We start from the raw sequence: 56,287 nt of genomic DNA on the forward strand, positions 1-56,287 counted from the left end.
GATGTCGCCGGCTTCCATGCCGGGCATAAAGCCGTCGTAGAGATGTAGATCCGAGCCGCAGATCGCGCACGACGTGACCTTGACGATTGCGTCGCGCGGATGCTCGATAGTGGGGTCCGGCACCGTATCGCATCGAATGTCCTTCTTGCCATGCCATCTGAGCGCTTTCATGTCTGCCAGCAATGGACGTACCGCATGAATCCGATGCGCAGTGCTTGCGAGGCATGGCGCGCGGATTCTTGAGAGTTCAGGGAGCGTCGGTGCCGCGAAGCGGTCTGCGCAGGCAGGAAATGGAATGCCTATACCTAACGACTGCCATAACGTGATCATTTGAACCAGCAGTTCCCAGGCCGCCGTATGTGCCCACGATGTTGCAAAGCAGTGCGCAGCCGACGAACCGTCGGCGAACGCCTTATACCGAATGGCGGATTCAACCAGTCGATGCAACACAATGAACGCTGCGTCGACCGCAGGAGTGTTGCGATGAAACAAAGACTCAGGATCTATCACAGTGAGAGCCAGAAGGTGCTGATGTGGGAGCGCTGGCGTGCGGGTGAGTCGCTGCAGCACATTGCGCAGCTATTGATCGCAATCATTCATCCGTGGCGGGAATACTGGCGCAAACTGGAGGGATCCAGCCGCGACGGCGATCGGAGCGGTCGCTCACACTTGCCGAGCGCGAAGAAATCTCAAGAGTCTCGCAGCAGATCATTCGATCCAGTCGATCGCACGGCGCCTGTCGCGAGCGCCTTCCACAATCTGCCGTGAGATTAAGCGCAACAGCGGCGAGAGAGGCTATCGGGCCGACTCCGCCGATCAGCTTGCCTGGCAGCGGGCGCTGCGCCCGAAGGTGTGCAAACTGGTCACGAAACCGGCGCTGGCAAAAATCGTGGGCGCAAAGCTGCAACTGCAGTGGTCGCCGCAGCAGGTCGCCGGATGGCTGAAGCGGGCGTGGCCGGGCAACGAGGATTTCCACGTGTCACACGAAACGATCTATCGAACGCTGTTCATTCAGGCACGCGGTGCGCTAAAAAAAGAGTGGCTGGAGCACCTGCGGCGCACCCGTGCCATGCGGCGCTCACGTCATCACACGCAGAAGACTGAGGATCACGGCCGTATCCGCGATGCTGTTTCGATCTGCGAACGTCCCGCTCCAGTTGAAGACCGCGCAGTTCCGGGGCACTGGGAAGGCGACCTCCTGTGCGGAAGCGGTAACAGCCAGATTGCAACGCTTGTAGAGCGACAGACACGTTATGTCATGCTGGTCAAGCATGACAGCAAGGACAGTGAAACGGTGGCTAACGCGCTCATCAAACACGCGGAGACGCTTCCCCAGGAGCTCTATAAATCCCTCACCTGGGATCGGGGCACGGAGATGGCGGGACACAAGCGGTTCACCGTTGCCACCGACGTCGCCGTGTATTTCTGTGATCCCAAACACCCATGGCAACGTGGTTCCAACGAGAACACAAATGGGCTGTTGAGACAGTACTTTCCAAAAGGCATCGACCTATCGGCTTATTCGCAGGCCAAACTCAACGCTGTAGCGAGACCGCTAAACGAGCGGCCAAGGAAGACATTGGATTACGAGACGCCAGCCGAACGATTCCATCAGGCTATTGCATCGACTGGTTGAATCCGCCAATCGAAAGCGGACAGTAGGAGGCCGACGGGACTGGTTCTTTAAACGAAAATGCACGTTTGACATTTACGCGCATTAGCCACGGCGCGTACGTGCACCTCGCGTCAATGGTCAGCCTTCGGGTGGTAGTCCTGCCATTGTGCTGTTGGTCGCCTTCCTAGGCGGATCGTGTTGTCATAGCCGTTCCCATAGTTGCTTGCCAAGTGGGAGTCGCAGGTTCTGGAAGAGAGCATTGTTGCTGGTGCCATTGGCGCGCTTTGCCATTGGATATCGAGTTGCCGGGCTTTAGCGCGCGTGTAGGCGCGCATAGGAAGATGCCTGGCTTAGCGAGCAGCCGACTGCGCGTTGACCGCTAACGCAATCCGCTTCGTGCGTTTTGCGACGACGAAACCGCGGCCGGCCCGAACCGCGTCTCGGCGTAAGGTTCGATGCGCGCTGCCGGCACCGGCTTGCCAATGAAATATCCCTGCGCGGCATCGCACCCGAGCTCCTTGACGAGAACGAGCTGGGTTTCGGTTTCGATGCCTTCCGCAACCGTTGCCATGCCCAGCGCGCGCGCGAGCGCCACCATCGCTTCGACCATCGCACGTGCCTGGTGACGGGTCTCCTCAACGGTGAGCTTCTGCACGAACGACTTGTCGATCTTAATGCGATCGACAGGCAGCCGTATGAGGTACGCAAGACTCGAGTAGCCGGTGCCGAAATCGTCGAGCGAGACGGTCACGCCAAGCTTTCGTACGGCCGACAGCGCGCGCGACGCGGAGGCGAAGTCGCTCATGACGGCAGTCTCCGTCACTTCGATGTCGAGTACGGAAGCGCATACGCCGGACGCCTCGGCCGCCTCCGAAACCAGTGCGGCGAGATCGCAGTTCTGAATCGTCATGGCCGACAGATTGACGGCGACCTTGAATGGCTCGCGGTCCGCCGCCTGCCACTGCGCCGCCTGGTGGAACGCGAGGCGAATTAGCCATCCGCCTGTCGCCTCGTCGGCCGGCGATTCAAGCAGCACGTGGAGGAATTCGGCCGGCGCGAGCAGCCCCAGTTGCGGATGGTTCCATCTCAGAAGCGCCTCGGCTCCGTAGATGCGGCCGGTATGCAAGTCCAGCTGTGGCTGGTAGTGCAGTTCGAACTGGCGCTCGGCGCTTGCGCTTTCCAGATCCGCACGTAGCCGCAGGCGATGCGAGAGGCGCTGCGCATCCTCCTTGCCAAACCACCACACGCGCGAGCCGCCCGCGCGCTTCGCCTGATACATCGCGGTGTCGGCGTTGCGCAGCAGCTCGCCCGCATTCGATGCCGCCTCGGGGTAGCGCGCCACGCCGATGCTCGCGCCCACCGAGGCGCGCACGCACGGTGTCTGAATTGGCTCGTGCATGCGTGCTATGACATCGCGTGCGACGCGCGCGGCCTCGCCCGCGGGGGCGTCAACGAGGAAAATTACGAATTCGTCACCGCCGATGCGCGAAACATGGGCGCGTTCGGCGAACATGTCCGAAAGACGCTCGCCTATCGCACGCAGCACTTCATCGCCTGCCGCGTGGCCAAATGAATCGTTGATATCCTTGAAGCGATCAAGGTCGATGAAGAGCAGATCGACAGAAGCGGCCGCGCCTTCGTCAACCAGACGGTTTAGCCGCAGCAGCAGTTCCCGCCGGTTGATGAGGCCGGTCAGTTCGTCGTGCGTGGCTTGGCGCGACAAGCGTTCGGAGATCGCGCGCGCTTCAGTGACATCGCGAACCAGCACGATGACACCGCCATCGCACGGAAATGCGCGCACTTCAAACCAGGCACCGAGCGGCGGGTAGAACTCGGTAGCGGTGCTCGACACGCCGGTTTCGGCTGCCTGCCGATAGGCTGCTTCGTAGCTCGACCCGATGAGGTCTGGGTACTCGGCCCAGATCTCGCGGCCCAGCAGATCCTCGGGTCGGCGCTTCAGCAACCGTGCAGCGGTGCGGTTGAGGTTGCGAAACTTCCACTCCCGGTCGAGCGACATCACTCCGTCGGTAATGTGATCGAGCACTTGAAAATCTTCCACGCCCTGCCCTCCCCTCCCTGACTTTAACGTCGCCACAGTTCTCGGCCAATCTTCGTGGAATTCCACAATGCCGTATCCTATTATGATTCGAGTATTTTTGGGAACGAAAGGTTTTACTGAACATGCGCTGCCCGTTCGCTGCGCGCGCAGTCATTGCAACGCCGCGCGATTTTCTATTGCTCCTCGCTAGCAAGCCGAAAGATCGGTGTTGCTCCGTGGTACTCGACGATCACCCCTCGTTTTCCAGCAGCACGGCAAGGGTGCCGCGCTCGCTCTGGCAGCCTGCCTCGTAGTCAACGTCGTGCGGCGTGAGATGCTGGATCGAGCGCAACAATCGCGGCGCGAAGCGTGCGCCGAAGCGCGCGACCAGCGCGTCGCGCTCGGTATCGCCAGCGTTCGCGAGCGCGCGTAACTCCGCGACTGGCAAGCCGACGAATAGGTCCAGCGGGAAAGGCGATGAGTCTGGGTCGTCATCCGGACTTACGGGCGAACGAATCCGCAAGCCAGGCTGCACGTGTGTCTCGAGTTCCATCGTGAACGTGTAGCGCGCGTTGCACGCAAGCGCGGTCTTTGCCTCGCTCAGTAGGAACGGCGCGATGGACTTGACGGTAGCGAGTTCTTCGTCGTTGAGCATGATCGATCTCGTCGGGCGCCGATTATGTCGGCGCGGGCCTCAGACAATGGGCGGTGAGCGTCGCCGTGCGCGGCGAGCGGAACAGAGGCTGCATAGTCCCTTCGTACGCGCTTAATCCCGGCGCAAACGCCGTGCCGGATACTCGGCGGATTGAACAAGACCATCGAAGCGTCAGACCAGAATGAACGTAATGCTTGGGTTCAAACGCTTTAGGAGTGCCGCGTTTACGATTTCAGGCAGTGAGCTGATGCAACGAATTCGCACGGGGCAGTTCGACCTCTGCGCTCTCGGACTCAAGGATAGCGCGGCACCCGCCGTCTAAATCCGTTGAGAAGTTCTGAGCGGGTTCAGTGTTGCAGCAACTCCTGTGCTGTATTGAGGTCCGTAACAAGGCCGGCCATCCATCGCCCCTTCAGTGCCGCGAGCACGCCGTGTCGTTTGCCCGGGCCTCCAGCAATAGCAATCATCGGTATGGAGGCAAGGCGTTCGAGTTGGATGCTGGTCACGCGGTCTGTCCAACCGCTTTTTTTTGACAAGGCCGCCATTTCGGTCAAGTGGCCAGCAAGAATCTCGGCAACGGTGCCTTCTGCGGCAAGTTCACTCGCCTCTTCCGGCGTCATGAGATCGCTCGGGCACGACCGGCGGCGCCTATCTTCTGGCGGCCCGCCCGCTTCGCTACGAATCGCCGCGTGCCCGCGCGCTGCCGCGTCCGCTTGCGGCTTAACGGAGTATGTGAATCGCTGGCGGGACAGCGTCGGCGCGTGACGAACGCCACAAGTCCGGCAAAAAATCGCGAACACCGCCTCGCGCGCGGCGATTTTCCTTACATGGGTCCGGGAAAACCCTGTACTTCAATTCCCACTCGATGGGAAAGCAGTTTTTGATCCGCGAGAAACTTCTGGCATTCTCTGCCCATCGCTATTCGGCTTTGGTGTCGCTTCTTGAACCACGATCAATCTGTCACGGGTGCAGAACGGGTCCTTCTCGTATTGGCCGCGCTTTCCAGTCATGGTCAAGCCATGTCCGCGAAGGATCTGCTCGCCGTTACCGGACTGGCGCAAAGCACGCTCTACAGACAGATCGCGCTTCTCAAGCGTTGGGGATTCGTCGCCGAGCACGCGGGCTACTATGCCCCGGGGCCGATCAGCCTTCAGCTTGCGCACGGTTTCGATGTCAACTCGCTGCTCGTCGAAGCGAGCCGCAATGAAATGCAGAAGCTTGCGCGCCTCTCGCAGGAAAGCGTGGGACTGGTCGTCGCGGTCAAGAATCAGGTGATGTGCGTCGAGATGTTCGACAGCGAGCATTCCCTGCGTTGCTCGTTCGAAAGGGGGCGAGCCGTACCGCTCAGGGCCGGCGCGTCGGCCAAGTCGTTATTGGCCTTCATGACCGACAAGGTACGCGCCGACGTCCTGAACAGCGTATTTCACGGTGACTCCGCCGGCCGCGCAATCGTCGAAACCGAGCTGGATGCGATTCGGGCACAGGGCTACGCCGTGAGCGACAGCGAAGTCGATCCCGGGGTGTGGGGCGTCAGCGCCCCGATTTTCCATCGGATCGGGCGCGCGGCGAGCAGCGGCGCCTCGATCACGTTGATGGCGCCCTCCACCCGCGCCGTGGGGCGCGAGAGCCAATTTATCGACGCCACCGTGCGAGCCGCGCGATGCATTTCCGAGCGCATGCAAACCGACTGACCCGCCTATTCCCCAAAGGACCTTGGACATGAAACTGCAACGACTGTTTTCTCTCGCGTGCATTGCATTTGCTGCGACTTTCGCGGCGCTTCCGCTTAGCGCGGCTGCGCAGACTCCGGATGTCGTGCGCGTGGCGACCGATGCCACCTTCCCGCCGATGGAGTTCACCGAGAACGGCGCGCGCACCGGTTTCGACGTCGACATCATGAACGCGCTCGTCAAGGCGATGGGCAAGCGGGTCGAATGGACCGACATCGACTTCAAAGGGCTGATTCCGGGCCTGATTGCCCATCGCTTTGACGCCGCCATCTCCGGCATCTACATCACCGACGAGCGCAGCAAGGTGGTCGATTTCACCGAACCGTACTTTGCCGGCGGGCTCGTTGCACTGGTCAAGAGCAATTCGCCGATCAAGACGATTGCCGACCTCAATGGCAAGAAGGTCTCCGTGCAGGTCGGCACGAAGTCGGTGAATTTCCTGCGCGACAACTTCCCGCAAGTCACGCGCGTCGAAGTCGAAAAGAATCAGGAGATGTTCGATCTGGTCGGGATCGGCCGGGCGGATGCGGCAGTGACGGGCAAACCGGCTGCATTGCAACTCGCCAAGACGCGTCCGGGTTTCCGCGTCCTCGACAAGCAGCTCACCACCGAAGCCTATGGGATCGCCGTGCGCAAGGACGCGCCCGAACTGAAGGCCGCGTTCAACGCCGCGCTCGTGAAGATCAAGGCGGATGGCACGTATGCGGCGATCGTTCGCAAGTGGTTCGGCGCCGACTCGCAATAAACGGACTTAGCCCTAAAAATGGAACTCGACTTCTCGCCGGTCCTGTCCGGCTGGACGGACATCGCGCACGGCGCGGTGGTGACGGTAGAGGTGACCGCCGCCGCACTCGCGCTAAGTTGCGTGCTCGGCTTGCTGATCGGTATCGGCAGGCTCACACCGCAGCGACGCATCGTGTACGGCTTTTGCACCGCCTACCTGACGTTCTTCCGTGGCACGCCGTTGCTCGTGCAATTGTTTCTGCTGTTCTTTGGCTTGCCGCAATTCGGCATTTTGCTGCCCGCGTTCGTGTGCGGCATGCTCGGGCTGGGACTCTATTCGGCGGCCTATGTCTCCGAAATCGTGCGCGGTGCGATTCAATCGGTGGATCGCGGTCAGATGGAGGCCGCGCGTTCGATCGGCATGTCGTCGGGGCAGGCGATGCGCGCCGTGATCCTGCCGCAGGCGATCGTGCGGATGATTCCGCCGCTCGGCAACGAGTTCATCGCGCTGATCAAGAATTCGGCGCTCGTCTCGCTCTTGACGATCGATGACCTGATGCACGAAGGACAGAAGATCATCAGCGTCTCGTACCGGTCGCTCGAAGTCTACCTGGCGATCGCGCTGGTGTATCTCGTGCTGACGCAGGCGACGAATTATGCGCTGCATCGCGTCGAACGCCGTCTGCGTGCAGGAGGAATGGTGCAATGAACAACACTTCTCAACCGATCGTCCAGATTCGCGGACTAACCAAATCGTTTGGCCCGCATGTCGTCTTGAACGGCATCGACTTCGACATTCAGCCGCAGCAGGTCGTCGTCGTAATCGGCCCCAGCGGCTCGGGCAAGAGCACGTTCCTGCGCTGCTGCAACGGCCTGGAGCAAGCAGAAGGCGGCACGATCGACGTCTGCGGCCATCGACTGGTGGATCACGGCGTGATGCTCAAGGAGCGGTCTCTCAACGCATTGCGGACCGAAGTGGGCATGGTGTTCCAGTCGTTCAATCTGTTCCCGCATCTTTCCGTGCTGCATAACATCACCGTCGGTCCACGCATGCTGCGAGGCACGCCCAAGGCCGAGGCCGAAGCACAGGCTCTTGCGTTGCTGGAAAAGGTCGGTCTTGCGCACAAGGCCGCCGTGATGCCGGCGAGCCTGTCGGGCGGTCAGAAGCAGCGGGTCGCCATCGCCCGCGCGCTCGCGATGCGCCCTCGCGTGATGCTGTTCGATGAGCCGACTTCCGCGCTGGACCCGGAGTTGGTGGGCGAGGTGCTTCAGGTGATGAAGCTGCTTGCGAGCGAAGGCATGACGATGGTGGTCGTGACGCACGAGATGGGCTTCGCGAAGGAAGTCGCCGACGTGGTCGTGGTCATGGATGGCGGCGTGATCGTCGAAGCCGGGCCGCCCTCGACGATTTTTTCCGCGCCGTCGCAACCGCGCACGCGTGCCTTCCTGCAAGCGGTCTTGTCGCGCTCATGAACGTTCCGTTCGATCAAAACGTCTGGCGCGGCCGCTCCGATACCCAGGAGCCCGGCGACACCCGGCGCGTGTTCAACCAGATCGCTCCGCTCGTGAAGGGCCAGCAAGTCGACGATGCCGCCGTGATCATCGGTTTCTGTTCCGACGAAGGCGTGCGCCGCAACCAGGGCCGAGTCGGCGCGGCACACGGTCCGAAGCAATTGAGAGCGGCTCTCGCGGGCCTGCCGGCGAAGGCATCGTCGACCGTATTCGATGCGGGCGACGTCGTCTGTGACGATGGGAGTCTCGAAGCCGCGCAAGCCAATCTGGCACGCGTCATCAGTGAGGTACTCGCCTGCGGCGGACGGCCGATCGTGTTCGGCGGCGGCCATGAAGTGGCATGGGGAACCTACAGCGGATTGCGCCAGCATCTGGGCGGCACGGGCGACCGTCGGCTCATGATTCTGAACTTCGATGCGCATTTCGATTTACGGCAGTCGCGGCCGGCGAGTTCAGGCACGCCGTTCGATCAGATCGCCTGCGATTGCGCAACGCGCGGCCTGCCGTTCGACTACGTGTGTCTGGGCGTCAGCGACCTCGCGAATACGGCGGCGCTTTTCGAGCGTGCGCGCGAACTCGGCGTGCGCTACGTGCTCGACACGGACATGCAGGAGTCGCAGCTCGCGAAACGGCTGGACGAACTGGAGCGCATGATCGACGCGGCCGACGACATCTATCTGACCATCGACCTCGACGTGCTTCCCGGCGCCGCCGCTCCCGGCGTGTCGGCGCCAGCGGTGTTGGGCGTGCCGCTGTCGGTCGTCGAGGCGATGATCAGGCGCGTGCGTGCATCCGGCAAACTGCGGGCAGCGGATCTCGCCGAGTTCAACCCCGCCTTCGATCAGGACCGACGCACAGCCCTCGCCGCAGCGCGGCTCGCGCATCGTTTGTTATAGCGCCATGTTGCGCGATCCGCGATCTGTCGTCATGCGATCTTCCTCGTGACGATCAACGTTCCAGGCCCGCGACCGCGGCCTGGTATCGGATCGCGGACACGACGCCGATTCGCCTGAAGGGTTCGGGCGGCAGCCAGTTGGGTTCATCGAGACTCAGCGCATCGGTCAGGTGTTGCGACTGCGATCCGACGGCCATTTCGCCCAGCAGCTTGCCGTACATGCTTCCCTTGAGCACACCGGCGCCATTGCAGCCCAGCGACGCGAAGATCCCCGGACGGAACGCGCCGAAGAACGTCGCGCCGTTGCGCGTCAGCGCCGTCGTGCCTCCCCATACGTGCTCGAAACGGTGCGACTTCATCGCCGGATAGCGGCGTCGATAGCTGCCCGTCAGTTGGGTGAGCGTCTTCTCGGCCGACTGTTCGCGCTCGTAGGAGTAAGCGCTGCGCACGAGGAACCGCCCGTCGAGGGTGCGACGGAGCGTCGTGCCCAGACGGTTCGCGGGAATCACGCCCCACTCCGGCGCAGTGCCGAGTTTCGCGAGTTCGTCCTCGGGCAGGCGCGGTGTCATGGCCGCATACGTGAAGATGGTGATCAGCCGGTCGCGCAGGATGCCGAGCGCCTTCGCGAACCCATTGTTCGCGACGATCACGCGATCCGCCGTGAACTCGCCGTTCGCCGTGCTCGCTCGAAACGGCGCGGTATGCGTGAGACTGAGGACCGCTTCTTCTTCGAGCAGCACGACATTGCGCGGCAGCGTGTCGGCGAGTCCGCGAATCAGCGCGGCCGGCTGCACGAACACATTGTTCGGCGAATGGTAGCCGTAGCGGTAGTAGTCCGTGCCGAGCTTCCCGCGCAGGCCGTCGCGATCGTATTCGGTAAAAGACACGCCCCACTCGCGGTACTGATCGAGCGTCGACTTGAGATTGCGGATGCCGTCGTCGCTCGCGGCGGCGTGAAACTTGCCCACTGCATTCCAGCCGCACTCGATTTCGTTGTCCCGCACCAGTTGCCCGAGCCAGTCGAGCCCCGCGTCGTACATGCGAATCTGCTTCTTCGCGACTTCCAGCGTGCTCGTATGCCCGCCGAGCCGCGTATTGTGCGGCAGGTTGATCAGAAACCCCGAGTTGCGCCCGGCCGACCCCTCGCCGATCGTGGATGCATCGAGCACGAGCACTTCCCTGTCGGGTTCGAGTTCGGCCACGCGCCGCGCGGCCGCGAGCCCGGTGTAACCGGCGCCGATCACGATCGTGCCGAACCGCCGGCCGGCGGGCATCGTTCTCGATGGTGAGCGCGGCGAGAGCAGCGCGTTCCAGCCACACTGGTTCTTGTAGACCGGATAAAGTCCGGATGCTTTGGAGGATGGGTTCATCGGTTGTCGCGGTTGGTGGCCTAATGCCCGGCAGGCGTGCCGAGGCTCTTCATGACTTCGGCCTGGACGGTGTTCCAGATCGCGGACTTGAGCTCGTTGAAGCGCGGCGACAGTTGCACGGCGGCGTCGCGCGGCAGCGGCAGGTCGTTGTCGATGTCGCAGACCACGCGGCCCGGCCGCGCGCCCATGATGATCATTCTGGTCGAGAGCATCAGCGCCTCGTCGATCGAGTGCGTGATGAAGACGATCGTCTTGCCGCTCTTCTCGTAGATCTGCAGCAGTTCCTCCTGCAACACCTGCCGCGTCATCGCATCGAGGGCGGCGAACGGCTCGTCGAGCAGGATGACGTCGGGATCGTTCGCGAGCACGCGCGCAATCGACACGCGCTGCCGCATGCCGCCCGAGAGCGCCTTCGGATACGCGCTCGCGAAATCCTTCAGGCCGACCATTTCGACGTAACGCATCGCCGCCGCGCGCCGCGCCTTGGCGGCCATGCCCTTCATCTTCAGGCCGAACGCGACGTTGTCGAGCACCGTCATCCAAGGGAACAGCGCGTACTGCTGGAACACCATGCCGCAGTGCGGATCAACATCAGTTACCGGCCGACCGTTGACGACGACCCGGCCCGAGCTCGGCCGCTCGAAGCCGGCAATCAGATTGAGCAAGGTCGACTTGCCGCACCCGGACGCGCCGAGCAAGACGAGGAACTCGCCCTTTCGGACGTGCAGGTCCACGCCGTCGAGCGCCTTGAAATCGCCAAAATTCTTGGTGACGTGCTCGATGGAAATCATGTTCGGATTCACTGTTGCCATTTCAGGACCCTTGCTTCGATTTTGCGGGAGACGACGTCGATGACGAGCACGGTGATGCTGATCATGACCATGCCGAGCATGACCGCATCGGTCTGGAAGAACTCCTTGCCGTTCATGATCAGAAAGCCGAGCCCCTCCTTGGCCGCGACGAGTTCGGCGGAGATGACACACGTCCAGGACAGACCGAGGATCACCTTGAAGCCGCTGATGATTTGCGCAAGGCTGCCCGGCAGCACGACTTCGCGCATGACCTGCCAGCGATTTGCGCCAAGGTTGCGTGCCGCGCGAATCAACAGCGGATCGATGCTGCGGGTCGCCTCGATCACGTAGATCAACGCGGGCGCGAAGGTGCCCATGAACACGATGCTGTACTTTTGCGTCTCGTTGATTCCGAACCACAAGAGCGACAGCGGAATCCAGCTCATCGACGGCAACGGACGCAGGAAAGAAAGCAGCGGATCGAACACCGCGCGTGCGCGCGGCGCCGTGCCAAGAAAGATGCCGAGCGGAATGGCGATCAGCGCGGCGGCGCAAAAGCCGACCATCACGCGCCGCGTGGACGCGAGGACGTGGCCGAGCAGCGTTCCGTCGGCGGACATCTTCAGCGCCAGCGCGAAGATCTGGCTCGGCGAGGGAAGGAAGATGGGATCGATCAGTTCGGCGCGGCAGGCCGCTTCCCATCCGAACAGAAAGACGACGACCGAAGCCAGACTGAGATAGACGAGACGCGGCGCACGGCGCTTGGCCGTAGCCGGCGCGCTCCCGGCGACGGGTTGTACGATGCTTTGTGGCATGGGGTGTGCTCCGGCATCAAAGATAGGACGTGTCAATCCAGTCACGCACAGATGGCGACTTGTCGAGCTGCTTGTGCGTGACGAGGAGATCCGACAGCTTCTGCAGTCCCGTCATGAACTTCGACGAAGGTTGCAACAGGCTTTGCTGCTGTGCGTGGTCGTACCAGGACGCTTCCTTGATGGTGGCGATCTGGTCCGGCAGCGGCAGGCCGGTCAGTTCCGTCAGGTACTTCGCCGCCTCGGCGGGCTTGTCGCGCAGCATCACGGACGCCTGGAAATACGCCGTCAGAAACTTGCGGACCTGCTCCGGGCTCTTGCTCCCGAACGCACGCCGCACGACCAGCACATCGGGACCGGGCGTCACGCCGAACTGCTTGTAGAGGCTGAAGCTCGTGTCGTCGGCGAGCAGCTTCATGTCGGGCATCGCGCGGACCTTGCTGAAGTACGGCGTCCACACGGCGGCGGCATCGATCTGCCTGCCCTTCAACGCGGATGTCAGTTCCGGCGCGGGCACGTTCAGGAGGCTCACGTCCCGCTCGGGGTCCAGTCCTGCGCCGGCCAGCAGGTCGAGCACGAGAAGATGACTGCTCGAGGCGAACGTGACGCCGATCTTCTTGCCCTTGAGCGCCTGCACGGAGCGGATATCGTCGGCCGCGAACAGCCCTTCGACCTTGCCGAAATCTTCCGCGGCGCCCGCTACCGCGAAGTGCTTCGAGCCGCGCGCCATCAATGCGAGCGCGGACACGATGCCGGTGCCGGCGATGTCGATATTGCCCGACAGCAGCGCCGAAAGCCGTGCCGACGAAGTGCCGAAGGACTGCCACTTCACGTCCAGCCCGTTCGCCGCGAACAGGCCGCTCTTGATCGCGATGTAGGCGGGATAGTGGCCGAGCCATGCCGATCCTCCATAGTTGATCACGTTGTCGGCTGCCGCCGCGACGCGCGAGAGCGCGAGGCCGGCAGCGGCGCCCGCGGACGCGAGCATGAAGGTCCGTCGTCGCAAATTCATGGTTGTCTCCTTTGAATTATCTATCGTCAGTTGAGGTGCAGCTTCGCGCCGATGCCCGGAAGCAGGGTCCGGATTTCGGGGAAAACGGTGGTGTCCAGTACGCGCCGGCTCGTCTGGTAGAAGTACTCGGCCATTTCCTCGTACTCGCCGGCACGCGAGATTTGATAGATCGTCCGTGTCAGCGCCGGTCCCTTGATCGGCACGACATGCACGTCCTTGAGATAGGCCCGGCTTTGCAGCAGAACGAGCGGGCTGGTGATGGCCCACCCGAGGTCCGCGGCCACCATCGCGAGCACGACGTCTGACGCGTCGATCTCGATGTGCCGCTTCGCGGCAATGCCGCGCCGCCGGAGATAGCGCTCGGTCAGGGCGCCGTAGTGAGAGCGGGTGCTGAAGCGCACGAGCGGCAGCGTCTGTGCGAGCAATGGCAGGTCCGCCTCCGCGCACGATTCAGCGCGTGCGGCAGGCAGCACCACGACGAACGGCTCCGTGAAAAGCGGCCGCCTGACGAGCTTGTCCATGTCCTCCATGGGGTCCGATGTCACGATGAGATCGAGCTGCCGCTGCAGCAACGCCTGCGCATGGCTGTACGCGAGTCCCGACCACAGCAGGACTTGGCTCCCTTCGACGATGGCAGCCTTGATAACGGCAGGGCCAACGGTCGCCGCATAGGAGTCGATCATGCCGACGCGGATTTCCGGCCGGTTCGTCAAATCGGCTTCGCGGACGATGGCGATCAGCCGGTCCATCTCGTCGATCACGCTGTGCGCGTGGCGTCTGAGCGCAATGCCGGCCGCGGTGAGCTTCAGCGGCCGCCGGGTACGGTCGAGCACCTTGGTGCCGAGCGTCTCCTCGATCTGCACGACCGCTTGCGAAATGGCTGATTGCGTCACGCCAAGGCTTGCCGCCGCAGCCGAAAGGCTGCCGCCGGATGCGACTGCTTCGAAAACGCGCAAAGAGCGAATGTCGAGCCGCTGCAGTTCGTTCACGTCGTCTCCATCGTTTATATTTTTAACGATACTAATTTAAAGGCACTATTTTGGCGTGTTTTGCGGTTCTGTATTAGATAATCTAATAGTGTATTGAAGCCAGACTGAAACCGGCGTCGATACGGAGTTGCGCCGCGTGGCGCTCGAGCCGTTGGCTGGCTGCGGAGAACAAGTGAGGACCTTCCGCAAAAGTGCTTTGCGAGAAATCTCGCCCGCCGCCCTTAAGTGAAACGAGGATCGCTCGTGAGCTAAGCAGAAACGGAGGTCGCCCTATCGCAGGGGTTATCGTCCCGTTCAATCAATGCGCCGGCAGCGTGTCGCTGTCGCAAGCGACCAGTTCGTCAATGAGTCACGGACTCGCCAGCGGCGTTCGACGAGCCGACGCTGCGCCTGCAACCTGCTACCTGCAAGCAGGCCACTCGCCTTCTTCGGTCAGCAGTTCCAGACGCTTCAGGTGCTTGCGAAGAAACCGCTGCTCGTCGATGTCGGGCGGCTGACGGACCACGTTGATCTGATGCACGACGGGCTCCCGTCAGCGTGACCTGCCACGAGTCCATGCGCACTAGCGACCGGGGATCGGCGTTAGGCTTGCCAGTGTTAGCACGAGCGTGCAGCGCCGCCGCAGCCGCCATACGGACCCCAACCTGGATACCTTCTGCCGGTTCTTGCTCATGCAAGCTAAGGTTGTGCGAAAAACTTAGCAAGATCTGACGGCAAGCGCCGTTCCGACGTAAGCGCGGAACACGCTTTGCTCGCCTGAACGGTACGTATCGGCGGAGCCTGTCATGATCCTTGGACCCGACCGAAGAAGCCGAGCCGCACGACGCGCCGAATAATCAGCATGCGACCGAGGCGACAATGAAAAGTCACGCAACTCTCGCTGCGCTAGGCGAACAGCTCGCGCAAACTACCAATGGCATTCGTGCGTTCGTCGTTGCCCGCGACGGCCGCACTTTGTTTGAACACTTCCGGCACGATGTCCAGCCGTCGGACTTGCAAGAGATCAATTCGGTGACGAAGAGCGTTGTCGGCATGCTGGCGGGGATCGCGTTGCGCGTCGGAGCGCTTCGCGACGTGCAGCAGGTCATCGGCGAGTTTCTGCCTGAAGCGCGCTCGAGAGAGATCGATGAACGTGTGCGAAACATCACGATCGAACAGCTACTGACAATGACCTCCGGCTTCGAATGGGACGAACGCACGGTTGACGAATGTCTGCTTGGCGCGTGTTCCCGGCTCGGCGGCGAGCGACTGCGCTTCATTCTTAGCAGGCCGCTCGCGTATGCGCCCGGCACGCACTTCAACTACGATTCCCACGCCACTCACCTTCTTTCGGTTGTGTTGGCGCGCGCGACCGGCCGCGCACTCGACCGGTTCGCGCGCGAAGCGCTCTTCGATCCGCTCGGCATCGAACGCTTCGAATGGATAGTGGACGAGGAAGGGCATGCGTTCGCGGGTCGCGGACTGTCGCTTACCACGCGCGACATGGCGAAACTCGGCTTGGTCATGCCGTCAGGCGGCGAATGGCAAGGCAAGCGCCTGCTCGACGAGCCATACGCCCGCGAAGCCGCGATGCCACACAGCGCGGGCGGTTGGCCGGTGGGCGATGCGCGCTATGGCTATCTGTGGTGGGTCGAGCCGCGCGGTTATTTTGCGACCGGGTTCGGAGAGCAGTTCATTTTCGTCGTTCCCGAGGAACGAATCGTTGCGGCCGTAAGTTCCGACAACAACAAGGCGCCCAAGCACGCACGAAGCTTATTCGACAAATACGTGTGCGATGCGCGCGCTGTCTAGCGGACGCATAGGTTTTGCGACCGGCACTTGGAGCCGTCGATCGTGTCGGGGACGGTTTACCTCGCGGCTGCTTAACGGACGATCTTAAGCGACGCGACTTCCGCATGATTTCGCGCCCTTCTTGGCCCGCCGCTAGAGATTGACCACGATCTCTTGCACTTTTGTCGATTGACACACGGCGACGAGCGCCTCGCATCCAAAAAGGTCCAAGCGACGAAGCGAGGGCGCGCATCGACAGGTCCGGCGCTTGCTGTGTTCGATACAGAGCGCGCGGTTCAATGGGACCTGCGCATCACGTCACGCACTGAGGGAGCCCACCATGCAGCACGATCCCGATCCGTCGAGCACAAGCGAGCGCGTACCCTATGCCACCGCTGACGACATGGACGAACCGGTCGGTCGCATCGAAACGCCCGCTGCGCCTCCGCCCGAGACGAAGCAAACGCAAGCAGATCAGCGTGAGAAGCGCACGCACGAGGCGTCGGAGAACGAATTGCCGTCGACGCAGGAGAAAAACCCGGTGCCACCGAACTCGACCAAGCCGTGATCCCTTGGGCACTGCTGGTGGCGGCCGCCCTAATCATCGGGATTGTCTGCTACGCGCACTATGAGATCCCGGGCTTCACGCGCGGAGTGGGCAAGCGACGCACGGCGCATCTCGTGCTCATCGTAGTCGGACTTGCGTTTGGCGCGATGGCCGCGTACACGCTCAACCTGCCAATGCCCGCCTGGCTCGCGGTACTGCCCGGATTCGGCACGATTCACGTACCCGCTGCCGCCATCCTTGGACTCAAGAGGCTACGCGGCTCGGGAATGTCATAACCGCCGCTCGCACGTCGATCGGAGAATGTTTGCCGCCTTGCGTCCGCATGCGTTGGATTACGGACGGGGTACAAACGGTCTTGTGCAACGCACTGTAAGTTACCCTTGGGAGGAAATTACATGCCGGGCGGCCGTTCAGTATTGCCACCTAGCTTAAGGAGACTATCATGCACTTACCTCGCGTCGATTTCATCGGACCGGACACTGTCCCCGCTGTCGCAACGGCGGTCGTCACCGATTCCAAGGACGAGATATTTACCGCGCAAGCGCTGAATTCCATTCCTACCGAAGCAGATGCATATCGCTTCTCCGACGCCCGCGCGGACCCCGAAGCTCGACTCCACCCCCTTGTCACTTTCTTCGAATGACGGGGCTCTTTCGACTTCGCTAAAGGCGTGTTAGCCGGCGGTCCACACTTCGTGAATCGAAGTCTGAAAGGCGCCGCCATTCATCGGACCGCCGCCGGCCACATGGATCGCATCCGCGATCATGACCGCGCCCATTCCGTGACGCGGCGTAAGCATGGGAGCATAGGCCTCCCACGTGCCGGTGCATGGATCATAAGTTTCGATCTGCCCAAAGACGCAACGCGTCCCCTCGCCACCCATGCAAAAAAACTTGCCGCGCCAGACGACGCCGCCGTGCCGCGAGCGCGGCGTCGGCATCGGCGCTCGCCCGCCTAGATGGCGCACCCTTCCGTTCATCGGAAGCTTCGCATGCGCGCATCGTCTTCTCCCCGAGTTCCGCTCGACGCCGCGCAGGCCGAGACCGCTGCGGTCTATGCGTTCGATTTACTGAACGCCTTTCTTTGCAGCCAGAGCCTGCGCCATCTTCAGATGCTCCTGGATCGTCGGCAAAGCCTTTGCTGCCGCTTTCTTCAAGTCGGCGTTCTGGCCGCTTTCCGCTTCCTTCTGGAACGCTTCGACGGCCTTCTGATGCCCCTCTACGCCGACGCTCTTGATGTACGCAGTGTCGAACTCCTTGCCCTTCAAACCCTTTAGCGAATCCAGAACGGTCGTGTCCGAGTTGTCCCTGGGAACTGCCACGCCGTGCGGCGCCGCCATCTTCAATTCGAGCGTGAGCTTCGTGTGATCGACCATCATGTGATGCGCAAAGTTCTTCACATCTTTGTCCTGCGATTGCTTGGTGGCAAGCTTCGCGGCATCGATTTCGGTCGAACCCGACATGGACGCTGCCTGCACGAACTCCTTGTCTTGAGGTGGAAGGTCGTTTGCCATTGTTGTGCTGGCCGCCTGCGTCTGCGCGAAGGCAGGCAATGCGGCTAAGGCGAGCGTCATCGGCAAAACAAGCATTTTCGTTTTCATTGGATTTCCTTCAGGTTGATGGGGTGATAGGCAATTAGCAATGCGGATGCCGCGTCGAATACTGTTCGGCACGCGTCTGTTCAAAGTGCCCGACACGCTTCGGCGCACGCGCGGCAGGCATCACTGCACGCCTGACAGTGATCGGCGGGGTGCCGGCCGCATTCGTCCGCGCAGGCGTCGCAAATGCGCGCGCATAGGTCGCAGAAGTCGCGCATGAACTGCGAATCTCGCGCGAGTGCTTCCGACGTGAAGCGGCACAACGCAGCGCAATCCAGATCGAGCCGTATGCACTTCTCCATGTCGGGGAGATTCCCCTCCGCGATACACGACGACGCGCAGTGTTGGCATGCAGCCGCGCAGCGATCGAGCGCGGCCATACAGTCGAGGTATTGGCTCATGTCGGTTTCCTTCAGATGTGGAGAGATCCATGCCGATTTTTAGCAAGCGCCGGACCCGCCTGGCGCGCTGGCAAGTTATGCGACGGTTAGCGCAACCCGGCATGCAGCGCGCTTTTGCTTCAAGCATTCCGCTCAGACTCGCATCGACGCATGAAACGCGCAAGGCTTAACCGGCTTGTATTGAGCGCGGGCATCATCGCAGGAGTCGGCGCGGTCTGGGTCGCGACCGAATGGGCGCGTCTGCGACGCACGCCCGCCGTCAGCACGGACAGCGAGCGCACCGGAATATGCCACGCTCACTTTCCGTCTTTGTGCCCCGGCAACACAGCGCTCAACACTTGCTTGGCAGTATCGAGCAGCACGTGGGTCTGATCCGGATCGCCCTTCATCAGCGTGGTCGCGAACGCCTTCGCCTGCGCCATCGTGATGTGCGGCGGCAGGGGCGGCACGTTCGGATCGGCCTTCACCTCGATCACGACCGGACGGTCCGAAGCTAGCGCTTCGTCCCACGCGGCGCCCAAGCGTTCGGCATCGTCGACGTAGATGCCCTTCAGGCCGATCAGTTCGGCAAACTTGTGATACGCCACCGAAGGAATATCCTGCGATGCCTCGAACTTCGGATCGCCTTCCATCACGCGTTGCTCCCACGTCACCTGATTCAGGTCCTCGTTGTTCAGCACCATGCAGATCCAGCGCGGATTCGCCCATTGCCTCCAGTATTTCGATACCGTGATCAGCTCGGCCATGTTGTTCATCTGCATGGCGCCGTCGCCGACGAGCGCGAACACCGGACGATCCGGGAATGCGAACTTCGCGGCGATCGCGTAAGGTACGGCCGCGCCCATCGAAGCGAGGCCGCCCGAAAGCGAACACTTCATGCCGCGCTGCACTTTCAGATCGCGCGCGTACCAGTTCGCACACGAACCCGAGTCGCTCGTGACGATCGCATCGGCAGGAATGCGCTTCGACAGTTCCCACACGCTGCGCTGCGGATTGACACCGCCCTTCGCCGGTTCGAGCGCGCGCTTTTCCAGCGTCTTCCACCAATCGGCGGTCCAGCCTTCGATCTTCTTGCGCCAGGCGCGATCCGTCTTTTCGGTGAGCAGCGGTAGCAATGCGTTAAGGGTTTCCGCGCTATCGCCAACGAGGTTCACTTCCATCGGATAACGCAGGCTCAACATGTCTGCCTTGATGTCGATCTGCACGCCGCGCGCCGCGCCCTCCTTCGGCAGAAACTCCGAATACGGAAAGCCTGATCCGATCATCAGGAGCGTGTCGCATTCCATCATCATGTCGTAGCTCGGCTTCGTGCCGAGGAGGCCGATCGAGCCCGTGACCCACGTCAGGTCGTCAGGCAGTACCGCCTTGCCGAGCAGCGCCTTTGCGACGCCCGCACCCAACTTCTCCGCCACGGCGATAACCTCGTCGGTGGCATCGAGCGCACCGGCGCCGACGAGGATCGCCACCTTCTTGCCTTCGTTCAGCACCTCGGCGGCACGGCGAAGATCGGCATCGTGCGGCACGACTTTCGGCGCGCTGAAGCCGACGCCGGAATGGACGGTGCCATGTTTGCGTCCCGGCGGTTCGTACTCCAGTTCCTGCAGATCGTTGGGCAACACGATCGCCGTGACCTTGCGCTGCGAGAGCGCCGTGCGCACGGCACGATCGACGAGATGGCGCACTTGGGCCGGCACGCTTGCCTGCTGCACGAACGCGCCCGCGACGTCCTTGAACGTCGACACGAGATCGAGTTCCTGCTGATAGTGTCCGCCGAGCGAGGCGCGCGCTTGCTGCCCGGAAATCGCAAGCACCGGCATGTGGTCCATGCGGGCGTCGTAGAGGCCGGTGATCAGATGCGAGGCGCCCGGCCCCGAGGTAGCGATGCACACGCCCAGCTCGCCGGTAAATTTCGCATGCGCGGACGCCATGAACGCGGCCATCTCTTCGTGACGTACCTGCACGAACTCGATCTTGTCCTTCGCGCGATTGAGTGCACCGAACACGCCGTTGATGCCGTCACCGGGATATCCGAAGATGCGGCGCACACCCCACGCATGAAGACGCTCGACCAGAAAGTCCCCGACTGTCTCGCTCATTGCCTGCTCCTTTCACTGAATGCACGTTGCCCGCAATCCGTGTGCCGCGATGGGGGCGAACGTTCCGCTCCATCCGACACGCGCGATGGACAAAGCGTTGATCCCAGCGAGTAACTTTCATCATGGAGTGATACAACAATTACTCGGCGAAGCGAGTCGAAGCGGATCGCGACGGAGCGTCGGCGCGCCCTGGCCCGGTTCATCTGGCATGATCGATGCTGAGACGAACGCGCGGTTTGTTTGCACAACCTACTCGACGCGAGCGCCTTCACGGAGTCTTCAATGTCACCTCGCAGCCCACGCGAAAATCCCCAAGAAACTATAAGCGCCGCGACTTCCGGTGACGACATCGCGCCGCCCCCCAACACCCGACGTTCGTTTCTCCAGCGCGGCAGTGCGGGTATCGCTGCCGCGCTCGCCGCAGGATCGGCGGGCAACGTGTGGGCGACCGGTGCACCCGGCGCGGATACGAATCAGGTCAGACTTCCGCTAATTCAGGACCCTGACACCGAGCAGAAGGAGCAAACACCCGACGCCAACTTGCCGCCCGACGATCGCGTCGGCTACGCCGTGGTCGGGCTCGGGCGGCTGTCGTTGAATCAGATTCTGCCCGCGCTTTCGCATTGCAAGTACTCAAGGCCGGCGGCGCTCGTCTCGGGCGATCGCGCCAAGGCGCTCAAGGTCGCGCGGCAATACGGCATCGCGGATACGGACGTGCTCGATTATCAAAGGTTCGAGCGTCTCGCCGACAACCCGCGCATACAGGTCGTCTATATCGTGCTGCCCAACGGCATGCACAAGGAGTACACGTTGCGCGCCGCGAAGATCGGCAAACACGTGCTCTGCGAGAAACCGATGGCAACCAGCGTCGCGGACTGCCAGGCGATGATCGACGCGTGCCGGCGCGCGGGCCGCAAGCTGATGATCGCCTACCGCAGCCAGTATGAACCCATGGACCGCATGATCGCGAAGATGGTCAGAGAGAACAAGCTCGGGCCGCTGCGCGAGTTCGTCGCGGGAAATTCGCAGAACGTCGGCGACCCAACTCAGTGGCGGCTCAACAAGGCGCTCGCGGGTGGCGGCGCGCTGCCCGATATCGGGCTCTATTGCCTGAACGCGGCGCGCTTTCTGTCGGGCGAGGAACCGCTCGACGTGATCGCATCGGTGCACAAGCCGGACGGCGATCCGCGTTTCGTCGAAGTAGAGGAATCGGTGCAATTCATCCTGCGCTTTCCGAGCGGGCTCACGGCGACCTGCATGTCGAGCTATGCGAGTCACGAGTCGCGATTCTTCCGGCTGCAAGGATCGCAGGGATGGGTAGAGATGGACCCCGCATTCGGCTACAACGGTTTGCGCATGCGGCACGGGATGCTCGTCGATGGCAAGAGCGCGACGACCGAATTGCAGATCGATCCGCAAGACCAGTTCGCGCGCGAAATCGATCACATGTCGGTGTGCGTCAAGAACGATATCACGCCGCATACACCGGGCGAGGAGGGTCTGCAGGATCAGCGCATCATGGAGGCGATCTACGAATCGGCGCGCACAGGACGCGTCGTGAAGATCGCAAGGCTTGCCGCGTCGACGCGCGGGCCTGATCCACACGAAGAGACGTTTTAGTCCGTTCCCCTTGGTTAAAGGCCGGGCTTAACTGTCGACCTTTGCACCGACAATACGAAATCCGTTCACCGTCCCGGCTTTACTTGAACCGTGCGACATGCCGCCGAATTCTTTAGACGTAGGGCCGCGGTTGTTTCATCCACACCGTCCGCGCGCCAGCCCGGCGGCAGGATCACATAGCAGATGGCAGTCCATACGCTGCCGGCCGACGCGACATCACGCGCAAGACTCACCCAGTGCTCGAATTCGACGACGAGCGGATTGCGGGACCGTGTCGGAGTCGTGAGACCGTAGCGGCAAGGCTCATCGGCGCGTTCTTCGACATACGTGCCGAACAGGCGGTCGAATATCACCAGCACACCGCCAAAGTTCGCATCGAGATAATCGACGTTCGATGCGTGGTGCACGCGATGCGCGGAAGGCGTATTGAACACGTATTCGAACCAGCCGAGTTTCGGGGTCCACGTGTTATGCAGCCAGAACTGGTACAGCAAGTTGAAGCTGAGCGTTGCCAGCACGATTTCCGGACGCACACCAAGCCATACCAGCGGCGCAAAGAAGATGGCCGAGCCGGTCAGCTTCCCGGTCACTCCTAGACGATAAGCCGACGACAGCGTCAACTGGTTCGGCGAGTGATGAACCGCATGCGTCGCCCAAAAGAAGCGGATGCGGTGCGACGCGCGGTGGTACCAGTAATAGCAGAACTCCTGGCCGATAAAGAGCAGGAACACCATCAGCGCGCTGTTCAGCGTTCCGGTGAAAATCCGATGATCCCAGACGAGCGCGAAAACAGGGGTCGCGAGCGAAAGCGGCAACAGCGCAAGCAGCTTGCGGCCAGCAACATCGGCGAGCGAAATCCAGACTTCATACCAGTCGAAGGGCGTGGCGCTATCGCGCTGTCTGCGCGTGAGCACGCAAGCCTCGATCAGCGAGATGCAAACGATGAACAACGTGACATACAGCGCGATTTTTCCAGTGCTGAACATGATGGGCGATTGGCAAGTTGAGAATGGCGCGCCGTCTGCGGGAAAAAGCCGCGGTCGCGTCGGGTGAAGCCAATGTAGCGGGCTGCCCGGTTACATGCCATCCAAAAACTATGTCGCCGAATGTCACAGCAGGCGGCCGGCATCGCACAGCGCTGCTTCCTCACTTTGAAGTGCTTCCTGGCTTTGGTGCAGAAATCTGCGGCCCCCTCCGCTTTGCACTAAAGCCGATCGACTAAGGTTGGCACTGTCCTTGCGGTATGACAGTGTCTGCAATCCGCAGGCGATTACGGAGAGTCGTCATGAACGAAGATCAAGTCAAGGGCGTTGGAGAGAAGGTAAAGGGCAAGATCAACGAAGGCGTCGGGAAAATGACTGACGACCCCGCTCAGGAAGCCAAGGGCGATGCGCAGCAGGTGGCGGGCGAAGCCCGAAAGGAAGTGGGAGATGCCAAGGAAGATCTAAAGGACGCCGCCGACCGCGCCGACGACACCCCAACTTCGGCACCGTAATTTGACGCCGGAAAAAATAAAGGCCCGCCGTAGCGGGCACGTCGTTTGAAATCGCGTTCTTGCGGCCCTTGCAAGAACGCGAGTTCAAATAGCCGCTGAGACAATTAAATTTGAGCCTTTAAAAACCTTGCCCGTCGAGCCTCGCATCGATGACTTCGTGCAGCCGAAACAGCGCCATTTTCAACTTGCCGTCGTCCGCCAGCTTTTCGACCACGTGCAGTACTTCCTGCTCGAACGGGTCGGGTTTGACGATGTGTTCCGTCTGCTGAATGAGCGCTTCGAGTTCTACATAGAACTGGCTGGGGTACGGACCGACGTGACGGTTGATCTGGTTCATGAGGACCGTCCAACGTTCGGCAAGCTGATTCAACGTTTCCGGGCAGAGCGATTTCACAAGGTCCCCCTTTCACGCGAAAAAGACGTGTTAGTCGTCAATGTTATACAGGCTCGCGCCTGCACTCGCCAACAGGGACGGACCATATTTCACTGAAGGCTTCGTCCACGAAATGTCGACGTAAGGGAACGCGTCTTGCTCACCGGCTCTTCATACGATAGAGGAGTCGAGCCGTGCGCAACAATCCGCCCCTGTCCACTGACGAACTCGAGACGGTACCGGACACGTCGAGCCCCGCCTATGCTGCGGGCCATCCGCTCACACGCGCCTTCGATGCGTTTGCCAGCGCCGTTACCCGCTGGGCCGGGTCGCCACTCGCGTTTGCGCTAGCGGTGACGTCGGTCGTTGTCTGGGCCGTCACCGGTCCGTTCTTTCATTACTCCGAGAACTGGCAACTCGTGATCAACACCGGCACGACGATCATCACGTTCGTCATGGTCTTCCTGATCCAGCAGAGCCAGAACAAGGACAGCGTTGCCTTGCATCTGAAGCTCAACGAGTTGATCGCATCGCATCGCGCGGCGAGCGACAAGCTGATCGGCATCGAGGACGCAAGCGAGGAAGAGTTGCGGCGGCTTGCGGCGGCATATCTGCGCGTCGCGAGCGGCACGACGACGGACGTCGCGCCGTCCGAAGAAGACAGTCTCGTGCAGAAGGCGGAGGACTGCTGAGGAGCAGGCGGTACACAATTTGCTGTCGACGATTTGCACATGATTTCCGAGCCGGCGACGGCTGTCGCTCGGCGATTCGCATCTCACCTCGTCGAACTGCTACACGACCATGCCGAAGCGCCCGCCGTATTTCGCCGCGCTGCGCGTCCACCGCAGAAGGCTGTTCGCATGGCGCTGCGCAGCGCCTGTGTTGCCGCTCGCAGCGTGCCTTGCAGCGATGCGCGAAGTGCACGCGCAAGTTCAGAGCGCGCTCGCGCCGGCCGGTGTCCAAGCCGCGCAAATTCTCGAACTCTGGCATCTGACGCTCGCCGTCTGCTCGCTCGTCTTCGCCGCGATTTTGCTCGCGTGCTTCGTCGCGCTGCTGCGTGCCCCGCGCGCGGATCGCGCAACGCCGCCCGAGCTTCGGAGCATCGAGCACTCCGAGCCGCGCCTTAGGCGGCCCGTGATCGTCGCGACTTTCGTCTCGGCGGTGCTGCTCGCAGGACTCGTCATCGCCGACGTGCTCACCGACCGCGCGCTCTCACGACTGCCCGTCGCCGACGCGGTGCACGTCGAGCTGACCGGACACCAGTGGTGGTGGGAAGTGCGCTATCTGCCAAGCGACGGCGCGCCCGGCTTCACGCTTGCGAACGAACTGCATGTGCCGGTCGGGCGGCCGGTGGTCGTGTCGCTCGTCGCAGCCGACGTGATCCACACCTTCTGGGCGCCCAACCTGCACGGCAAGAAAGACATGATCCCCGGTCAGAAGTCCACGATCTCATTTCGCGCCGATCGCGCCGGGACCTATCGCGGCCAGTGCGCCGAGTTCTGCGGCGCCGAACACGCGCTGATGGCATTTCTCGTCGTGGCCGAGCCGCCGGCCGCATACGACGCCTGGGCGGCACGCCAGCGCGCGCTCGCGCTCGCGCCGTCCGGTGAATCCGCCATGCGCGGCCAGGAGATATTCATGACGGGCGCCTGCGCGCGTTGCCATACGATTTCGGGGACGTCGGCCACGGGCAGGCTCGGCCCGGACCTCTCGCACCTCGCGAGCCGCCGGACACTCGCCGCGGGCACGCTCGTCAACGATCGCGCGACGCTCGCTCGCTGGATCGCTGATCCGGGCGCGCTGAAACCCTCGGCGATGATGCCGCCGACCCGTCTTTCCCCTTCCGACCTGGACGCTCTGGTCGCCTATCTCGGCACGCTCGAATGACCGACTCCATCCCATCCGCCGGTGCCCGAAGTGAACGCCTGCTCGACGGGCCTCGCCCGTCCGAGCGCGTGCGCGAGACGCTCGCCGCGACGTGGCGCGATCCGCCCGGCATCATCGGTGCGCTGGCCGCGATCAATCACAAGACAATCGCGCGCCGCTTCATCATCACGACGTTCGTCTTCTTCGTCTTGGGCGGCCTGCTCGCACTCGCGATGCGCATGCAGCTCGCGCGCCCCGACGCGCGACTGATTGGTCCGGGCCTCTACAACCAGCTCTTCACGATGCACGGCACGACGATGATGTTCCTCTTCGCCGTGCCTGTGATGCAGGCGGTCGCGGGATTCCTGATCCCGTTGATGATCGGTGCGCGCAGCGTCGCGTTTCCGCGCATGAACGCCTACGCGTACTGGATGTTCCTGTTCGGCGGCGTGCTGCTTTTTGCGTCGCTGGCGGCTAACTCGGCGCCTGCCACCGGATGGTTCAGCTACGTGCCGCTCGCGGGTCCCGACTACTCAATCGGCAAAGGCACCGACATCTGGGCGCAGATGATCACCTTCACCGAACTTTCCGGTCTGCTCGAAGCGATCGTCCTCATCGCGACGATCTTCAAGCTGCGCGCGCCGGGCATGTCGCTCAACCGCATGCCGCTCTTCGTCTGGGCGACGCTCGTCACGCAGTTCATGGTGATCTTCGCGATGCCTTCCATCATGCTGTGCAGCACCGCGCTGATCCTCGACCGCCTGGTCGGAACGCACTTTTACAACCCGGCAAAAGGCGGCGACGTGCTGCTCTGGCAGCATCTCTTCTGGTTCTTCGGTCACCCCGAGGTCTATCTGATCTTCATCCCGCCGCTCGGTTTCATCTCGTCGATCATTCCGACCTTCGCGCGGCGTCCCGTGTTCGGCTATCCGGCGATGGTGCTCGCACTGATCGCAACCGCGTTTCTCGCATTCGGTCTCTGGGTGCATCACATGTTCGCGACCAACCTCCCCGAGCTGGGCAAGAGCTTCTTTACGGCTGCGAGCCTGATGATCGCGATTCCCTCGGCGATGCAGATTTTTTGCTGGATCGGCACGCTCTGGACCGGGCGACTTCACTTCAGGACGCCGCTCTACTTCGTGCTCGCGTTCTTCTTCATCCTCGTGCTCGGCGGATTGACGGGTCTCATGCTCGCGTCCGTGCCGCTCGACCTGCAAGTCCACGATACCTATTTCGTCGTGGCGCACCTGCACTACGTGCTGATCGGCGGTGCGGTGTTTCCGCTCTTCGGAGCGTTCTATTACTGGTTTCCGAAATTCACCGGCCGCATGCTCGGCGAGACGCTAGGCCGCTGGAACTTCTGGCTGTTCTTCATCGGCTTCAACATCACGTTCTTTCCGATGCATCTGCTCGGTCTGCAAGGCATGCCGCGCCGCGTGTGGACCTATCCGCACGGAATGGGCTGGGACAGTATGAATCTCCTCGCGACGATCGGTGCCTTGACGATCGCGCTAAGCGTGCTGCTCTTTGTCGTGAACGTCGCGATGAGCTGCCGGCGAGGCGCGATCGCGCCAGCCGATCCCTGGGGCGCGGGCACGCTCGAATGGAGCGTGCCGTCACCGCCGCCGCCGCACAATTTCGACGCGTTGCCGGTCGTTCACGGCCGCGATCCGTTGTGGGAGAAAGGCGCACAGCCTGCGTTCGTCGCGGGACTCGCCGCCGACGCTCGCGAAGTGCTCGCGACGAGCGTGCTCGACGCCGTGCCCGATCACCGGCCGATGTTCCCGTCGCCGTCTGTGTGGCCCTTCATCAGCGCGGTCGCGACGACCGTGCTTTTCATCGGATCGATCTATACGCCGTGGGCGGTGGTGTGGGCGTCCATACCCGTCGCTATCGCCATGATCGCGTGGTTCTGGCCGAAGCGCCGTGAGAACGCGCTTGCCGTCGCCCGGGAGCAGCGGCCATGAAACGCGCCCACGGATCGTCCACGGCTCACGTGCATCCCGAGGCCGGCGTCGATGGCCGGTTCGTGCTCGACGTGCGCGAGCTTCCCACTTATGGCTTCGGCCATCGTAGCCTGATGTGGTGGAGCACGATGGGCCTGATGCTGATCGAGGGAACGGTATTCGCCATCGGCGTAATGATGTACTTCTATCTGCGCAGCGTTGCCCCCGCGTGGCCGATGGGTGCGAAGCGCCCGGATCTATTCTGGGGCACGCTCAATACCATCGTGCTGATCGCGAGTCTCGTGCCCAATCAGTTCGCCAAGCGCGCAGCGGAGCGCGAGGACCGCAGACGAGCGAGGATCTGGCTCGTCGTGTGCCTCGTGGGCGCGTTCGTATTTCTCGTCATTCGCGCTTTCGAATTCGCTTCGCTCAACGTGAGCTGGTACACGAACGCTTACGGTTCGGTCGTGTGGCTGCTGCTCGGACTGCACACGACGCACCTCATCACCGATACCGTCGATACCGCCGTGCTTGCCGTCCTGCTCTTCACCGGGCCGCTTGAAGGCAAGCGTTTCGTGGATGTCAGCGAGAACGCGCTGTACTGGTACTTCGTCGTTCTGAGCTGGCTGCCCATCTATGCGGTGATCTACTGGACACCGCGCTATTGAACGCGCAGAGGAAAGCCTATGCGAAGCTGGTTAGCGCTGATCGTCGCGCCTTGTGTCGCGCTCGCATGCCTGAGCGTGAACTACCTGCTCGTCTGGACGATGACCTCGCGTTGCCCGGCGGCAAGCGCTGCGCCGCTCAATGGCGTGAGCGCGGGGAGCCTGGCGGTGTGCGTCGCCGCGACGGTCTTCGCGTGGCTGCGCTGGCGCTCGACGCGAAACGACGCGTCCGCCGACAGCCCGGCGCGGCCCGCACGTGCCGGTTTCGTGGCGGCTGTGGCGACCGGCGTGGGCGTGCTGTCGGCCGTGTCGGTAATTGTGATGGCAATACCGCAATGGCTGCTCGCGCCATGCTGATCCTGCGCGTCCTCGTGTCGGCTGCGCTTGGATGGCCCGCCGCCGCCCTGGCGCATGTGCTCGCGCCGACAAGCTCCGTCGATGCGGGCACGCTTCGCTTGAACTGGACATTCGAGCCGTGGGTCGCGGCGTTGATGATCGCGAGTCTCGCGGCTTACCTTGCGGGCTATGCGCGTCTGCGCCGGCGCAGCGCCCGCTCCCGCACGACGCGCGCCGCGCATGCGGCGGCGTTCGTGTCCGGATGGCTGGCGCTCGTTGCCGCGCTCATGTCGCCGCTCGATGCGCTGTCGTCCGCGCTCTTTTCCGCGCACATGCTTCAGCACGAAACGCTGATGCTGGTCGCCGCGCCGCTCTGCGTGATAGGCAGGCCGCTTGCCGTATGGATGTGGGCGTTGCCCGTATCGATGCGGCGCGGCGTCGGCCGGGCGATCCGATCACGATGGATTCGCGGGCCGTGGCGCACGCTCACCGCGCCGCTCGCTGCATGGCTCTTGCATGCGGCCGCGCTCTGGGGCTGGCATGCGCCGATATTCTTCGAAGCGGCGCTCGCGCGTCCGGGCATTCACACGCTTCAGCACGCGAGCTTTCTTGCAAGCGCCCTGCTCTTCTGGTGGACGGTGTTCGGCAATCCCCTGCGTCGCGAACGCAACGCGCACGCGATGCTCTCGCTCTTCACGACGATGGTTCATACGAGTGCGCTCGGCGCATTGCTGACGCTTTCGCCCGGTCTGTGGTATCCGTCCTACTTCGAAAGCACCAGTGCGCTCGGCTTCGATCCGTTGCAGGATCAGCAGTTGGGTGGCCTCGTGATGTGGGTGCCCGGCGGGCTCGCGTATCTCGCGGGCGGACTGGCGGTCGGGATGCGCTGGCTGACACGCCGCGCGACGCCGCAATCGGACATACCCGCCCTTTCCGCCGATACGTCTCTACGGGACGGCTGACATGCGACCCGCCATGCTTCGAGCGCTTGGCTCTGCAATCGCGATCGCCATCGCGCTCTCGCCCTTCGCGGCATTCGCCGCACCCGACGCGACGGAAGGTACGTCAGCGCAGATCGCACGCGGCGCCTATCTCGCCAAGGCCGCCGACTGCGCCGGCTGCCACACCGCCGCCGATCATGGCGCGCCTTACGCCGGGGGGCTCGGGATGAGTTCGCCGTTCGGCACGATCGTCAGCACGAACATCACGCCGGACCGGCAGCACGGAATCGGCGACTACAGCTACGAGGACTTTGCCCGCGCGTTGCGCGAAGGCGTCGCGCCGGGCGGAAAGCGGCTCTATCCGGCGATGCCGTATCCGTCGTTCGCGAAGATCACCGATGAGGACATGCACGCCCTCTATGCCTTCATGATGCACGGCGTGCCTCCCGTCAGCACCGATCCGCCGCGCACTCATGTACCTTTTCCATTCAACCAGCGCTGGGCGCTCGGGATCTGGCGGCGGCTCTTTGCGCCGTCTGCGACGTTTGCGCCGCGCGCCGATCGCGATGCCGCGTGGAACCGCGGCGCGTATCTGGTTCAAGGGCTCGGCCACTGCGGCTCTTGCCACACGCCGCGCGGGCTCGCGTATCAGGAGCGCGGTTACGACGAATCGTCGAAGGAATATCTGGCGGGCGGAGTCAACGACAACTGGTACGCGCCCAATCTGCGTGCCGATCCGGGCTCGGGGCTCGGGCGCATCGGCGAGGCGGATATCGCGTCGTTCCTCAAGACCGGGCATGGCGGCGGAATGGTCGCTTTCGGCAGCATGGTGCAGACCGTCGAGGACAGCCTCCAGTATCTCGACGATGCGGACCTGCGCGCGGTCGCTGCGTATCTAAAGAGCCTGCCGGCGACCGGCGCGGCGGACGGCGCCTGGTCCGCTGCAAGCGGCCCGGCTCCCGCGTTCAAGACCCGCGCACCCGACACGTCGCCCGCGATGGGCGAAGCCGCCTACGCGTCCTTCTGCGCCGGATGTCACCGGCCGCGCGGTGAAGGCGTTCCGAACGTATTCCCGGCACTCGCAGGTAATCCTTCGGTCATCAGCGAGGACACGACTTCGCTGATCCGCCTGCTCGTCGAGGGCGGCAACAGTCCCGCGACTAAGCATGGGCCGCCGCGTCAGGCGATGCCCGCCTTCGCCGGACAGTTGACCGACGTGCAGATCGCGCAGGTGCTGACCTACGTGCGCGCGTCGTGGGGCAACGATGCGCGGCCGGTCACGGCGAACGACGTCGCGTCCTTAAGAAACCGGCTGCACAAGTAAGCACCTTGCCGTCTAATTTTTCACGGCGTGGATCTTCGCCGACGGCGCGATCTGCCGGATGGCGTCGATCAACGCTTCCGCGGCGACGGGCTTCGTCAGATGCAACTGAAACTGCGCCGTACGCGCGCGGGCGCCGTCCTCGGTTTGCACATAGCCCGTCAGCGCGATAGCGGGAATCCGCTGATCCGGGGAGACGCGTCGCTCCTCCTCCAGGCGGCGCACGCGACCCAGCAATTCATATCCGTTTTCCTCGCCGAGCACGACGTCGATCAGCAACGCGTCGGGCCAACGCGCACATGGGGTCGCTGCGAGATGCTCATAGGCTTCGCTCGCCGATGCGGCGAGCTGTACCTGCGCACCGACGGCCTGCAGCAATGCTTCGAGCGCGTCGCGCGCCTGTTCCTGATCGTCGATCGCCATGATCCTCAGCCCCGCAAGCGAACGCTCGCGCGCGGGCAGCCGGGCGAGCTCGTCGGGCAACGACGGTCCTTCAACGACAAATGGACTCAGCGGCAACTCCGTGACATACGAGAGCTGATTGCCGACGGGGCTAAGGGTAAAGCTGCCGCCCGCCTCGGCAAGCGCGTCCTCGAACCGCCTGGCCTCTTCCTGCGATAGTTCCGCCGGCGCGCCGCTCGCGCCGAGCACGTTCAGCCACACATGATTCGGCTTGCGCTCGGAGCGCAATTCCACGCGATCGCCCGGCGCCGCGCGCGCGATTTCATAGCGACACAAGTCGGCGATCACCTGTTGGAGCACGGCGGGATCGCCCCAAACCAGCAGGTCGCTCTCCGCGGCCACAGTGGAAAAATCGACGCGCTTCTCCGCGATCTCTGCGCGCAACGCTTCGATCACCCCGCTCACGAGCGCGCCAAGCCTCACTGGCTGCGCAGTGAGCTTCCTTTGCGTATGCGCGAGTTCACCCTGTTGCCATTGCAGCGACCACATCTTCGCGTAGACGCCGTCGCGCGAAAGGAGTTCGTCGTGCGTGCCCTGTTCGACGACGCGGCCATGCTCCATGACGAGCGTCCAGTCCGCATCGACGACGGTCGACAAGCGATGCGCGATGACGATCGACGTGCGCCCACGCGCGAGCCGATCGAGCTCGCTTTGAATCGCGCGCTCCGAACGCGTGTCGAGGGCCGATGTCGCTTCGTCGAACACGATGATGCGCGGGTCCTTGAGGATCGCGCGCGCGATCGCAATGCGTTGACGCTCGCCGCCCGAGAGCCGCACGCCGCGCTCGCCGACGCGCGTGTCGTAGTGATCCGGAAGACGCTCGATGAAGTCGTCGAGTTGAGCGGCGCGCGCCGCGCGGGCGATGTCGGCACGAGTCGCACCCGGCCGCCCATAGGCGATGTTGTAGGCGATCGTATCGTTGAACAGCACCGTATCCTGCGGCACGATGCCGACCGCTTCGCGCAGGCTTTGCTGCGTGACATGACGCAGATCCTGCCCGTCGATACGGATCGCACCGCCCGTCGGCTGATAAAAGCGAAACAGCAGCTTCACGAGCGTCGACTTGCCCGAGCCGCTGCCGCCGACGATGGCGAGCTTGCGTCCCGCATGCGCGTTGAAGGTGACCTCGCGCACGATCTGCCGAGCCGGTTCATAGCCGAACTCGACGTTCTCAAACTCGATCTCCCCGGCAGAAACGACGAGCGGCCGCGCGCCGGCTTCGTCGATATCTTCGCCGCGGCGTCCGCGCGCCAGCAGAATGTCGAACATGCGCTCGACATTGACGAGCGCATCGTTGGTCTCGCGAAACACGAAGCCAAGCGTATTAAGCGGCATGCAGGCCTGCACGATGTACGCATTCACGAGCACGAGATCGCCGACGGTCATCCCGCCCGCCACGACATTCTGTGCCGCGAGCAGCATCACCGCTGCGATGCCCGCCGCGACAACCGTGCTCTGACCGACATGCAGAATCGTCAGCGCGCGTTGATTGGCCGTGCGAGCGTTCACCCACTCGTCCAGGACGGACGACAAGCGCCGCGTCTCCGTCGTTTCGGTCGCGAAGTATTTGACCGTTTCGTAGTTCAGCAGGCTGTCGACCAGACGGCTGTCGGCTTGCGCCTCGATGCGATTGACCGCGCGCTGGAACTTCATGCGGTAGCCCGTCATGAAGAACGTATAAATGCCGTACGAGACGAACGTCGCGATGACGATCAGCACGAAGCCGATTGCATAGCCGCTCATCAGGATCGCCATCACCGTGCCGATCTCGATGACCGTCGGCACGATCGTGAACAACGCGACGCCGAGCAGAAAGCCGATGCCGTCCGTGCCTTTTTGCACGTCGCGAACCACGGCTCCCGTCTCGCGCTTTGCATGAAAGCGTGCGCCCATGCTCTGCAAATGCGCGAAGGTTCGCTGCGTGAACGATGCGACCGTGCGTTGCGTGACGACGCTGAAGACGACATCGCGCGCTTCGTTGAGCACGTCCCCGAGCCAGCGCAGGATCGCGTATGCGAGCACGATGAAAACCGGAAACACCAGTGAGGACGGCTGGCTCAAGTCGTCGATGATGAGCTTGAGCACAAGCGGCACGCCGACGACGGCGAGCCTCGCGCAGATCATCAACGCGACCGCGACCGTAGTCTGGGCCTTGTAGAGCCAGACGGCTTGCCAGAGATCCAGCGCGATCCGGCGCTTCACCGCTGCACGATCCGGCGATGCGTGCGCATTCTCCATTGGGGTCCTCAGCAGGAAGAGCTTACGTCTTCCAAGCGTAGTCGATTGTCGTCGGCGGGCAAGTCAGCAATCGTCGCACCAACGGCTGACAAAGCATCAGGCCCGCCGATTGCGAAGCGCCCGGGACCTTAAGCGCCGGACTCCGATATGCCCGAAGCCTCACGCATTCTCGTCATCTCGCCCCACTTCGACGACGCCGTTTTTAGTTGCGGCGCGCGGATCGCGTCGAGCGGCGGCGCGCGGGTGTGCACCGTTTTCGCCGGCTGCCCCGACGCAGACGTCGCGACGGACTGGGACCGTCAGTGCGGCTTTAGCAATGCGCGTCAGGCGATGCGAGAACGCATCGCAGAGGACCACCGGGCGCTCGATGTGCTCGGCGCGAAGGGCGAACGCCTGAACTTTCTTGACGCGCAGTATGTCCCCTACGGTGATACACCGACCGTCGATGCGATCGAACGCGCGCTCAGCACGATCATTCGTTCGAACGAGCCCGCAACCCTCGTGATTCCACTCGGCCTTTACCACTCCGACCATGTCCTCGTGCACGTGGCGTGCCGAAACGCGTGGCGTAATTCGCGCGGACTCGCTTGCATCGCTTACGAAGACGCACTGTACCGCCGGATGGACGGGCTCGTGCAGCAACGCCTGGCAGACCTGCTGGCCCAAGGAATCACGGCGACGCCCGAGGTCAGCCACGAGTATCCCGTGCTGCTGAAGCGCAAGGCCGTCGCCGCTTACGCAAGTCAGCTGAAAGCGTTCGGTCCGCACGGCTACGACGATGTCTTTGCCGGCGAGCGCTACTGGCGTCTCGGCCTTGCAACGCAATGACGGCCATGCCGATGACCGCCGCACGCGTGACCGTGGTCGTCCTGACGCACAACCGCGTCGAGCAAGTCCTGGACACACTCGCGAAGCTTGTTGCGCTTCCCGACCGCCCGAGTGTCGTACTCGTCGATAACGCATCGACCGACGGCACCGCTCAGCGCGTATCGCTGCGCTACCCTTCCGTACGCGTTGTCACCTCAAAAACGAATCTCGGTGCGGCCGGTCGTAACCTGGGTGTCGCCTGCGTGACGACCGATTACGTCGCCTTTTGCGACGACGACACCTGGTGGGAAACGAACTCGCTAGCCCGCGCGATCTCGATTCTCGACGCATGGCCTGAGGTGGGCGTATTGAGCGCACGCGTGGTCGTTGGCGAAGAGGAAGCATCCGACGCAACCTGCGCGTTGATGCAGGTTAGCCCGCTCGACGCGCGCGCCTTGCCCGGTCCCGCGTTGATCGGCTACATGGCCGGCGCAAGCGTATTCCGCACGGCGGTGTTCCGGCGCGCCGGCGGCTATGAGCCAAAGCTTTTCATCGGAGGCGAAGAAGAGCTCGTCGCGCTGGACGTCCTTGCAAGCGGCCTCGCCATCGTTTATGCGGACGATCTCGTCGTCCATCACCATCCTTCGACATTGCGCGACAGCGCGCGGCGCAGGCGCCTGCTCGCCCGCAACGCCGCGTGGATCGCGTGGCTGCGGCTCCCCATGCCCGAGGCATGGCGCACGACGCTGCGCGCACTCGTGCTCATGCGCCGCGAGGGGACTCTCTTGCGCGACGCGGCGGCCATGTTCGCAGCGCTTCCGTGGGCGCTCGCGCGGCGCCGGGTCATCCCGCCGAGGGTGCGGCGCATGCGCGCCATCGTGTTCGAGGGACAGCAACGGCTCGACTTATGAAGTACCACGCCTTTCGCTTCTACACACTGTGTGTAATAACGCACCAATCGTTCTCCGTTAGAAATTGCTTTCGTCCCGCAACGAACAAACGCTTATGCGCGCTTTTAGACGAGTGGCACAACGAATGCTGAAACGTCTTGCCTCAGCCATTGCGCTGCACGACCGAAAAAGCCCAGACGGAACCACGACATGAAGATCGCATTGATCAGCGAACACGCATCGCCGCTAGCCGTCGCGGGCGGTGTCGACAGCGGAGGACAGAATATCTATGTCGCTAACACCGCTAAGCAACTTGTTCGCGGCGGCCACCGGGTAGACGTCTTCACACGATGTGACCGGTCGCTATTGCCGCTGGTGTCGCGCTTCGACGGCGTGCGTGTGATAAATGTACCGGCGGGTCCGCCGACCCAGCTTGCCAAAGAGCAGCTTCTTCCATTCATGGAAGATTTCGCTCGCTTCACCATCGAATTTTTCCGCCGTGAAGACGAGCCCTATGATGTAGTACACGCGAACTTCTTTATGTCAGGCCTCGTGGGTCTGCGTGTGAAAGAAGCGCTCGGCACGCCGCTCGTCACGACCTTTCATGCGCTCGGTCGCGTTCGGCGCATTCATCAAGGCACGGACGACGGCTTCCCCGACGCGCGCTTCGACATCGAGGACGCGCTCGTCGCGCAGGCCGATTCCGTGATCGCGGAGTGTCCGCAAGACGAAGCGGACCTCGTGTCGCTGTATCGCGCGGACCCGGCGCGCATCGACCTCGTGCCCTGCGGCTTCGACAGCGACGAGTTCTACCCGATGGATCGTGCGGAAGCGCGCGAGGAACTAGGCTGGCCGCACGATCGGTATATCGCCCTGCAACTGGGACGCATGGTGCCGCGAAAGGGTATAGAAAACGTCGTGCGCGCCATCGCGGCTTGCAATCGGGAGTTTGGCGAAACCGCGCATCTGTATATCGTGGGCGGCAACTCCGACGACCCGAACGAGCTCGCAACCCCGGAGATCGGACGGCTAAGAGGCATCGCGCGCGCGTGCGCGATCGAGCCGCAAGTCGAATTCCTTGGACGGCACGCGCGGCAGCGGCTAAGGCTCTTCTACAACGCCGCCGATGTATTCGTCACGACGCCGTGGTACGAACCCTTCGGCATTACGCCGCTCGAAGCGATGGCCTGCGCACGACCGGTGATAGGCGCCGATGTTGGCGGCATCCGTTATTCAGTTTCGCACGGCCACACGGGCCTGCTCGTCCCGCCGAAGGACCCGATGGCGCTCGCGCATTGCCTCGCCGTATTGAAGCGCGATCCGCAACTCGCCGAGCGCATGGGCGCGGCTGGGTTAGAGCGCGCGAAGCAGATGTTCACATGGCACGGCGTTGCCCAGTCGCTCGCCGGCGTGTACGCGCGCGTCGCGGGCATTGCGACGAGTGAGCACGTTGGTGGCTTTGAAGAGCGCACGCGCATCGCAGCCCGAGGCGCTTCTGCATGACCGGCGCCGCTGCGATCTTTCTCGACAAGGACGGCACCCTGCTGGATGACGTGCCCTACAACGTCGATCCCGACGCGATGCGGCTCGCACCCGGCGCGCGCGAAGCGCTTTCGATCTTCTCCGCGCTCGCTCTGCCGATCTTCGTCATCAGCAATCAGAGCGGTGTGGCACGCGGGCGCTTCCCTATCGAATCGCTCAATGGGGTCGAAGCGAAGCTGCACGAACTCTTTGCAAAATGTGGCGCGACACTCAGCGCGGTCTACTGGTGTCCGCACGATGCCGAAGGGACGGTCGAACCCTTTAACCACGAATGCGATTGCCGCAAGCCGATGCCCGGCATGCTGCTGCGCGCGGCGCGTGAGCACGACGTCGTGCTAGCCGATAGCTGGTTTATCGGTGACATCCTCGACGACATCGAAGCCGGCCGGCGTGCGCGATGCCGCACCATCCTGATCGACAACGGCAACGAGACCGTATGGCGTGGCGGGGCGTTGCGCGAGCCGCATGTGGTTGCAACCGACATGTTTCGCGCAGCCCTGTCGATTCGCGACGCCATGGACAAGCGCGTGAGCGCGCGGGAGATTGCGCGATGAGCCGCAACCCGATCCCCCTCGCGCTGGAGGCTCACGCCCGTACTCCCGCGGCAACGTCCGTGCGCCCGTGGGGCGACGATGTCAAACGCATTCTGTGCGTCCGGCTCGATAACCTTGGCGACGTATTGATGACCACGCCCGCCTTGCACGCGTTGCGATGGGCGAGTCCCCAACGGCATCTGACGCTGCTTGCATCGCATGCGGGCGCGGCCGCCGCGCGCCATCTATCAGACGTCGACGACGTGATCGAATACGATGCGCCGTGGGTCAAGCAAAATGCGCCTCCCGATTTCCGCAACGATCTCGCGATGCGCGATCGTCTTGCACGCGGAAATTTCGACGCCGCCGTGATCTTCAGCGTCTATAGCCAGAATCCGCTGCCCGCCGCGATGCTGTGTCATCTCGCGGGCATCGGCAAACGTCTCGCGCACTGCCGCGAGAATCCCTATGGCTTGCTGACCGATTGGGTCGCCGAGACCGAACCGCAACATGGCACGCGTCATGAAGTCGACCGGCAACTGGCGCTCGTCGCGCACGTGGGCGCCGAGACGCAGGATCGGCGCATGCGCTTCGACGTGTCGCCGCTAGACGCCGCGAGTCTTGCGCGCAAGCTCTCACTGCTCCACGCGTCGGCCGACGAGCCTTATATCGTCATTCATCCAGGTGCGAGCGCCGCATCGAGACGCTATCCGCCAGAGCGCTTCGCACAGGCCGCCGAGCGCCTGGCGCACATCACCGGCTGCGCCGTCTTCGTCTCCGGCGCTCAGGCCGAAGCGGACCTTACCGCGCTCGTCAGCGGCGCACATCCGAACGCGATCGATCTTGCCGGCGCGCTGAATCTGGGCGAACTCGCCGCGCTGATCCGTGGCGCGCGCGTCCTCATATCGAACAACAGCGGGCCGGTTCATATCGCCTCGGCGCTCGGCACGCCCGTTGTCGATCTCTACGCGCTCACGAATCCGCAGCACATGCCGTGGCAGACGCCCCATCGCGTGCTGTATCAGGACGTGCCTTGCCGCTGGTGCTACCGCAGCGTGTGCCCCGAGGGACATCACGCATGTCTCAACGGCGTCGCCGTCGACGACGTGGTCGCCGCCGCTTGCGAACTCATGGAAGAGCGCCGCGCCAACCGCGAAGCCTTAGCCGTGCCGCTCACGACACTCTGAAACCTCACAGGGCTCTTGTCATGTACACATTGGGAATCAATGCGGTTTATCACGACAGCGCGGCGGCGCTCCTGAAGGACGGCGTGGTCATCGCAGCGGCCGAAGACGAGCGCTTCACGCACGTCAAGCACGCAAAGCGGCCGGTACCGTTTTCAACGTGGGAGTTGCCGTTTCATGCGATCGACTACTGCCTGAAGGAGGCGGGCATCGAACTCGCCGATCTCGATCATGTGGCGTATTCATACGATCCGCGTCTTCTCTCGACGATGCCCTCCGCCTCGCGCCCCACGATCGAACTGCCGCTCGAACCGGGCAAGAAGACGATGACGAATCCCTCGGAATCGCCGTGGGACCCGCTCTTTCTCAGCTATATCGTGAACGCCAGAGCACAGCTCGTCGACGGCGCGCCGCATCACTTGCAGAAGCGCTTCAAGAGCGGCGGCCGGGCGCCGCGCTTCGAATGGCATTACGTCGATCATCATCTGTCCCATGAAGCGAGCGCCTTTCTTGCCGCGCCGTTCACCGACACCGCCGTGCTCACGATGGATGGTCGCGGCGAAGGAGTGACCACGAGCCTCGGGCAATTCGTCGACGGCGAGTACAAGCGTCTGAGGCAAGTGGAACTGCCGCATTCCCTCGGACTGCTTTACGAAGCAGTGACTGCCTATCTCGGCTTCCTCCACTCGTCCGATGAATACAAGGTCATGGCGCTCGCGTCGTATGGCAAGCCGCTCTACGTAGATCAGTTCCGCGAAATCGTGAAGTACCGGCAAGACGGCACGTACACGGTCGACGCGCCGCGTCTCGTCGAGCGGTTCGGTGCGGCGCGTGAACGCGGCGGTCCGCTGGAGCAACGCCACTTCGATATCGCACATTCGCTGCAGACCGTGCTCGAGGACACCGTACTCGAACTCGCTCGCTGGCTGCATGGACAAACCGGTCTCGATCATCTCGCGATGGCGGGCGGCGTCGCGCTCAACTGCGTCATGAACGCGCGACTACGCGATCGCGGTCCGTTCACAGACGTGTGGGTCCAGCCGGCCGCGGGCGATGCCGGTACGGCGCTCGGCGCGGCCTTATGGATCGATCATCGCGAACGGCGCAGGCAAGGCGAAACGACCAGGCGCTGGGTGATGAACCACGCTTATTACGGCCCAGGCTACACGGACGACGAGATCGAGCAATTCCTGCAATGGGCGAAGGTCCCCTATCGTCGTCTCGACCATATCGCTGAAGAAACCGCCGACATCCTCGCCAGCAACCGGGTGATCGGCTGGTATCAAGGGCGCACCGAGTTCGGGCCGCGCGCACTGGGTGCGCGATCGATCCTCGCGTCACCCGTCGATCCGGGCATGCAGGCCAAGCTCAACGAGATCAAGGATCGCGAAGACTTCAGGCCGGTCGCGCCGGTCGTGATGGAGGAACACGCGAACGATTGGTTCGTCGATGCGCGCGTCGCGCCGTTCATGCTGTTCATATTCGATGTCCGCCCCGGCAAGGAGAAACAGATTCCCGCCGTGCGCCACGTCGATGGAACCGCACGCGTGCAGACCATCAACCGCGAACAGCATGCGCTCTACTATGACCTGCTTGCCGCGTTCAAGGCGCGTACCGGCGTGCCGGTGCTCGTGAACACCTCCTTCAATACGCGTGGCGAGCCGATGGTGAATTCACCGCGCGACGCGCTCGAATCCTTCTGGACGTCACCGCTCGACGCGCTCGTAATCGGCTCGTTCCTCATCGAAAAGAACGGGGCACGCGCATGAGCACCGTGATGGGCGGAATGTCGGACGTGTTCGGCGACGAAGCGAGCATCGCGCACGCATCGGCCGTCGAACATCCCTACACCGGCGCGTTGCCCGACGTCTCCGTTGTGATACCGACTTACCGTCGTCCGGACATGCTGGCGTGCTGCCTTGCGAGCGTGCTCGCGCAAGACATCGATCCGGGGCGCTACGAGATCATCGTATGCGACGACGGGCCCGACGACGCGACGCGCGATTATGTGCAACGTCTCGCGAACGATCATGCGGTGCAGGGCCCACGCATTCGTTACCTGCCGGTGACGTCGACTCAAGGTCCCGCTGGCGCGCGCAATGCGGGGTGGCGAGCTGCGCGTGCGCAACGCATCGCCTTCACCGACGACGATACGCAACCTGCCAATCGCTGGCTTAAGGCGGGTTTGCAGGCGCTCGACGCGGGAGCGCAAGCCGTTTCAGGGTGCATCGTCGTGCCGATCCCCGAGCATCCTTCCGACTATGAACGTGACGCCGCGGGGCTTGCGAGCGCCGAGTTTGCGACGGCCAATGCGTTTGTCGAGCGCGCGGCGCTGATGCGCACGGGCGGGTTCGACGAACGCTATACATCGGCGTGGCGCGAGGACTCCGACTTGCAGTTCGCGCTGCTCGACGCGGGATTCGTGCTCGCACGCGCGGACGATGCGGTGGTGATCCATCCGGTGCGGCCCGCGCGCTGGGGCGTCAGCCTATCTCAACAGAAGAAGAGCCAGTTCGATGCATTGCTCTACAAGAAGTATCCAAGGCTATTCCGCGAGCGCATCAGGCGCGCGCCTCCGTTTCTGTACTACGCGATCATCGCATCGGCCGTGCTTGCTGCTTGCGCGTTCGCCCTCGGGCATCCGAAGACGTCGGCCGTTGCCGCCGCCGCATGGTTTGCGATGACCGGCTGGTTCTGCGCGAAGCGCCTCGCGACCACCTCACGCAGCGCCTCGCACGTACTCGAAATGGCGTACACGTCCGCGGCAATTCCGTTTTTTTCCGTGTTTTGGCGGCTCTATGGCGCGATCAAGTTTAGGGTGCCCTTCGTATGAACGCCGTTGCCGATACGCGCCGTATCGCAATCTTCCGAGCGCTTCAACTCGGCGACATGCTGTGTTGCGTGCCCGCGTTGCGCGCTTTGCGAAAGCGATATCCGGATGCGCATATCGTATTGATCGGCTTGCCGTGGGCGCAGGCTTTCGTGGATCGCTATTCACATCTGCTGGACGAGTTGATCGTATTTCCCGGCGCGGTCGGCTTCCCGGAGCAACGCGAAACCGACGAGCATCTCGACGGGTTCTGCGCCATGATGAGCGAGCGCCGCTTCGATCTTGCGATTCAGATGCACGGCAGCGGTGGCGTGGCGAACGACCTCGTCGCGCGATGGAATGCGCGCACCCAGGCGGGCTTCATCCAGCCCGACGAAGTTTCGCGTCCCGGTTCGTTCATTGCATGGCCCGACGATCTCCCCGAGCCCACGCGCTATAACGCCCTCATGCATGCGCTTGGATGCGACACCGGAGATCAGCGGCTCGAGATCCCGCTAAGCGCAAAAGATCTGGACGAACGCCGGCGGCTCATGGATGCCTTCGGACTCGAAGCGCGGCGGCTGATCCTCGTGCATGTGGGCGCCCAGTTGCCCTCGCGGCGCTGGCCGGTCGAACGCTTTACCCAAGTTGCGCGCGAACTGGCGTGCGATGGCTGGCAGATTGCCATCACGGGCAGCGCCAGCGAGACGACGTTGACGTCGGCGATCGCGGCGTCGCTTGGTCCGTTAGCGGCCGACCTCACCGGACACACTTCGCTTGGCGGACTGGCCGCGCTCGTCGGCTGCGCGCAGCTCGTCGTCTGCAACGACACGGGTCTGTCACACGTCGCGGCCGCCATGCGCACGCCGAGCGTCGTAATCGCTTCGGGCAGCGATACGCTCCGCTGGGCGCCGCTCGATCACGAACGCCATCGCGTGCTCGCCGACTATCCGCCATGCCGCCCGTGTTCGTATCGTGAATGCCCCTTCGGTCACCCATGCGCTCTTGCAATCGACGTACAACAAGTACTCGATACAGCGCGCATGCAGTTGAACCGCTATGCTTCTCAACCGCTTACGACCACCCATGCCGACTGACCGCCAACGCCGCCTGCGCATCCTCACCTGGCATGTGCACGGCAACTACCTCTATTATCTGACGCAGGTCCCGCACGACTTCTATCTCGTCACGAAGCCATCGCATCCGCCCGGTTATGCAGGCAAGGTCGGCGTGCTCCCGTGGGGCGAGAACGTGCATGAAATTCCGGTCGATCAGGTTGCGTCGCAGGAGTTCGACGTGATCCTGTTTCAGCATCGCACGCACTGGTTCGACGACCGCTTGAACGTACTAAGCGAAGCGCAACGGCGGCTTCCGACTGTCTACATCGAGCACGATCCGCCGCAGCGGAATGCATTCGAAGAGCGTCACTGGGTACAAGACCCCGACACACTGCTCGTCCATGTGACGCACTTCAACCGGCTGATGTGGGACTCGGGGGACACCCCGGTACGGGTGATCGAACACGGCGTCGTGGTGCCAGAGGGCGTGCGCTACACCGGTGAGAAAGCACGAGGGATCGTCGTAGTCAATCATCTTCAGCAACGCGGACGCCGTCTCGGCAGCGATGTCTTTGCCGACGTTGCGAGACGCGTGCCGCTCGATCTCGTCGGTATGGATGCCGAGGCGGCGGGCGGCATCGGAGAAATCGGCAACCTCGATCTTGCCGCCTTCACGGCGCAGTACCGATTCTTCTTCAACCCTATCCGATGGACGAGCCTTGGACTTGCGATAGTCGAGGCGATGACGATCGGGATGCCGATCATCGGCTTGGCGACAACCGAGCTTGCGACCGTGATCCGCAATGGTGAAAGCGGCTTTATCGATACCAATCTAGACACGCTCGTCGATCGAATGCACGGGCTTCTGTGCGATCCCGCTGAAGCGCGTCGGCTCGGCGAAGGGGCGCGGCGGGCTGCGCTCGAACGCTTTCACATTAACCGCTTCATACGCGACTGGAGCAACGCGTTGCACGACGTAAGCCATTGAATGTGAGTCATTGACGCAACAGGGACGATCATGAAAGAAGCACATCGCAAGCGTATTCTCGTGACGGGCGGCGCCGGCTTTCTCGGCTCGCATCTTTGCGAGCGACTCGTCATGCAAGGGCACGACGTGCTCTGCGTCGACAACTTCTACACGGGGACGAAGGACAACATCGCGCATCTACTCGACAGCACCAACTTCGAGCTGATGCGTCACGATGTGACCTTTCCGCTGTATGTCGAAGTGGATGAAATTTACAACCTGGCTTGTCCCGCCTCGCCGGTCCACTATCAGCACGATCCGGTGCAGACGACCAAGACGAGCGTGCATGGCGCCATCAACATGCTTGGACTCGCAAAGCGAGTCGGCGCCAGAATTTTCCAGGCATCGACGAGCGAAGTGTATGGCGATGCGCGAATTCATCCACAGCCGGAGGACTACTGGGGCCATGTGAATCCGATCGGGCCGCGTTCGTGTTACGACGAAGGCAAGCGCTGCGCGGAGACGCTCTTTGTCGACTATCGAAGGCAGCATGGATTGTCGATCAAGATCGCGCGCATCTTCAACACCTACGGGCCGCGAATGCATCCTTCGGATGGCCGCGTGGTGTCGAACTTCGTGATGCAAGCGCTGGCCGGCGTACCCATCACTGTGTACGGCGAAGGCTTGCAGACACGATCGTTTTGTTACGTCGACGACATGATCGATGCGTTCATCCGCCTCATGAACACGCCCGACGAGGTGACAGGCCCGATCAATCTGGGCAATCCACAGGAGCTGTCGATGCTGGAGATCGCGCAACGCATCGTGGCGTTGACAGGATCATCGTCGGAAATCGTATTCAAGCCGCTTCCGACCGATGATCCGTGGCATCGCAAGCCCGATATTTCGCGTGCGCTCGATGTACTGAACTGGCGTCCGACTACATCGCTCGATGAGGGGCTGCGGCGTACTGCGCAATATTTTCGGCAACTCGTTCAGCAGCGCGACTCGCTCACTGCGGCACACGCTTTACATAGCGGGCGATAAACGTGCGCGTCGAGTCGTTGGCGAAGCGCACGGCGACGCGCTCGCCGCTGACGAGTTCGACCTCTCCCACGCCATAGCGGCGCACGCGCACGCGATCGCCTTGTGCAAACTGGTCCACGGCGCGTGCCGGCTGTTCTTGCTGCTCACTCGCCAAGGCCTGCTCGCGCAGTTCGCGCTCACTCTCGACGACTTCCGGCGGATGCACGCAGTTGTCGCAGACACCACAAGCCTTGCCCTTGAGTTCGTCTTCCGGCTTGCAGTAGCTGACCTCCGACGACTTTAGCGGCCCGAGCATGCGTGGGTCACTGGCGTCGTCGGCAAAATAATCGAGCAGCATGCGCCAGCGGCAGCGCGCGCTTTGCGCATAGTCGATCATGCGCTCCAGCACGGCGCGATCGCGCCCGGCTCGCGCTGTGTATTCACTCGCCGCGTCGTGCAGACGGGCGAAATCCGCGCCGTCGTCGATCAGCTTCATGCCGCCGCGCCGCGTGCGACGCGTCATGCCGACATCGTTGAGCAGCGCCACCGCCACGCGCAGCTTGTTCGCGCCAATGGCCGGCAACGCTTCACGCAGTCGTTCGAGCGGCTTTTCCAGCGTGTCGCCCCCGCCTTCGCGGGCGAGTTCGCTTACCGTTTCAGCGACGCGGCGAATCGTCTCGGCACTGGGGAAGCGTCCGCTCAGAAAGAACTGTTGCACCTGCTTGTCCCTCAACTCGAACAACAAGATGCAGCGCGCGACTTCGCCGTCGCGGCCGGCCCGTCCTGCTTCCTGATAGTAGGCATCGAGGCTGCCGGGCATCTGCGCATGAATCACGAAGCGAATGTCCGGCTTGTCGATGCCCATGCCGAATGCGTTGGTCGCAACCATCAAGCGTGTGCGATTCTCCATGAACGCATCTTGCGATTCGGCGCGCATCCGCGCCGCCAACTTGCCGTGATATCGCCCGGCATCCACACCGGCTTCGACGAGCAGCGCATGCAATGCCTCACATTCGGCGATGGTCGCGCAGTAGATGATGCCGCTGCCTTCGGTGGTGCTTGCCAGTTCGATCACGCGCTTTCGCTTGTCCTCGATATTGGTCGCTTGCTCGACCGCGAAGTGCAGGTTGTCGCGATACACGCCCGTGTTGATGATGTTCGGACGCTGCATCTGGAGCTCGTTCACGATGTCCGCGATGACGGCCGGCGTGGCGGTCGCGGTCAGCGCGAGTACGGGTGGACGGTGAAGCAGCTTGATCGCGTGAATCAGTTCCACATAGGCGGGCCGAAAGTCGTGGCCCCATTGAGAAATGCAATGCGCTTCGTCGATCACGACAAGCGATACGCCCAGCACCTCATCGCGAGCGAGCGATGCCGTGAAGTCCGCGTTGACGAGCCGCTCCGGCGTGACGAACAGAATGCGCACCGCGCCATTCGCCAGGGCTTGCATGGCCTCGTGCTCTTCGCTCGCCGAAAGTGTGCTGTTGATGACCGCCGTGGCGACGCCGGCGTCTTTCAACTTGACCGCTTGATCGCGCATCAGCGAAATGAGCGGCGACACGACGACCGTCATGCCATCGAATTGCAGCGCGGGCAACTGGTAGCACAACGATTTGCCGGCGCCAGTGGGCATGACGGCAAGCGTATCGTGCTCCTCGATGACACTGCGAATCACTTCCTCTTGACCGGGACGCAGATGCGGAAAGCCGAAGACTTTGCGAAGGGCGGTTTCGAGTTCGGGGTCGAGGGGTTTGCGTCTGCGTGCGTTCGCCTTAGTGCTATCGTTCATTAAAGTTATTGTGATGTAGGTAACACCGTCGACGAATCGTCGCCGGTTCGCGTGGCTCGATCGCTTATGGTTTCCGATCCTTGCGCTTCGAGCCAGCCTGGGTAGTCGGAATAAAGGTCTATGGCTTTAGAACGACCTTGATGCAACCGTCTTCCTTGTCGCGGAACGTCTTGTACATGGACGGTCCATCAGCGAGCGACATTCGATGCGTAATGACAAAGGAAGGATCGATTTGCCCTTCCTGGATGCGCTTGAGCAGATCATCGGTCCAACGGTTGACATGCGTCTGCCCCATGCGCCAAGTGAGCCCCTTGTTCATCGACGCGCCGAACGGAATCTTGTCGATGAGTCCGCCGTAGACACCCGGCACCGAAAGCGTGCCGGCAGGACGGCACGCAGAAATCATCTCGCGCAACACATGGGGGCGGTCTGTCTCGAGCATCACAGCCTGCTTCGCGCGGTCGTAGATCGAATCGATGGAGCGCGTGGCGTGCGACTCCATGCCCACCGCGTCGGCATTTTTCCGGGCCCTTGCCGCGGGTGAGTTCCTTCAGGCGTTCGAGCACGCTCTCGTTTTTGAAGTCGATCGTCGTTGCGCCGCCTGCGCGCGCCATCGTGAGACGCTCGGGCACGCAGTCGATCGCAATCACCTGCTTCGCGCCGAGCAAGACGGCGCTTCTGATCGCCATCTGCCCGACCGGACCCGCGCCCCAGATCGCGACCGTGTCCGTCGGTTCAATGTCGCATTGCGCGGCCGCCTGCCAGCCGGTCGGAAAGATGTCACCGAGAAAAAGAACCTGTTCGTCGGTCAGGCCCTCGGGAATCTTGACGTGAGTCTTGTCCGCGAACGGCACGCGCACGTACTCGGCCTGCCCGCCCGCATAACCGCCCGTCAGGTGCGTGTAGCCAAAAAGGCCGGCGGTGGTATGGCCGAAGAGTTTATCGGCCGCGTCCTTGTTGCGGTTCGAGCGTTCGCAAACCGAAAAATTGCCGCGCTTGCATTGCTCGCATTCCCCGCAAATGATGGTGAAAGGCACGACGACGCGTTCGCCCACCTTGAGCGCCGTGTTGCCCTTGCCGACTTCGACGACCTCGCCCATGAACTCGTGACCCATGATGTCGCCGGGTTCCATGCCCGGCATGAAGCCATCGTATAGATGCAGATCCGAGCCGCAGATGGCGCACGACGTCACTCTGATAATCGCGTCGCGTGGCTGCTCGATTTGCGGATCGGGAACCGTGTCGCATCGAATGTCCTTTTTTCCATGCCATCTGAGTGCTTTCACGATCGCCTCCACGAGTCATCGCCGGTTGAGAATCACGCTATCGATGTTGTCTTAGCAATCAGGGTGCCTTAAGCACGGGTGCTATCACGACTAGGCGCAACGGTTGCTGCAAGATGCGTCTCGAACCGCTTCGAAGGAGATACCATGAAAGCAGTCGTCTTCCACGACATTGGCAATATCTCGCTGGACACCGTGCCCGACCCGTCGCTTGAGCGCGACAACGACGCCATCGTGCGCCTCACATCCAGCGCGATCTGTGGCACCGACTTACATATGATCCGAGGCACGCTCGGCGGCATGCAAGCGGGAACGATACTCGGACATGAGGGCGTCGGCGTTATCGAGGAAGTGGGCAAAGGCGTGCGCAACCTGAAGCGCGGCGACCGGGTGCTGATCCCGTCGACGATTTCCTGCGGCTTTTGCTCCTACTGTCGCTTTGGCTATACGGCTCAGTGCGACACCGCCAATCCCAACGGTGCAAGCGCGGGCACGGCCTTCTTCGGCGGACCGAAGTCCACCGGTCCGATCGACGGATTACAAGCCGAATATGCACGCACGCCATTCGCAAACGCGAGCCTCGTCAGGCTACCCGACGGTATCGACGATGACCGCGCGATCCTCATGTCCGACATCTTCCCGACCGGCTACTTCGGGGCGCAGCTCGCCGAGGTGACGCGCGGCGATACGGTCGTCGTGTTCGGTGCCGGGCCGGTTGGACAATTCGCGGTTGCAAGCGCGTGGCTGCTCGGCGCGGGGCGGGTGATCGTCGTGGACCGCCTGCCGGATCGTCTTGAAACCGCGCGGGCGCAAGGCGCGGAGACAGTGAACTTCGACGAGGAAGACCCGGTCGAGGCGATTCTCTCGCTCACGGGCGGTATCGGCGTCGATCGCGCAATCGATGCGGTCGGTGTCGATGCTCAGCATGCCCGCACCGGCCCGGCTGCCTCGTCGGAGACGGCGCAACAAGGCGAGGCGGAAAGTCGCGACGTCACGCCTCAGCGCAACACGGCGGGCGGCAACTGGGTTCCGGGCGATGCGCCTACGCAGGCGCTCGATTGGGCCGTGGCCGCGCTCGCCAAGGCGGGCACGCTCGCTGTGATCGGCGTGTATCCGCCGAACGACCGCTTTTTCCCGCTGGGCGCCGCGATGAACAAAAACCTCACGCTCAAGATGGGCAACTGCAATCACCGTTCGATCGTGCCGGAGCTTGTCGAACGCGTCCGCAACGGTTCATTCGATCCTTTGCTGGTGCTGACCAACCGCGAGCCGATCATGAACGTGATGGATGCCTACAAAGCATTCGATTTGCGACAGCCGGGCTGGCTCAAGGTGAAGCTCGACGTCTGAATCCGAAGCGTTCGAAATGATCTAGCGGGCCGTCGTCGGTATTGCCACGACGTTCAGTGTGCCGATGGACAGGCGGCTCGCCTTGATGCGGCATGACCATCGCCGACGTGCCCCTCCGCTCTCTGCACCTCACGGTTGCGGAGCTTCACTGTGAGGCCCTGGCATCGGACGGTCACTCGATGGCGATTCCCTGAAATGATCGGGATAGACATTTCCAATGAGAGAGTCGTATTCGTTCCGCTTCGCCGACACGATCGCCTGCAACATCTTGATGAAGGCGTTGCCATCCTCAAGATTTTCGACAATCACGCGCGCGGTGCGCAGTGAGATTGTCTCGCGCAGAGGCTGCGCTAACCCATCGTCAAGCTCGAATCCGAAGCGGTGAATTTCCGCTGAATTGGAGGACGGCGCCTGTTCGTGGGAAAGAATCGTCGCTTTCATTCCTGCATCCTTCGGGTTAGATTTCTTTATTGCTCCCAGCACGAAAGATGCCAACCTGTCGCCGCCCGCTAACCGCACCGAATATCGAGCCCTGGAAACGGCCGCATCCCTCGTTCTCAAGAAACGCGCGGCCGCGCGGCATAGCGATGGCACGCGCGTTGCTGTGCATGAACCGCGTGCCGCTCGATCGCGATGGCGACTTCGGCGGCATGCGCTAACCACCACGCGGCAGTTTTCCCGACCGCATCACGCCAGCGCGGCATTGCCTTGCGCTGAGGCTCGCAGCAGACGACCGCAAGTGACGCACTCGCGCTCCTCTCGGTCGCTGCGAGATTCAAACCTGTTGCAAATTTGATTGTGGCGGCCGATGCCACACGAAATCTTGCGCCCTCAAACAAGGAGCCTTTGAAATGTTCGTGCATAACAAACGCCTGCAATACACCGTCCGCGTAGCTGCGCCCAATCCGGGTCTTGCCAATCTGCTTCTCGAGCAGTTCGGCGGACCGCAAGGCGAGCTGGCCGCCGCCTGCCGTTACTTCACTCAGGCCGTCGCGGAAGACGATCCGGGCCGCAAGGATCTGCTCTTCGACATCGCGACCGAAGAACTGAGCCACCTGGAAGTCATCGGCTCGATTGTCGCGATGCTGAACAAGGGCGCGAAGGGTCAGCTTGCCGAAGCGGTGGAATCCGAAGCCGAGCTTTATCGGTCGCTCACTGGCAATGGCAACGACTCCCACACGACCGCGCTGCTCTATGGCGGTGGCCCAGCCCTGACGAACTCCGCGGGAGTGCCGTGGACCGCGGCCTACATCGACACGATCGGCGAACCGACGGCCGATCTGCGCTCAAACATTGCCGCCGAGGCACGGGCGAAGATCGTCTATGAACGTCTGATCAACGTGACCGACGATCCCGGCATCAAGGAAGCGCTCGGCTTTCTCATGACACGGGAGATCGCGCACCAGAAGTCGTTCGAGAAGGCGCTGCACGCCATTCAGCCGAACTTCCCGCAGGGCAAGCTGCCCGGCGATCCGGAGTTCGCGAGCGTGTACTTCAACATGTCGAAGGGCAACGACGCGCGTGGCCCGTGGAACGAGGGTGGCGACTGGAAGTTCGTCGAAGACCCGCAACCGGCTGTCGACGGGGGCGATGGCTTGGCCACCGTGCAGGTGTCCTTGCAAGAGGTCGAGACGTTGAAAGCGATGGCGGAGCGGACCGCGTCCGACCCGACGAGCTCGCCGACCACCGGTGCTGAGCTGGGTTCCAACCAGCCGACATAACGACGGCTGCGCTTGCGGCCGCCTTTAGCCGGCGGCCGCAACGTCGCCGAGTGCATCGGGTCGTTCCGATGAGAGGGCCGCACTGGCCTAGCGGTCAGTGTGTATGACTAAGATCGCAATCAGCATTCAACGTCAATCTCTCGGAACTTCGATCGGAAGCGATCGCTTGTGTCGTGTCGCCATGTAGAACCGATGTATTGTCGTAAGGACTTCGTCGCTGACTTCCTTTCCTTCCAAAAAATCGTCGATGTCTTCATAGCCTATGCCATAGCTATCCTCGTCGGGTTTCTGCGGCGTGAGCGTCTCGAGATCTGCAGTCGGCACTTTCATGACCAGGCGTTCATGCGCGCCCATCGAACGCGCAAGCCCGCGCACGCGGCGCTTGGTCAGACCCGAGAGAGGCAGGACGTCCGCGCCGCCGTCGCCGAACTTCGTAAAGAATCCCATGAGCGATTCAGCGGCGTGGTCAGTGCCGATCACAACACCTCGCCGCGCGCCGGCAATCGCGTACTGCGCGATCATCCGCTCGCGAGCCTTGACGTTGCCGAGCACGAAGTCTTCCTGGAAGTCATCGACGTATTGCGCGCCTCCCCGCTTGAGCGACTGGAGCATCTCGTCCGATGGCTGCTTCACATCGACGATCAACGTTTCGTCGGGACGGACGAATTGCAGCGCATGTTGTGCGTCCTCCTCGTCGCGCTGGGCGCCGTAAGGAAGCCGAACGGCGAGAAAGTGCGCCTCATAACCACGCGCACGAAGACGCTCGACGCTGAGTTGCGCGAGACGCCCCGCCGTCGATGAATCGACGCCACCGCTAATGCCGAGAACGTAGGTCCGAAGGCCCTGTGAACTCAGGTACTCGGAGAGGAAGGCGATGCGTCGCTCGCGTTCCGCATCGACGTCGAAGCTATCGCGAACGCCCAGCTCGCGAATGACATCCTGCTGCCACTGCCGCCAATTGTTCGGGTTGTCTTGCATGCTCGCCTCCGTCCATTCAGTGTTTCGGTAGACAGTTGAAGTAATGCTCGATACGCGAAAGGGCATAGAGCGCCGCAGCGCGCCGAACTTCGTTGCGCTCGCCGTCGAATACCTTCGTCTCGCTGAAACTCGTTATCTCGCCGCCTCGCATCTTGTAGGACCACGCGAAGCATTGCGTACCGGGCGGCGGACCGTCGCCGGCGACCGAGTCGGCGACACCCGTGTTCGACACGGCGACGTCCGCACAGCAGGCCTCTTGACTGAGCGCACCCTCGGCCATTTCCCGCGCGACTTGCTCGCTCGTGAGGCCGTGCTTTTTCATCGTTTCTTCGCGCACGCCAAGAAAACCCGCTTTGCCGGTCGGCGAATAGGTAACGAACCCGACGTCCAGACAACTCCCGCTCCCCGGCACCGACGAAATCAGTGACGCGATGTAGCCCGCGGTACATGACTCGGCCGTCGCGAGCATCAGGCCGCGGGAACTGAGAAATGAAACAACCTGACGTGGGATGTCCATTTTTTCACCTCGAACGTAACTTGACATCGTTGCTGTGATAGCACCAGCAATCGCTGCGCCAAAGAAATCGCAGCTCGGAACGTCGCCCACGGCAAGGCTTTCGATGCGAGACCTCAAACCTCGCTGCGCTTTAGCAAATAGTCCAGGCCCCCAACCCGATACCACCGATACCCGTAAGGCTCCAGCACGACCGTATGCCGCCCGGACGCATCGGCGTGGCTGTGATCGTCGGATAGCAAGCTCACCAGCATGTCACTTGCCCCGCCCGCCGGCCCGACGCGAAACTTCACCGTGCAGGCCGCGGCGCTGAAGTTGTGCACGCATACGACGGAGTTGTTGCGCCAGTCGTAGCGCAGCGCGAGCACGTCCTCGCGCGAGGCGCGCAGGATCGCGAAGTCGCCCCAGCCGATCTCGGGCACTTCCTTGCGCATGCGGATCATCCGCTCCATCCAGTTGAGCAGCGAGTTCGGATCGCGTCGCTGGGCCGCCACGTTCACGCGTTCGAATCCATAAGGACCGCCCGATATCACGCGCGACACCGGCCGCCCGTGTTTCGTGAAGCCGCCGTGCGGCTCGGTCGACCACTGCATCGGCGTGCGCGCGCATTCGCGCTCGGGCAGACGCAGGTCGTCGCCCATGCCGATTTCGTCGCCGTAGCGCACGACCGGCGTCCCCGGCAATGTCAGCATCAGGCTGTACGCGAGTTCCAGTCGGTGCCGGTCGCCGTCGAGCATCGGCGCGAGACGTCGCCTGATGCCGCGCTCATAGAGCTGCATGCCGGGCTCCGGGCCGAACGCGGCAAAGACGGTCTCGCGTTGCTGCGGCGAGAGGCGCCCGAGATCCAGTTCGTCGTGATTGCGCAGGAACACGCCCCACTGCGCCGTGGCCGCGCGCGATCGGGTCGCGAGGAGCGCTTTCCTGAGCGGACCGGCATCGGCGCTCGCGAGCGCATAGAAGCTCGTCTGATTGACCTGGAAATTGAACATCATCTGCAGACGCTCGCCCGCGTCGCCGAAATACTTCATGTCGGTGTCGGGCAGCACGTTCGCCTCGGCGAGGATGATCGCGTCGCCCTCGCGCCATTGCAGGAACTCGCGGAAGGTGCGCAGCATGTCGTACTGCTCGACGGGGCGCTTGACCTGCGGGCCCTTCGTCGCGATGACGAACGGCACCGCGTCCATGCGAAACCCCGACACGCCGAGCTGAATCCAGAAGCCCATGATCTTGAGCAGCTCGGCCTGCACGTAGGTGTTGGCGGTGTTCAGGTCGGGCTGGAAATCATAGAAGCGGTGGAAGTACCACATCCGCGCTTCCTTGTCGTAGGTCCACGTCGACTTCTGCACGCCCGGGAACACCACGCCGTCCTCGGCATTGGCGGGCTTCTTCTTCGACCAGACGTACCAGTCCCGGTATTTCGACTGGGGATCGCGCCGCGCGTCGCGGAACCACGGATGCTGGTCCGACGTGTGATTCACGACGAGATCGATCAACACGCGCAGACCGCGCTGGCGGCACGCGTGGGTGAACTCGGTGAAATCGCCGAGCGTGCCGTAGCGCGGGTCGACGTTGTAGTAATCAGAGATGTCGTAGCCGTTGTCGCGGCACGGCGACGGCTGGAACGGCATCAGCCAGATCGTCGTGATGCCGAGGCCCTGCAGGTAGTCGAGCCTTCGAACGAGGCCCTGGAAGTCGCCGGTTCCATCGCCGTTCGCGTCCATGAACGTGCCGACTGAGAGGCAATAGACAATCGCGTTTTTGTACCAGAGGTCGTTGACCATGCGCTGTTGACGAAGCCCGGTTTGCCATGCTCAAAGGCGGCCGCGCCGGCAAGTCGGGAGGCGCGGGGACGGATCAAGTGTAGCCGCCGGGCTTCCCGTTCGACAATCCGTGTGACGCCGGAGGCGAGCATGCTCGCCTGCGCGATCAATCAACGATCGAGGCAATACTGGCTGAAGAATCGAACGATCTCCGTGGTCGCGTGCGGACCGCGGGCATCGGTATGAGTACCGGCGGCGCTCCCTCCTGACCATGCATGACCGAGCCCGTGAACGATCCACTGCTCGCCGCTCGCCACGCCGTCGCGATCATGAAACACGTGATGTGTATAACCGTGACCATTCCGCTCGATCTCGACGCGCGTCAACGGACTGGCTTGCGTTGCATCGCGCGCGCCGGACAGCAGCCGGCTCATGGAAACGATCTGATCGCTGTTACGCGGATGCACGGTGTCGTCGGCATCGCCGTGAAAGACGATCAGCGGCACGGCACGCGCCCGGATGCCATCGGACGATAGTGCGGGCAAGCCCGCCTTCCCCATGCCGTCGTTCATGGCGCACAGCGCCGACAGCGGTTCGTCGGCCACGCCGAACGCGACGCCCGAATGAATCGCTGCCGCCGCGTAGAGATCCGGATGCGTCACGGCGAGATTAACCGCCATCGCGCCGCCCGCCGACATTCCCGCGACATAGACGCGCGCCTCATCGACATTGCATATCGCCATGACCTCGCGCGTCAGGGCGGCGATCATCGCTGTTTCGCCCGATTCTCGGGTCCGGTCTGCCGGCCTGAACCAGTTCCAGCACTTGAACGGATTGGCGCCCTCCGACTGCTCCGGATACACGACGATATAACCCTGCGCTTCCGCGATGGCGTTCATCTCGGTGCCTGCGGCGAAGTCGTCCGGGTCTTGCTGCGCGCCGTGGAGCATGACGATCATCGGCATCGGTTTGCCGTGGTAGCCGCTCGGCACATAGAGTTTGAAGTGAAGCGCGTCGTCGCCGTGCTCGAAACGGCTGCTCAACCAGTTGGGCCTGCCGGCTTGCAGAGTCAGCCGCCCGACAGGCGGTGCAGTCGCACCCGCCTGCGTGCCTGCCGAAGCAAGGCGATGCGCGGCGTCCGTCTTGCTGGTTGTTTCCGGCGCGGCGCTCGCAACCGCAGTCTGCGGGTCGACGAAAAACTGGGCCGCGAGCCCTACTGGTCCAAGTGCGATCAGCGACCAAAGCGTGTCGCGCGTCGAGGCAAACGCGTCGAAAGGGTCCATCGGTTTTCCTTATTCCTGTCGAGCACAATAAAAAGCCCGCCTGAAGCGGGCTTCGAACAACCGTGATATGCAACGCCAAGCGTTCAGGATCAACGCTTCGAGCCGGCCTTGGCAGGACGTAGCGCGGCGTCCGATGCTTCCTGCACGCCGTCGGTTACCTCGGCGCTCGCGTCGAGAACAACCTCGGCCGACTCGTCGACGACATCCGTCGATGTCGAGCCGATATTCGACAGAAGCGCGACGGGTCCCTGGGACATCGATTCGAATACACCCTTCACGCCAATGCCGTATTTTTCGTACTGGCCGCGCGTTTCGTTCAGGATGTCGGCTTCGGTGGCACGGACGATCTCGAAGTAATGCCGCGTATAGGCCGCCGTCTTTTCCGGAATTTCAGCAAGCAACGTCGATTGCCAGCTCAGGAAGTCGCCCGGTTTCGCGCTGGAACCCGCCTTCAGGACCGACGTACTTTCCTCGAACACCGTCTTTACTGTTTGCACGTTCAACTCGGCGAGTTGTTGAAGACCGCTAGCGAAACGCTTCGTCACGTTCACGAAACTCTGAAGGTTTGCTGCTGCAACCGAGGATGCCTGCTGGGGGGAATAAGGAAACATTGACCGCTCCAAAAAAGGATTCATCAGGGCCGGTAAATTCCGCCCCCGTATTTTGCTGCGCTGCACCAATGAACCCATCATACGGGAGTCTCGCCGGGCGTCAAGTACGCATTTCGTGGGGTTCATCTCCGTGGCAGTCCGCAGCATGTCGCGATGCGGCCGGTCGTCGCCGTTGCTGCTTGAGCTTTGCGGCGCTAATCCTGTAGCAGAAAGTCGCGCACCACGGGACCTACTTCGCTCGTTCGCGTGACGAGAAAGAGATGGCCGTCCTCGACGACGTGAAGCGTCGCCTGACGGATGCGTGAAGCCAGAATCCTCGCGTTGACGAGCGGCACGATGGGATCG

The 56,287-nt window shown here is 62.6% G+C and carries 54 protein-coding genes and 4 pseudogenes (1 of these 58 cut by a window edge); 32 read left to right on the forward strand and 26 right to left on the reverse strand.

Translation table 11 applies throughout. From position 1 onward, the window contains the following. Window positions 1-171, reverse strand: a pseudogene (locus AWB66_RS25355) (alcohol dehydrogenase catalytic domain-containing protein); the annotation flags it as partial. Window positions 172-483: 312 nt separating this feature from the next. Between AWB66_RS25355 and AWB66_RS25360 the strand changes: the two are divergent. Next, window positions 484-1,636, forward strand: a pseudogene (locus tag AWB66_RS25360) (IS30 family transposase). A 358-nt stretch (window positions 1,637-1,994) separates the two neighbouring features. Here the strand turns inward: AWB66_RS25360 and AWB66_RS25365 are convergent. Both AWB66_RS25365 and AWB66_RS25370 read right to left on the reverse strand, forming a co-directional pair. Then, window positions 1,995-3,674, reverse strand: a complete 1,680-nt coding sequence (locus AWB66_RS25365) for a putative bifunctional diguanylate cyclase/phosphodiesterase (RefSeq protein WP_087632839.1) — start codon at window positions 3,672-3,674, stop codon at window positions 1,995-1,997. A gap of 229 nt (window positions 3,675-3,903) precedes the next feature. Beyond that, window positions 3,904-4,308, reverse strand: coding sequence for a hypothetical protein (locus AWB66_RS25370; protein ID WP_327355367.1), 405 nt, complete (start codon window positions 4,306-4,308; stop codon window positions 3,904-3,906). 149 nt (window positions 4,309-4,457) lie between these two features. Between AWB66_RS25370 and AWB66_RS35295 the strand changes: the two are divergent. Next, window positions 4,458-4,630: pseudogene (locus tag AWB66_RS35295) on the forward strand (DDE-type integrase/transposase/recombinase); the annotation flags it as partial. Between the two features lie 25 nt (window positions 4,631-4,655). Here the strand turns inward: AWB66_RS35295 and AWB66_RS25380 are convergent. After that, on the reverse strand, window positions 4,656-4,928 hold the full coding sequence (locus AWB66_RS25380) for a sugar-binding domain-containing protein (RefSeq protein WP_087632841.1): 273 nt from the start codon (window positions 4,926-4,928) through the stop codon (window positions 4,656-4,658). 321 nt (window positions 4,929-5,249) lie between these two features. On the opposite strand from AWB66_RS25380, the gene AWB66_RS25385 reads away from it, so the two are divergent. Genes AWB66_RS25385 through hutG form a run of 5 tightly spaced genes read left to right on the forward strand, consistent with a single transcriptional unit; the run spans window position 5,250 to window position 9,169 of the window. Then, on the forward strand, window positions 5,250-5,999 hold the full coding sequence (locus AWB66_RS25385) for an IclR family transcriptional regulator (RefSeq protein WP_087632842.1): 750 nt from the start codon (window positions 5,250-5,252) through the stop codon (window positions 5,997-5,999). Between the two features lie 28 nt (window positions 6,000-6,027). Next, window positions 6,028-6,783: a transporter substrate-binding domain-containing protein gene (locus AWB66_RS25390; RefSeq protein WP_087632843.1), complete on the forward strand. Its 756-nt coding sequence runs from the start codon at window positions 6,028-6,030 to the stop codon at window positions 6,781-6,783. An 18-nt stretch (window positions 6,784-6,801) separates the two neighbouring features. Continuing rightward, complete coding sequence (locus AWB66_RS25395; RefSeq protein ID WP_087632844.1) at window positions 6,802-7,470, forward strand: amino acid ABC transporter permease; 669 nt, start codon at window positions 6,802-6,804, stop codon at window positions 7,468-7,470. Next, complete coding sequence (locus AWB66_RS25400) at window positions 7,467-8,234, forward strand: amino acid ABC transporter ATP-binding protein (RefSeq protein WP_087632845.1); 768 nt, start codon at window positions 7,467-7,469, stop codon at window positions 8,232-8,234. Before AWB66_RS25395 ends, AWB66_RS25400 begins: the two co-directional genes overlap by 4 nt. Continuing rightward, window positions 8,231-9,169, forward strand: coding sequence for a formimidoylglutamase (gene hutG / locus AWB66_RS25405; protein ID WP_087632846.1), 939 nt, complete (start codon window positions 8,231-8,233; stop codon window positions 9,167-9,169). The genes AWB66_RS25400 and hutG overlap by 4 nt, the downstream gene beginning before the upstream one ends. 52 nt (window positions 9,170-9,221) lie before the next feature. Here hutG and AWB66_RS25410 read toward each other — a convergent pair whose 3' ends face one another. From AWB66_RS25410 to AWB66_RS25430, 5 genes are read right to left on the reverse strand one after another with little or no spacing between them, the layout of a single operon-like run. Then, the gene (locus tag AWB66_RS25410) at window positions 9,222-10,538 is read right to left on the reverse strand and encodes an NAD(P)/FAD-dependent oxidoreductase (RefSeq protein WP_087632847.1); all 1,317 of its coding nucleotides are present in this window, start codon (window positions 10,536-10,538) and stop codon (window positions 9,222-9,224) included. Between the two features lie 20 nt (window positions 10,539-10,558). Further along, window positions 10,559-11,350: an ABC transporter ATP-binding protein gene (locus tag AWB66_RS25415; protein WP_087632848.1), complete on the reverse strand. Its 792-nt coding sequence runs from the start codon at window positions 11,348-11,350 to the stop codon at window positions 10,559-10,561. Then, entirely contained in the window at window positions 11,338-12,144 is an 807-nt protein-coding gene (locus tag AWB66_RS25420; RefSeq protein ID WP_087632849.1) for an ABC transporter permease, read from the reverse strand. Before AWB66_RS25420 ends, AWB66_RS25415 begins: the two co-directional genes overlap by 13 nt. A gap of 16 nt (window positions 12,145-12,160) precedes the next feature. Beyond that, window positions 12,161-13,153, reverse strand: coding sequence for an ABC transporter substrate-binding protein (locus tag AWB66_RS25425; protein ID WP_200819062.1), 993 nt, complete (start codon window positions 13,151-13,153; stop codon window positions 12,161-12,163). A 26-nt stretch (window positions 13,154-13,179) separates the two neighbouring features. Next, window positions 13,180-14,142: a LysR family transcriptional regulator gene (locus AWB66_RS25430; RefSeq protein ID WP_087632851.1), complete on the reverse strand. Its 963-nt coding sequence runs from the start codon at window positions 14,140-14,142 to the stop codon at window positions 13,180-13,182. A gap of 858 nt (window positions 14,143-15,000) precedes the next feature. Between AWB66_RS25430 and AWB66_RS25435 the strand changes: the two genes are divergently transcribed. The 4 genes from AWB66_RS25435 (at window position 15,001) to AWB66_RS25450 (ending at window position 17,123) form a co-directional block, all read left to right on the forward strand. Further along, a complete protein-coding gene (locus tag AWB66_RS25435) occupies window positions 15,001-15,933 on the forward strand; it encodes a serine hydrolase domain-containing protein (protein ID WP_125469785.1) in 933 nt (310 codons plus the stop codon). 319 nt (window positions 15,934-16,252) lie between these two features. Beyond that, the gene (locus AWB66_RS25440) at window positions 16,253-16,480 is read left to right on the forward strand and encodes a hypothetical protein (protein ID WP_087632853.1); all 228 of its coding nucleotides are present in this window, start codon (window positions 16,253-16,255) and stop codon (window positions 16,478-16,480) included. Continuing rightward, window positions 16,477-16,755 carry a hypothetical protein gene (locus AWB66_RS25445; RefSeq protein WP_087632854.1) on the forward strand — a complete coding sequence of 93 codons (279 nt, stop codon included), beginning with the start codon at window positions 16,477-16,479 and terminating at the stop codon, window positions 16,753-16,755. The genes AWB66_RS25440 and AWB66_RS25445 overlap by 4 nt, the downstream gene beginning before the upstream one ends. Before the next feature lie 167 nt (window positions 16,756-16,922). Further along, a complete protein-coding gene (locus tag AWB66_RS25450; RefSeq protein ID WP_087632855.1) occupies window positions 16,923-17,123 on the forward strand; it encodes a hypothetical protein in 201 nt (66 codons plus the stop codon). A gap of 30 nt (window positions 17,124-17,153) precedes the next feature. Here the strand turns inward: AWB66_RS25450 and AWB66_RS25455 are convergent, their stop codons facing one another. The 4 genes from AWB66_RS25455 to AWB66_RS25470 all read right to left on the reverse strand — a co-directional run bounded on the left by AWB66_RS25455 (window position 17,154) and on the right by AWB66_RS25470 (window position 20,574). Continuing rightward, complete coding sequence (locus AWB66_RS25455; protein WP_235021231.1) at window positions 17,154-17,420, reverse strand: Kelch repeat-containing protein; 267 nt, start codon at window positions 17,418-17,420, stop codon at window positions 17,154-17,156. 126 nt (window positions 17,421-17,546) lie between these two features. Then, window positions 17,547-18,080: a DUF4142 domain-containing protein gene (locus AWB66_RS25460; protein WP_087632857.1), complete on the reverse strand. Its 534-nt coding sequence runs from the start codon at window positions 18,078-18,080 to the stop codon at window positions 17,547-17,549. 80 nt (window positions 18,081-18,160) lie between these two features. Next, the gene (locus AWB66_RS25465) at window positions 18,161-18,478 is read right to left on the reverse strand and encodes a four-helix bundle copper-binding protein (protein WP_087632858.1); all 318 of its coding nucleotides are present in this window, start codon (window positions 18,476-18,478) and stop codon (window positions 18,161-18,163) included. 296 nt (window positions 18,479-18,774) lie between these two features. After that, window positions 18,775-20,574, reverse strand: coding sequence for a thiamine pyrophosphate-requiring protein (locus tag AWB66_RS25470; protein ID WP_087632859.1), 1,800 nt, complete (start codon window positions 20,572-20,574; stop codon window positions 18,775-18,777). A 282-nt stretch (window positions 20,575-20,856) separates the two neighbouring features. Between AWB66_RS25470 and AWB66_RS25475 the strand changes: the two genes are divergently transcribed. After that, entirely contained in the window at window positions 20,857-22,194 is a 1,338-nt protein-coding gene (locus AWB66_RS25475) for a Gfo/Idh/MocA family protein (RefSeq protein WP_087632860.1), read from the forward strand. 65 nt (window positions 22,195-22,259) lie between these two features. Here the strand turns inward: AWB66_RS25475 and AWB66_RS25480 are convergent, their stop codons facing one another. Further along, the gene (locus AWB66_RS25480; protein ID WP_087632861.1) at window positions 22,260-23,180 is read right to left on the reverse strand and encodes a sterol desaturase family protein; all 921 of its coding nucleotides are present in this window, start codon (window positions 23,178-23,180) and stop codon (window positions 22,260-22,262) included. A gap of 299 nt (window positions 23,181-23,479) precedes the next feature. Here AWB66_RS25480 and AWB66_RS25485 point away from each other — a divergent pair, with 299 nt between their 5' ends. Continuing rightward, window positions 23,480-23,689 (forward strand): CsbD family protein, encoded by a 210-nt coding sequence (locus AWB66_RS25485; RefSeq protein WP_087632862.1) that lies wholly within the window; start codon window positions 23,480-23,482, stop codon window positions 23,687-23,689. Between the two features lie 118 nt (window positions 23,690-23,807). On the opposite strand, the gene AWB66_RS25490 is transcribed toward AWB66_RS25485, so the two are convergent. Beyond that, window positions 23,808-24,026 (reverse strand): hypothetical protein, encoded by a 219-nt coding sequence (locus tag AWB66_RS25490; RefSeq protein WP_125469786.1) that lies wholly within the window; start codon window positions 24,024-24,026, stop codon window positions 23,808-23,810. Between the two features lie 248 nt (window positions 24,027-24,274). On the opposite strand from AWB66_RS25490, the gene AWB66_RS25495 reads away from it, so the two are divergent. The 7 genes from AWB66_RS25495 to AWB66_RS25525 all read left to right on the forward strand — a co-directional run bounded on the left by AWB66_RS25495 (window position 24,275) and on the right by AWB66_RS25525 (window position 31,140). Beyond that, a complete protein-coding gene (locus AWB66_RS25495; RefSeq protein WP_407642323.1) occupies window positions 24,275-24,754 on the forward strand; it encodes a low affinity iron permease family protein in 480 nt (159 codons plus the stop codon). A gap of 217 nt (window positions 24,755-24,971) precedes the next feature. Further along, the gene (gene coxB / locus AWB66_RS25500) at window positions 24,972-25,949 is read left to right on the forward strand and encodes a cytochrome c oxidase subunit II (RefSeq protein ID WP_087632919.1); all 978 of its coding nucleotides are present in this window, start codon (window positions 24,972-24,974) and stop codon (window positions 25,947-25,949) included. Continuing rightward, on the forward strand, window positions 25,946-27,895 hold the full coding sequence (gene ctaD, locus AWB66_RS25505; RefSeq protein WP_087632865.1) for a cytochrome c oxidase subunit I: 1,950 nt from the start codon (window positions 25,946-25,948) through the stop codon (window positions 27,893-27,895). Before coxB ends, ctaD begins: the two co-directional genes overlap by 4 nt. Next, the gene (locus tag AWB66_RS25510; RefSeq protein WP_235021232.1) at window positions 27,892-28,542 is read left to right on the forward strand and encodes a cytochrome c oxidase subunit 3; all 651 of its coding nucleotides are present in this window, start codon (window positions 27,892-27,894) and stop codon (window positions 28,540-28,542) included. The genes ctaD and AWB66_RS25510 overlap by 4 nt, the downstream gene beginning before the upstream one ends. An 18-nt stretch (window positions 28,543-28,560) precedes the next feature. Beyond that, on the forward strand, window positions 28,561-28,896 hold the full coding sequence (locus AWB66_RS25515) for a hypothetical protein (protein WP_087632866.1): 336 nt from the start codon (window positions 28,561-28,563) through the stop codon (window positions 28,894-28,896). After that, window positions 28,875-29,837 (forward strand): cytochrome c oxidase assembly protein, encoded by a 963-nt coding sequence (locus AWB66_RS25520; protein WP_200819063.1) that lies wholly within the window; start codon window positions 28,875-28,877, stop codon window positions 29,835-29,837. The genes AWB66_RS25515 and AWB66_RS25520 overlap by 22 nt, the downstream gene beginning before the upstream one ends. Before the next feature lie 13 nt (window positions 29,838-29,850). After that, a complete protein-coding gene (locus tag AWB66_RS25525) occupies window positions 29,851-31,140 on the forward strand; it encodes a cytochrome c (protein ID WP_087632868.1) in 1,290 nt (429 codons plus the stop codon). Window positions 31,141-31,152: 12 nt separating this feature from the next. Here AWB66_RS25525 and AWB66_RS25530 read toward each other — a convergent pair whose 3' ends face one another. After that, window positions 31,153-33,837 carry an ATP-binding cassette domain-containing protein gene (locus tag AWB66_RS25530; RefSeq protein WP_087632869.1) on the reverse strand — a complete coding sequence of 895 codons (2,685 nt, stop codon included), beginning with the start codon at window positions 33,835-33,837 and terminating at the stop codon, window positions 31,153-31,155. Between the two features lie 147 nt (window positions 33,838-33,984). Between AWB66_RS25530 and AWB66_RS25535 the strand changes: the two genes are divergently transcribed. The 10 genes from AWB66_RS25535 to AWB66_RS25580 all read left to right on the forward strand — a co-directional run bounded on the left by AWB66_RS25535 (window position 33,985) and on the right by AWB66_RS25580 (window position 44,674). Beyond that, a complete protein-coding gene (locus AWB66_RS25535; protein WP_087632870.1) occupies window positions 33,985-34,665 on the forward strand; it encodes a PIG-L deacetylase family protein in 681 nt (226 codons plus the stop codon). Between the two features lie 11 nt (window positions 34,666-34,676). After that, window positions 34,677-35,555, forward strand: a complete 879-nt coding sequence (locus AWB66_RS25540; protein WP_407642321.1) for a glycosyltransferase family 2 protein — start codon at window positions 34,677-34,679, stop codon at window positions 35,553-35,555. Window positions 35,556-35,744: 189 nt separating this feature from the next. Then, entirely contained in the window at window positions 35,745-37,037 is a 1,293-nt protein-coding gene (locus AWB66_RS25545; protein ID WP_087632872.1) for a glycosyltransferase family 4 protein, read from the forward strand. After that, a complete protein-coding gene (locus tag AWB66_RS25550) occupies window positions 37,034-37,630 on the forward strand; it encodes a D-glycero-alpha-D-manno-heptose-1,7-bisphosphate 7-phosphatase (protein WP_087632873.1) in 597 nt (198 codons plus the stop codon). Before AWB66_RS25545 ends, AWB66_RS25550 begins: the two co-directional genes overlap by 4 nt. Next, window positions 37,627-38,796 carry a glycosyltransferase family 9 protein gene (locus AWB66_RS25555; RefSeq protein WP_087632874.1) on the forward strand — a complete coding sequence of 390 codons (1,170 nt, stop codon included), beginning with the start codon at window positions 37,627-37,629 and terminating at the stop codon, window positions 38,794-38,796. The genes AWB66_RS25550 and AWB66_RS25555 overlap by 4 nt, the downstream gene beginning before the upstream one ends. A 20-nt stretch (window positions 38,797-38,816) precedes the next feature. Then, complete coding sequence (locus AWB66_RS25560) at window positions 38,817-40,562, forward strand: carbamoyltransferase family protein (protein WP_087632875.1); 1,746 nt, start codon at window positions 38,817-38,819, stop codon at window positions 40,560-40,562. Further along, window positions 40,559-41,626: a glycosyltransferase family 2 protein gene (locus AWB66_RS25565; RefSeq protein WP_235021233.1), complete on the forward strand. Its 1,068-nt coding sequence runs from the start codon at window positions 40,559-40,561 to the stop codon at window positions 41,624-41,626. Before AWB66_RS25560 ends, AWB66_RS25565 begins: the two co-directional genes overlap by 4 nt. Next, entirely contained in the window at window positions 41,623-42,699 is a 1,077-nt protein-coding gene (locus AWB66_RS25570) for a glycosyltransferase family 9 protein (protein ID WP_087632876.1), read from the forward strand. The genes AWB66_RS25565 and AWB66_RS25570 overlap by 4 nt, the downstream gene beginning before the upstream one ends. After that, window positions 42,689-43,648 carry a glycosyltransferase family 4 protein gene (locus tag AWB66_RS25575; protein ID WP_087632877.1) on the forward strand — a complete coding sequence of 320 codons (960 nt, stop codon included), beginning with the start codon at window positions 42,689-42,691 and terminating at the stop codon, window positions 43,646-43,648. Before AWB66_RS25570 ends, AWB66_RS25575 begins: the two co-directional genes overlap by 11 nt. 30 nt (window positions 43,649-43,678) lie before the next feature. Beyond that, entirely contained in the window at window positions 43,679-44,674 is a 996-nt protein-coding gene (locus AWB66_RS25580) for a UDP-glucuronic acid decarboxylase family protein (protein ID WP_087632878.1), read from the forward strand. On the opposite strand, the gene AWB66_RS25585 is transcribed toward AWB66_RS25580, so the two are convergent. Both AWB66_RS25585 and AWB66_RS25590 read right to left on the reverse strand, forming a co-directional pair. Beyond that, entirely contained in the window at window positions 44,640-46,442 is a 1,803-nt protein-coding gene (locus tag AWB66_RS25585; protein WP_087632879.1) for a RecQ family ATP-dependent DNA helicase, read from the reverse strand. The genes AWB66_RS25580 and AWB66_RS25585 overlap by 35 nt on opposite strands. Window positions 46,443-46,560: 118 nt before the next feature. Continuing rightward, window positions 46,561-47,728: pseudogene (locus AWB66_RS25590) on the reverse strand (zinc-dependent alcohol dehydrogenase). Between the two features lie 144 nt (window positions 47,729-47,872). Here AWB66_RS25590 and AWB66_RS25595 point away from each other — a divergent pair. Beyond that, window positions 47,873-49,075, forward strand: coding sequence for a zinc-dependent alcohol dehydrogenase (locus AWB66_RS25595; RefSeq protein WP_087632880.1), 1,203 nt, complete (start codon window positions 47,873-47,875; stop codon window positions 49,073-49,075). Between the two features lie 129 nt (window positions 49,076-49,204). Here the strand turns inward: AWB66_RS25595 and AWB66_RS25600 are convergent, their stop codons facing one another. Together AWB66_RS25600 and AWB66_RS33090 are read right to left on the reverse strand one after the other, a co-directional pair. Next, the gene (locus AWB66_RS25600; protein WP_087632881.1) at window positions 49,205-49,516 is read right to left on the reverse strand and encodes a hypothetical protein; all 312 of its coding nucleotides are present in this window, start codon (window positions 49,514-49,516) and stop codon (window positions 49,205-49,207) included. Window positions 49,517-49,632: 116 nt separating this feature from the next. Then, a complete protein-coding gene (locus tag AWB66_RS33090; protein WP_125469787.1) occupies window positions 49,633-49,938 on the reverse strand; it encodes a hypothetical protein in 306 nt (101 codons plus the stop codon). On the opposite strand from AWB66_RS33090, the gene AWB66_RS25605 reads away from it, so the two are divergent. Then, window positions 49,927-50,796: a manganese catalase family protein gene (locus AWB66_RS25605; protein WP_087632882.1), complete on the forward strand. Its 870-nt coding sequence runs from the start codon at window positions 49,927-49,929 to the stop codon at window positions 50,794-50,796. The genes AWB66_RS33090 and AWB66_RS25605 overlap by 12 nt on opposite strands. 132 nt (window positions 50,797-50,928) lie before the next feature. Here the strand turns inward: AWB66_RS25605 and nadE are convergent, their stop codons facing one another. From nadE to phaZ, 6 genes are all read right to left on the reverse strand, one after another. Beyond that, entirely contained in the window at window positions 50,929-51,774 is an 846-nt protein-coding gene (nadE, locus tag AWB66_RS25610; RefSeq protein ID WP_087632883.1) for an ammonia-dependent NAD(+) synthetase, read from the reverse strand. Window positions 51,775-51,790: 16 nt separating this feature from the next. After that, entirely contained in the window at window positions 51,791-52,291 is a 501-nt protein-coding gene (locus tag AWB66_RS25615; protein ID WP_087632884.1) for a CinA family protein, read from the reverse strand. A 113-nt stretch (window positions 52,292-52,404) separates the two neighbouring features. After that, complete coding sequence (locus tag AWB66_RS25620; RefSeq protein WP_087632885.1) at window positions 52,405-54,069, reverse strand: alpha-amylase family protein; 1,665 nt, start codon at window positions 54,067-54,069, stop codon at window positions 52,405-52,407. Window positions 54,070-54,218: 149 nt separating this feature from the next. Then, a complete protein-coding gene (locus AWB66_RS25625; RefSeq protein WP_087632886.1) occupies window positions 54,219-55,331 on the reverse strand; it encodes an extracellular catalytic domain type 1 short-chain-length polyhydroxyalkanoate depolymerase in 1,113 nt (370 codons plus the stop codon). Window positions 55,332-55,420: 89 nt separating this feature from the next. Further along, window positions 55,421-56,023 (reverse strand): TIGR01841 family phasin, encoded by a 603-nt coding sequence (phaP, locus tag AWB66_RS25630; RefSeq protein WP_159462940.1) that lies wholly within the window; start codon window positions 56,021-56,023, stop codon window positions 55,421-55,423. A gap of 113 nt (window positions 56,024-56,136) precedes the next feature. Further along, window positions 56,137-56,287: the final stretch of a poly(3-hydroxyalkanoate) depolymerase gene (gene phaZ, locus AWB66_RS25635; RefSeq protein WP_087632888.1), read on the reverse strand. The gene runs 665 nt beyond the window's last position; the window shows 151 of its 816 coding nt (coding positions 666-816); its start codon lies off the right edge, out of view; it ends in the stop codon at window positions 56,137-56,139.

It is taken from the genome of Caballeronia telluris, from assembly GCF_001544495.1.
Lineage (GTDB): Bacteria > Pseudomonadota > Gammaproteobacteria > Burkholderiales > Burkholderiaceae > Caballeronia > Caballeronia telluris.

Bases quoted from the DNA above. Each gene is read 5' to 3' on its own strand.
- AWB66_RS25460 (WP_087632857.1), bottom strand. From the start codon at position 18,080: ATGAAAACGAAAATGCTTGTTTTGCCGATGACGCTCGCCTTAGCCGCA.
- AWB66_RS25585 (WP_087632879.1), bottom strand. From the start codon at position 46,442: ATGAACGATAGCACTAAGGCGAACGCACGCAGACGCAAACCCCTCGAC.
- AWB66_RS25455 (WP_235021231.1), bottom strand. From the start codon at position 17,420: ATGCCGACGCCGCGCTCGCGGCACGGCGGCGTCGTCTGGCGCGGCAAG.
- AWB66_RS25400 (WP_087632845.1), top strand. From the start codon at position 7,467: ATGAACAACACTTCTCAACCGATCGTCCAGATTCGCGGACTAACCAAA.
- AWB66_RS25525 (WP_087632868.1), top strand. From the start codon at position 29,851: ATGCTTCGAGCGCTTGGCTCTGCAATCGCGATCGCCATCGCGCTCTCG.
- AWB66_RS25620 (WP_087632885.1), bottom strand. From the start codon at position 54,069: ATGGTCAACGACCTCTGGTACAAAAACGCGATTGTCTATTGCCTCTCA.
- AWB66_RS25435 (WP_125469785.1), top strand. From the start codon at position 15,001: ATGAAAAGTCACGCAACTCTCGCTGCGCTAGGCGAACAGCTCGCGCAA.
- AWB66_RS25465 (WP_087632858.1), bottom strand. From the start codon at position 18,478: ATGAGCCAATACCTCGACTGTATGGCCGCGCTCGATCGCTGCGCGGCT.
- AWB66_RS25440 (WP_087632853.1), top strand. From the start codon at position 16,253: ATGCAGCACGATCCCGATCCGTCGAGCACAAGCGAGCGCGTACCCTAT.
- AWB66_RS25490 (WP_125469786.1), bottom strand. From the start codon at position 24,026: ATGAACCAGATCAACCGTCACGTCGGTCCGTACCCCAGCCAGTTCTAT.
- AWB66_RS25395 (WP_087632844.1), top strand. From the start codon at position 6,802: ATGGAACTCGACTTCTCGCCGGTCCTGTCCGGCTGGACGGACATCGCG.
- AWB66_RS25535 (WP_087632870.1), top strand. From the start codon at position 33,985: ATGCCCGAAGCCTCACGCATTCTCGTCATCTCGCCCCACTTCGACGAC.
- AWB66_RS25380 (WP_087632841.1), bottom strand. From the start codon at position 4,928: ATGACGCCGGAAGAGGCGAGTGAACTTGCCGCAGAAGGCACCGTTGCC.
- AWB66_RS25410 (WP_087632847.1), bottom strand. From the start codon at position 10,538: ATGAACCCATCCTCCAAAGCATCCGGACTTTATCCGGTCTACAAGAAC.
- AWB66_RS25515 (WP_087632866.1), top strand. From the start codon at position 28,561: ATGCGAAGCTGGTTAGCGCTGATCGTCGCGCCTTGTGTCGCGCTCGCA.
- AWB66_RS25480 (WP_087632861.1), bottom strand. From the start codon at position 23,180: ATGTTCAGCACTGGAAAAATCGCGCTGTATGTCACGTTGTTCATCGTT.
- AWB66_RS25570 (WP_087632876.1), top strand. From the start codon at position 41,623: ATGAACGCCGTTGCCGATACGCGCCGTATCGCAATCTTCCGAGCGCTT.
- AWB66_RS25575 (WP_087632877.1), top strand. From the start codon at position 42,689: ATGCCGACTGACCGCCAACGCCGCCTGCGCATCCTCACCTGGCATGTG.
- AWB66_RS25550 (WP_087632873.1), top strand. From the start codon at position 37,034: ATGACCGGCGCCGCTGCGATCTTTCTCGACAAGGACGGCACCCTGCTG.
- AWB66_RS25545 (WP_087632872.1), top strand. From the start codon at position 35,745: ATGAAGATCGCATTGATCAGCGAACACGCATCGCCGCTAGCCGTCGCG.
- ctaD (WP_087632865.1), top strand. From the start codon at position 25,946: ATGACCGACTCCATCCCATCCGCCGGTGCCCGAAGTGAACGCCTGCTC.
- hutG (WP_087632846.1), top strand. From the start codon at position 8,231: ATGAACGTTCCGTTCGATCAAAACGTCTGGCGCGGCCGCTCCGATACC.
- AWB66_RS25470 (WP_087632859.1), bottom strand. From the start codon at position 20,574: ATGAGCGAGACAGTCGGGGACTTTCTGGTCGAGCGTCTTCATGCGTGG.
- AWB66_RS25425 (WP_200819062.1), bottom strand. From the start codon at position 13,153: ATGAATTTGCGACGACGGACCTTCATGCTCGCGTCCGCGGGCGCCGCT.
- AWB66_RS25600 (WP_087632881.1), bottom strand. From the start codon at position 49,516: ATGAAAGCGACGATTCTTTCCCACGAACAGGCGCCGTCCTCCAATTCA.
- AWB66_RS25580 (WP_087632878.1), top strand. From the start codon at position 43,679: ATGAAAGAAGCACATCGCAAGCGTATTCTCGTGACGGGCGGCGCCGGC.
- AWB66_RS25595 (WP_087632880.1), top strand. From the start codon at position 47,873: ATGAAAGCAGTCGTCTTCCACGACATTGGCAATATCTCGCTGGACACC.
- AWB66_RS25450 (WP_087632855.1), top strand. From the start codon at position 16,923: ATGCACTTACCTCGCGTCGATTTCATCGGACCGGACACTGTCCCCGCT.
- AWB66_RS25390 (WP_087632843.1), top strand. From the start codon at position 6,028: ATGAAACTGCAACGACTGTTTTCTCTCGCGTGCATTGCATTTGCTGCG.
- AWB66_RS25520 (WP_200819063.1), top strand. From the start codon at position 28,875: ATGGCTGCTCGCGCCATGCTGATCCTGCGCGTCCTCGTGTCGGCTGCG.
- AWB66_RS25485 (WP_087632862.1), top strand. From the start codon at position 23,480: ATGAACGAAGATCAAGTCAAGGGCGTTGGAGAGAAGGTAAAGGGCAAG.
- AWB66_RS33090 (WP_125469787.1), bottom strand. From the start codon at position 49,938: ATGCACGAACATTTCAAAGGCTCCTTGTTTGAGGGCGCAAGATTTCGT.
- coxB (WP_087632919.1), top strand. From the start codon at position 24,972: ATGCGCGAAGTGCACGCGCAAGTTCAGAGCGCGCTCGCGCCGGCCGGT.
- AWB66_RS25560 (WP_087632875.1), top strand. From the start codon at position 38,817: ATGTACACATTGGGAATCAATGCGGTTTATCACGACAGCGCGGCGGCG.
- AWB66_RS25415 (WP_087632848.1), bottom strand. From the start codon at position 11,350: ATGGCAACAGTGAATCCGAACATGATTTCCATCGAGCACGTCACCAAG.
- AWB66_RS25625 (WP_087632886.1), bottom strand. From the start codon at position 55,331: ATGGACCCTTTCGACGCGTTTGCCTCGACGCGCGACACGCTTTGGTCG.
- AWB66_RS25530 (WP_087632869.1), bottom strand. From the start codon at position 33,837: ATGGAGAATGCGCACGCATCGCCGGATCGTGCAGCGGTGAAGCGCCGG.
- AWB66_RS25615 (WP_087632884.1), bottom strand. From the start codon at position 52,291: ATGGACATCCCACGTCAGGTTGTTTCATTTCTCAGTTCCCGCGGCCTG.
- AWB66_RS25475 (WP_087632860.1), top strand. From the start codon at position 20,857: ATGTCACCTCGCAGCCCACGCGAAAATCCCCAAGAAACTATAAGCGCC.
- AWB66_RS25605 (WP_087632882.1), top strand. From the start codon at position 49,927: ATGTTCGTGCATAACAAACGCCTGCAATACACCGTCCGCGTAGCTGCG.
- AWB66_RS25540 (WP_407642321.1), top strand. From the start codon at position 34,677: ATGACCGCCGCACGCGTGACCGTGGTCGTCCTGACGCACAACCGCGTC.
- AWB66_RS25555 (WP_087632874.1), top strand. From the start codon at position 37,627: ATGAGCCGCAACCCGATCCCCCTCGCGCTGGAGGCTCACGCCCGTACT.
- AWB66_RS25565 (WP_235021233.1), top strand. From the start codon at position 40,559: ATGAGCACCGTGATGGGCGGAATGTCGGACGTGTTCGGCGACGAAGCG.
- AWB66_RS25420 (WP_087632849.1), bottom strand. From the start codon at position 12,144: ATGCCACAAAGCATCGTACAACCCGTCGCCGGGAGCGCGCCGGCTACG.
- phaP (WP_159462940.1), bottom strand. From the start codon at position 56,023: ATGATGGGTTCATTGGTGCAGCGCAGCAAAATACGGGGGCGGAATTTA.
- AWB66_RS25510 (WP_235021232.1), top strand. From the start codon at position 27,892: ATGAAACGCGCCCACGGATCGTCCACGGCTCACGTGCATCCCGAGGCC.
- nadE (WP_087632883.1), bottom strand. From the start codon at position 51,774: ATGCAAGACAACCCGAACAATTGGCGGCAGTGGCAGCAGGATGTCATT.
- AWB66_RS25370 (WP_327355367.1), bottom strand. From the start codon at position 4,308: ATGCTCAACGACGAAGAACTCGCTACCGTCAAGTCCATCGCGCCGTTC.